Annotated in this window: 50 protein-coding genes, 2 pseudogenes, 1 riboswitch and 2 other annotated features (1 of these 55 cut by a window edge); of the genes and pseudogenes, 44 read left to right on the top strand and 8 right to left on the bottom strand. The window is 37.1% G+C overall.

What is annotated here, in order from left to right; translation table 11 throughout:
• Positions 1–530: 530 nt before the first annotated feature.
• The 6 genes from spoVID (at position 531) to ACERII_RS01495 (ending at position 9,519) form a co-directional block, all read left to right on the top strand.
• Positions 531–1,712: a stage VI sporulation protein D gene (spoVID, locus tag ACERII_RS01520; RefSeq protein ID WP_373639657.1), complete on the top strand. Its 1,182-nt coding sequence runs from the start codon at positions 531–533 to the stop codon at positions 1,710–1,712.
• A 16-nt stretch (positions 1,713–1,728) separates the two neighbouring features.
• A complete protein-coding gene (locus ACERII_RS01515) occupies positions 1,729–2,649 on the top strand; it encodes a hypothetical protein (RefSeq protein ID WP_373639656.1) in 921 nt (306 codons plus the stop codon).
• The gene (gene ysxE / locus ACERII_RS01510; RefSeq protein WP_373639654.1) at positions 2,646–3,659 is read left to right on the top strand and encodes a spore coat protein YsxE; all 1,014 of its coding nucleotides are present in this window, start codon (positions 2,646–2,648) and stop codon (positions 3,657–3,659) included. The genes ACERII_RS01515 and ysxE overlap by 4 nt, the downstream gene beginning before the upstream one ends.
• 726 nt (positions 3,660–4,385) lie before the next feature.
• Positions 4,386–4,728, top strand: a binding site (T-box leader).
• Between the two features lie 109 nt (positions 4,729–4,837).
• Positions 4,838–7,483 (top strand): valine--tRNA ligase, encoded by a 2,646-nt coding sequence (locus tag ACERII_RS01505; RefSeq protein ID WP_373639652.1) that lies wholly within the window; start codon positions 4,838–4,840, stop codon positions 7,481–7,483.
• 121 nt (positions 7,484–7,604) lie between these two features.
• Positions 7,605–8,660, top strand: coding sequence for a DmpA family aminopeptidase (locus ACERII_RS01500; protein WP_373639651.1), 1,056 nt, complete (start codon positions 7,605–7,607; stop codon positions 8,658–8,660).
• Positions 8,661–8,688: 28 nt separating this feature from the next.
• A complete protein-coding gene (locus ACERII_RS01495; protein WP_373639649.1) occupies positions 8,689–9,519 on the top strand; it encodes an aminotransferase class IV in 831 nt (276 codons plus the stop codon).
• 729 nt (positions 9,520–10,248) lie between these two features.
• Here ACERII_RS01495 and ACERII_RS01490 read toward each other — a convergent pair.
• Positions 10,249–10,656 carry a thiol-disulfide oxidoreductase DCC family protein gene (locus ACERII_RS01490; RefSeq protein ID WP_373639665.1) on the bottom strand — a complete coding sequence of 136 codons (408 nt, stop codon included), beginning with the start codon at positions 10,654–10,656 and terminating at the stop codon, positions 10,249–10,251.
• A 293-nt stretch (positions 10,657–10,949) separates the two neighbouring features.
• Between ACERII_RS01490 and ACERII_RS01485 the strand changes: the two genes are divergently transcribed.
• The 5 genes from ACERII_RS01485 to ACERII_RS01465 all read left to right on the top strand — a co-directional run bounded on the left by ACERII_RS01485 (position 10,950) and on the right by ACERII_RS01465 (position 14,498).
• On the top strand, positions 10,950–11,300 hold the full coding sequence (locus tag ACERII_RS01485) for a lmo0954 family membrane protein (RefSeq protein WP_373639648.1): 351 nt from the start codon (positions 10,950–10,952) through the stop codon (positions 11,298–11,300).
• A 58-nt stretch (positions 11,301–11,358) separates the two neighbouring features.
• Complete coding sequence (locus ACERII_RS01480; protein ID WP_373639647.1) at positions 11,359–11,982, top strand: PspA/IM30 family protein; 624 nt, start codon at positions 11,359–11,361, stop codon at positions 11,980–11,982.
• Positions 11,983–12,096: 114 nt separating this feature from the next.
• The gene (gene liaF / locus ACERII_RS01475) at positions 12,097–12,825 is read left to right on the top strand and encodes a cell wall-active antibiotics response protein LiaF (RefSeq protein WP_373639646.1); all 729 of its coding nucleotides are present in this window, start codon (positions 12,097–12,099) and stop codon (positions 12,823–12,825) included.
• Positions 12,822–13,862: a sensor histidine kinase gene (locus ACERII_RS01470; protein WP_373639645.1), complete on the top strand. Its 1,041-nt coding sequence runs from the start codon at positions 12,822–12,824 to the stop codon at positions 13,860–13,862. The genes liaF and ACERII_RS01470 overlap by 4 nt, the downstream gene beginning before the upstream one ends.
• Positions 13,863–14,498: a response regulator transcription factor gene (locus ACERII_RS01465; protein WP_373639644.1), complete on the top strand. Its 636-nt coding sequence runs from the start codon at positions 13,863–13,865 to the stop codon at positions 14,496–14,498.
• Positions 14,499–14,626: 128 nt separating this feature from the next.
• On the opposite strand, the gene ACERII_RS01460 is transcribed toward ACERII_RS01465, so the two are convergent.
• Positions 14,627–14,779, bottom strand: coding sequence for a hypothetical protein (locus ACERII_RS01460; protein WP_373639643.1), 153 nt, complete (start codon positions 14,777–14,779; stop codon positions 14,627–14,629).
• A 79-nt stretch (positions 14,780–14,858) separates the two neighbouring features.
• Here ACERII_RS01460 and ACERII_RS01455 point away from each other — a divergent pair, with 79 nt between their 5' ends.
• A complete protein-coding gene (locus tag ACERII_RS01455) occupies positions 14,859–15,356 on the top strand; it encodes a hypothetical protein (RefSeq protein WP_373639642.1) in 498 nt (165 codons plus the stop codon).
• Positions 15,357–15,465: 109 nt separating this feature from the next.
• Here the strand turns inward: ACERII_RS01455 and ACERII_RS01450 are convergent, their stop codons facing one another.
• Positions 15,466–16,338: an ATP-grasp domain-containing protein gene (locus ACERII_RS01450; protein WP_373639641.1), complete on the bottom strand. Its 873-nt coding sequence runs from the start codon at positions 16,336–16,338 to the stop codon at positions 15,466–15,468.
• Positions 16,335–17,255, bottom strand: a complete 921-nt coding sequence (locus ACERII_RS01445; protein ID WP_373639640.1) for an ATP-grasp domain-containing protein — start codon at positions 17,253–17,255, stop codon at positions 16,335–16,337. Before ACERII_RS01445 ends, ACERII_RS01450 begins: the two co-directional genes overlap by 4 nt.
• 221 nt (positions 17,256–17,476) lie before the next feature.
• Between ACERII_RS01445 and ACERII_RS01440 the strand changes: the two genes are divergently transcribed.
• Together ACERII_RS01440 and ACERII_RS01435 are read left to right on the top strand one after the other, a co-directional pair.
• Positions 17,477–18,763 (top strand): bifunctional folylpolyglutamate synthase/dihydrofolate synthase, encoded by a 1,287-nt coding sequence (locus ACERII_RS01440; protein ID WP_373639639.1) that lies wholly within the window; start codon positions 17,477–17,479, stop codon positions 18,761–18,763.
• A 357-nt stretch (positions 18,764–19,120) separates the two neighbouring features.
• Positions 19,121–20,812: a sensor domain-containing diguanylate cyclase gene (locus ACERII_RS01435; protein WP_373639638.1), complete on the top strand. Its 1,692-nt coding sequence runs from the start codon at positions 19,121–19,123 to the stop codon at positions 20,810–20,812.
• A gap of 458 nt (positions 20,813–21,270) precedes the next feature.
• Here the strand turns inward: ACERII_RS01435 and ACERII_RS01430 are convergent, their stop codons facing one another.
• Genes ACERII_RS01430 through ACERII_RS01420 form a run of 3 tightly spaced genes read right to left on the bottom strand, consistent with a single transcriptional unit; the run spans position 21,271 to position 23,636 of the window.
• Positions 21,271–22,767, bottom strand: coding sequence for a hypothetical protein (locus ACERII_RS01430; protein ID WP_373639637.1), 1,497 nt, complete (start codon positions 22,765–22,767; stop codon positions 21,271–21,273).
• A gap of 2 nt (positions 22,768–22,769) precedes the next feature.
• On the bottom strand, positions 22,770–23,201 hold the full coding sequence (locus tag ACERII_RS01425) for a PulJ/GspJ family protein (protein WP_373639636.1): 432 nt from the start codon (positions 23,199–23,201) through the stop codon (positions 22,770–22,772).
• Positions 23,202–23,204: 3 nt separating this feature from the next.
• Positions 23,205–23,636: a type IV pilus modification PilV family protein gene (locus ACERII_RS01420; RefSeq protein ID WP_373639634.1), complete on the bottom strand. Its 432-nt coding sequence runs from the start codon at positions 23,634–23,636 to the stop codon at positions 23,205–23,207.
• A 362-nt stretch (positions 23,637–23,998) separates the two neighbouring features.
• On the opposite strand from ACERII_RS01420, the gene ACERII_RS01415 reads away from it, so the two are divergent.
• The 26 genes and pseudogenes from ACERII_RS01415 (at position 23,999) to rpmA (ending at position 49,006) form a co-directional block, all read left to right on the top strand.
• Complete coding sequence (locus ACERII_RS01415) at positions 23,999–25,660, top strand: GspE/PulE family protein (RefSeq protein WP_373639633.1); 1,662 nt, start codon at positions 23,999–24,001, stop codon at positions 25,658–25,660.
• Between the two features lie 11 nt (positions 25,661–25,671).
• A complete protein-coding gene (locus tag ACERII_RS01410; protein ID WP_373639632.1) occupies positions 25,672–26,706 on the top strand; it encodes a type IV pilus twitching motility protein PilT in 1,035 nt (344 codons plus the stop codon).
• Positions 26,707–26,715: 9 nt separating this feature from the next.
• Positions 26,716–27,921, top strand: a complete 1,206-nt coding sequence (locus tag ACERII_RS01405; protein ID WP_373639664.1) for a type II secretion system F family protein — start codon at positions 26,716–26,718, stop codon at positions 27,919–27,921.
• Positions 27,922–27,928: 7 nt separating this feature from the next.
• Positions 27,929–28,011: riboswitch (cyclic di-GMP riboswitch) on the top strand.
• 37 nt (positions 28,012–28,048) lie between these two features.
• The gene (locus ACERII_RS01400) at positions 28,049–28,510 is read left to right on the top strand and encodes a prepilin-type N-terminal cleavage/methylation domain-containing protein (protein WP_373639631.1); all 462 of its coding nucleotides are present in this window, start codon (positions 28,049–28,051) and stop codon (positions 28,508–28,510) included.
• A 36-nt stretch (positions 28,511–28,546) separates the two neighbouring features.
• Positions 28,547–29,302, top strand: coding sequence for a prepilin peptidase (locus ACERII_RS01395; RefSeq protein WP_373639629.1), 756 nt, complete (start codon positions 28,547–28,549; stop codon positions 29,300–29,302).
• A 14-nt stretch (positions 29,303–29,316) separates the two neighbouring features.
• Positions 29,317–30,297 carry a type IV pilus biogenesis protein PilM gene (pilM, locus tag ACERII_RS01390; RefSeq protein ID WP_373639627.1) on the top strand — a complete coding sequence of 327 codons (981 nt, stop codon included), beginning with the start codon at positions 29,317–29,319 and terminating at the stop codon, positions 30,295–30,297.
• 3 nt (positions 30,298–30,300) lie between these two features.
• The gene (locus ACERII_RS01385) at positions 30,301–30,888 is read left to right on the top strand and encodes a PilN domain-containing protein (protein WP_373639626.1); all 588 of its coding nucleotides are present in this window, start codon (positions 30,301–30,303) and stop codon (positions 30,886–30,888) included.
• Positions 30,885–31,556, top strand: coding sequence for a type 4a pilus biogenesis protein PilO (pilO, locus tag ACERII_RS01380; RefSeq protein ID WP_373639625.1), 672 nt, complete (start codon positions 30,885–30,887; stop codon positions 31,554–31,556). Before ACERII_RS01385 ends, pilO begins: the two co-directional genes overlap by 4 nt.
• 213 nt (positions 31,557–31,769) lie before the next feature.
• A complete protein-coding gene (locus ACERII_RS01375; RefSeq protein WP_373639623.1) occupies positions 31,770–32,909 on the top strand; it encodes a hypothetical protein in 1,140 nt (379 codons plus the stop codon).
• Between the two features lie 231 nt (positions 32,910–33,140).
• On the top strand, positions 33,141–34,565 hold the full coding sequence (gene aspA / locus ACERII_RS01370; protein ID WP_373639622.1) for an aspartate ammonia-lyase: 1,425 nt from the start codon (positions 33,141–33,143) through the stop codon (positions 34,563–34,565).
• Between the two features lie 113 nt (positions 34,566–34,678).
• On the top strand, positions 34,679–35,257 hold the full coding sequence (locus ACERII_RS01365) for a Maf family protein (protein ID WP_373639621.1): 579 nt from the start codon (positions 34,679–34,681) through the stop codon (positions 35,255–35,257).
• A 73-nt stretch (positions 35,258–35,330) separates the two neighbouring features.
• Positions 35,331–35,807 (top strand): annotated as a pseudogene (gene radC, locus ACERII_RS01360) (RadC family protein); the annotation flags it as partial.
• Positions 35,808–36,368: 561 nt separating this feature from the next.
• The gene (locus tag ACERII_RS01355) at positions 36,369–38,180 is read left to right on the top strand and encodes a reverse transcriptase/maturase family protein (RefSeq protein WP_373639620.1); all 1,812 of its coding nucleotides are present in this window, start codon (positions 36,369–36,371) and stop codon (positions 38,178–38,180) included.
• Between the two features lie 103 nt (positions 38,181–38,283).
• Positions 38,284–38,487: pseudogene (locus tag ACERII_RS01350) on the top strand (JAB domain-containing protein); the annotation flags it as partial.
• Positions 38,488–39,069: 582 nt separating this feature from the next.
• Entirely contained in the window at positions 39,070–40,110 is a 1,041-nt protein-coding gene (locus tag ACERII_RS01345; RefSeq protein ID WP_373639619.1) for a rod shape-determining protein, read from the top strand.
• Between the two features lie 13 nt (positions 40,111–40,123).
• On the top strand, positions 40,124–41,059 hold the full coding sequence (gene mreC, locus ACERII_RS01340) for a rod shape-determining protein MreC (RefSeq protein WP_373639618.1): 936 nt from the start codon (positions 40,124–40,126) through the stop codon (positions 41,057–41,059).
• Positions 41,056–41,583: a rod shape-determining protein MreD gene (gene mreD, locus ACERII_RS01335; RefSeq protein WP_373639616.1), complete on the top strand. Its 528-nt coding sequence runs from the start codon at positions 41,056–41,058 to the stop codon at positions 41,581–41,583. Before mreC ends, mreD begins: the two co-directional genes overlap by 4 nt.
• Before the next feature lie 59 nt (positions 41,584–41,642).
• The gene (gene minC / locus ACERII_RS01330) at positions 41,643–42,329 is read left to right on the top strand and encodes a septum site-determining protein MinC (RefSeq protein ID WP_373639615.1); all 687 of its coding nucleotides are present in this window, start codon (positions 41,643–41,645) and stop codon (positions 42,327–42,329) included.
• A 112-nt stretch (positions 42,330–42,441) separates the two neighbouring features.
• Positions 42,442–43,239 carry a septum site-determining protein MinD gene (gene minD, locus ACERII_RS01325; protein WP_373639614.1) on the top strand — a complete coding sequence of 266 codons (798 nt, stop codon included), beginning with the start codon at positions 42,442–42,444 and terminating at the stop codon, positions 43,237–43,239.
• Between the two features lie 435 nt (positions 43,240–43,674).
• Positions 43,675–44,163, top strand: coding sequence for a DoxX family protein (locus ACERII_RS01320; protein WP_373639613.1), 489 nt, complete (start codon positions 43,675–43,677; stop codon positions 44,161–44,163).
• 416 nt (positions 44,164–44,579) lie between these two features.
• Positions 44,580–45,410: a peptidoglycan DD-metalloendopeptidase family protein gene (locus ACERII_RS01315; protein ID WP_373639612.1), complete on the top strand. Its 831-nt coding sequence runs from the start codon at positions 44,580–44,582 to the stop codon at positions 45,408–45,410.
• On the top strand, positions 45,403–46,236 hold the full coding sequence (locus ACERII_RS01310; RefSeq protein ID WP_373639611.1) for a M50 family metallopeptidase: 834 nt from the start codon (positions 45,403–45,405) through the stop codon (positions 46,234–46,236). Before ACERII_RS01315 ends, ACERII_RS01310 begins: the two co-directional genes overlap by 8 nt.
• A 114-nt stretch (positions 46,237–46,350) precedes the next feature.
• A complete protein-coding gene (locus ACERII_RS01305; RefSeq protein ID WP_373639610.1) occupies positions 46,351–47,871 on the top strand; it encodes an Rne/Rng family ribonuclease in 1,521 nt (506 codons plus the stop codon).
• 80 nt (positions 47,872–47,951) lie between these two features.
• Positions 47,952–48,034 (top strand) — a sequence feature (ribosomal protein L21 leader region).
• A gap of 10 nt (positions 48,035–48,044) precedes the next feature.
• Positions 48,045–48,353 (top strand): 50S ribosomal protein L21, encoded by a 309-nt coding sequence (rplU, locus tag ACERII_RS01300; protein WP_373639609.1) that lies wholly within the window; start codon positions 48,045–48,047, stop codon positions 48,351–48,353.
• A 9-nt stretch (positions 48,354–48,362) separates the two neighbouring features.
• The gene (locus ACERII_RS01295; RefSeq protein ID WP_373639608.1) at positions 48,363–48,695 is read left to right on the top strand and encodes a ribosomal-processing cysteine protease Prp; all 333 of its coding nucleotides are present in this window, start codon (positions 48,363–48,365) and stop codon (positions 48,693–48,695) included.
• 17 nt (positions 48,696–48,712) lie between these two features.
• On the top strand, positions 48,713–49,006 hold the full coding sequence (gene rpmA, locus ACERII_RS01290; RefSeq protein ID WP_373639607.1) for a 50S ribosomal protein L27: 294 nt from the start codon (positions 48,713–48,715) through the stop codon (positions 49,004–49,006).
• 500 nt (positions 49,007–49,506) lie between these two features.
• Here the strand turns inward: rpmA and ACERII_RS01285 are convergent, their stop codons facing one another.
• On the bottom strand, positions 49,507–49,686 hold the full coding sequence (locus tag ACERII_RS01285; RefSeq protein WP_373639663.1) for a DUF3221 domain-containing protein: 180 nt from the start codon (positions 49,684–49,686) through the stop codon (positions 49,507–49,509).
• A gap of 147 nt (positions 49,687–49,833) precedes the next feature.
• On the opposite strand from ACERII_RS01285, the gene ACERII_RS01280 reads away from it, so the two are divergent.
• From ACERII_RS01280 to pstA, 4 genes are all read left to right on the top strand, one after another.
• Positions 49,834–50,577, top strand: coding sequence for an MBL fold metallo-hydrolase (locus ACERII_RS01280; protein WP_373639606.1), 744 nt, complete (start codon positions 49,834–49,836; stop codon positions 50,575–50,577).
• A 252-nt stretch (positions 50,578–50,829) separates the two neighbouring features.
• Positions 50,830–51,783, top strand: a complete 954-nt coding sequence (locus tag ACERII_RS01275; RefSeq protein ID WP_373639605.1) for a PstS family phosphate ABC transporter substrate-binding protein — start codon at positions 50,830–50,832, stop codon at positions 51,781–51,783.
• A gap of 117 nt (positions 51,784–51,900) precedes the next feature.
• On the top strand, positions 51,901–52,836 hold the full coding sequence (pstC, locus tag ACERII_RS01270) for a phosphate ABC transporter permease subunit PstC (RefSeq protein ID WP_373639604.1): 936 nt from the start codon (positions 51,901–51,903) through the stop codon (positions 52,834–52,836).
• Position 52,837: 1 nt separating this feature from the next.
• On the top strand, positions 52,838–53,129 hold the 5' end (the start) of the coding sequence (gene pstA, locus ACERII_RS01265) for a phosphate ABC transporter permease PstA (protein WP_373639602.1). It continues 614 nt past the right edge of the window; 292 of the gene's 906 nt are visible here — the first part of the coding sequence; it begins with the start codon at positions 52,838–52,840; its stop codon lies off the right edge, out of view.

Here is a 53,129-nt window from a genome sequence, read left to right as displayed (position 1 = left end):
GTCATTGAACCTTTTGCTCTCTTTTTTGTTGTTATGAAAATTTCAAATCTATGTTGAGGAGAAGTTTTGTCTTGTGAACTTAATGATCGGAAGGAGATCCATAAGTTGAATGAGAACTTCTTTTGGAAGCGTACAAAAACGATGGTATAAAGTTCACAAAAAATTCAGGGACCAGGGACGTGAACGAGGAACTTCACAAAACGTTCGGGGACCAGGTCCCCGAACGTTTTGTGAATATTGTAGCTATGTTGAAGATATTATGTTAGAAAATCATCTATTCTTTTTTTGAAACTTTGAAATATACCTATAGGAAAGGGAACAGCTTTTTTCTTCACTACTAAATGAAAAAGGATATCCCTCTACTGCATTCCTTTTAGTAGATTCATATTTTGTTTTTCAAGGAATAGGTATATTTTTTCATTGAGAATCATACATGTGTAACGTATGGATCGCTTTGGGAATGAAGTGTGGACAAAGTTTGAACATCATAGAAAAACTAGACGAAAGTTTAAAATAAAGGGGGAAATCACGTGACTTATGAAAAACCGTCATCCTTGGCTTTTTCCATTAAAGAATCAGTGTGGCTAAACCGAGGTAATGAAATTGAAGAATTGTTATCGTTAGCGCTAGAACCGGACATTTCCATTCGAGAAGTGGATGACCAGGTATATATAAGAGGGTCACTACAGCTCCAAGGGGAGTACCGTCCAAAGGAAGAAAGGGATTATACAAGAGATTCATCAAGTGAAGTATCTTTTCGATCCGTAGAGGAAGTCTCTATGACGGACGATGGAGTACAGCTAATTCGTCATTCCTTTCCTCTCGATGTAACGATTCCACGAGATCGTATTGAAAATCTGGAGGATCTTTATGTTACTGTTGATACATTTGATTATGAACTTCCTGACAATGGATGTATTGAGCTAGAAGCAAGTGTCTCTGTATCGGGAATTAAAAGTGAACGAAATGAACCTTATGAAGAGTTTGAGGATAGTTCCAGTTCTTCTGAAGAGGAAGAATATAGCTATGTTCCACCTAATAGCTATGAAAATATTGAGCATAAAGACTTCAGCAGAAATGCTGAATTTGAGGAAAAATCAGAGGACCGTAGTTTTCATTTTGAGTCAGTACGTAAGGCACCCGAGATAGAAGATGAGGAGGTAGATGATTTTTCCATGAAAAAAGAAGAGGAGTTTGAGACATACGAAAGAAATGATCATGAGCTAGAAGCGAATACCGTGGAAGAGGTAGTGGAGGTAAATGAAGAGGATGAGCCAGAAATTGTAGATGAACCATCGATTGAAGAAGAAGTGTTGGAAGAGCCAATGGTTCGAGCTGAGGAAACTCCAGAAGTAGTAGAACCACCGAAAGAACCTACTATCCGTTTTTCCTCCAACAAAGCTAATAGCTCTGTAGAAACTTCTGCTGAATCTAATCAAGGGGAAGATAATAATGAAGAAAGACCAGAAGTTGGAGAGAAAAAAGAAGAAAATGCACTCTACTTAACAAAGATGCTTACGAAGGGCGAAGAAGAATTTTCTAAGCTTCGTATGTGTATCGTCCAAGAAGGAGAATCGTTAGAAACGATTGCAGATCGGTACGATTTAGAGTTAAGTCAGATCATTCGAATGAATAGACTCAATGATGAGCGTGTTGGTGAAGGACAGATATTATATATTCCAGTGAAGAAAACTCCAACATCCAAGTCTTGATTTGGAGGAGGATGGAATGCTAAGTATATCGAAAATACAAGAGAGCTATGGATTTAAACATAGTAAATGGAAAGTGAATGGAGAACTTCTCGATACGGAAAAGGGTATTAAACGACTGATCTTATGGTCGGATGAAAAAAATGCTCGTTGGCATTTACAATGGCGCGATTCTTTATGGATAAAATCTGGAAGTCTTACCAATCGTATGCTCCAGACTGTAAAAGGGCAAAAAATGCTCCTAAGTGAATCTGGCTGGATCACACTTCATGATGAGGTGTCCAGCCTCTTTCCCTATAAAGGTCGAGAAAAAGAGTTTGGTAAGTTTATTGGACTCTATTTTTCCCAAGATTTGAAAGAGTTTGAAACAGAGATTTATGATCCTATTTTGGATGAAGAATCATTAGATTATGCGAAAAAACAGATATCAACTACTATTAGAAAAAAAGAGATTCGTTTTTTAGAAGCCATGAGAAAAGAATCTCTCTTTCGACTTTCAAAAGCGACACGTGTAAAAGGGAAAAATAATCACCTTAAAGAACCTGTTGTTGCCCCAATTCGTACGTTAGATCAAGGAAAAATTGTTTTTGAAAAGTTCTATTGGCACAACATTACAGGGAAGCCTGAACGTGGATACCATTCTTTGAAAACTGTATTATCAGAATGGCTTCAGCGATACGGTCAAAATTCATTATTTTTACTGTTAAATGAAATAGATAAATACTTCCCTCTCAAACAGGAACACGGACAGCAGCTATTAGCAAACTGTTTAGCACCTTGGGAATATATTGACTTCATTGATAAAATAAAGGATTTGGATAATCTTACTGAAGTTCAGGTATGGAAAGAGAAGCTTTCTTATCAATGGGAAGCGTCAAGGGCGTTAGTGCAAGCACTGGATGAGTGGTTAGATGCGACTCGAAAGAAGGTGAATGTATGAATATTCATGTTCAGCATAAGCCAATTGGTGCTGTATTATTTCAATATGATTTATATCCAGAAAAAATAGAGTCCATCGGTAAGGTAAAAAAAATATATACTCCGAATGGTGTTTTTGCTTTAAAAGAAACGAAGATGTCTGAGGATGAAACAGACTGGTTCATTCACGTCATTCGTAGGTTAGAGAGAATTGGGTTTCATTATGTTGTTCCTATTTTACCAACGAAATACGGTGACTCTGTTGTACGCTACGATGGGCATGTGTATTATTTGATGCCATGGTATGACGATCAAACAAAATTTAAGCACGCTGTTGATACGGAAGAAGTAATGGTAGAGGAGCTTGCAAGACTTCATGGTTTAACTGAGCGTACTCAAGAGTATTCCGAAGAAGTGTTGGAAGAATCGTATGAAACGCTGAAAAAACGTTGGGGTTATCGAAGGCTTGAAATGGAGCGGTATGTAGAACAAATCGAAGGAAATGTGTATTTGTCTCCGTTTGAATTAACATTCCTGACTCATTTTCAAAGAACTATCTTTATGGCAGAGGAAGCGGAAAAACATTTAAAGAAATGGATGGAAGGTGCCAAAGAGAAGAAGAGTTTTCGAAGTGTACTCTGTCATGGGAAACCTAGCAGAAAACATACATGTTTTGATCAATATGGAACAGCGTACTTCTTAAACTTTGAAAAAGCAGTGCTAGATACGCCTTCTCGAGACATGGCACTCATGTTTCGACATTTCTTCCAATTACGTCCGTGGGATGAGCAAGAAGGACGACATTGGCTTCAATTATATGAAAAACATTTTGCCTTTTTTGATGAAGAGCGTCATTTGTTCATGAGTTATCTAGCATTCCCGGAAAGTATTTATCAGTCCGTAGATGCTTATCAGAATAAGGAAAGCTCCGTACCAGAATTACAGTCTGTATCACAATTAGAGCGGAAAATATTAACGATGAATCGAATTCAGCGTTTTATGAAAAGTGTGTTTGAAGGAGAACAGAGGTAGTACTTAAGGGTTTAAATCTACCCTTTTCAAATACAATAAGCAAATAGGGCTGTCTCATACGGAGAGAATGTGAATCTCCTGTGAGACAGCCTTTTTATTGGTATAAAGTATAGATGAGAGTTCATTTTGATTTAGAAAACCAATCCATTACTCGGGAAAGATAGAGAAGAACTAGTATACCTAATAAAATTAAATCAAATTTAGTAGGGAATATTATCGTCCGAATCAATTGAAATACTATTAAAGGTAGTAATATTTGATAAAAGATATCTCCTGCTCTTTGAAACCAGCGGGAAAACCGGTATCCGCCAAACCGTCGTCTCATTCCCCTCATATTTATATTCCCCTTTCATTCTCGGTTATTATCATCTTATGCAAGAAAAAGGAAAAAGTGAACAATGAAAACTATTGTTATTATCGGATTACATAAGGTATGAGTTTTGGGTATTTAGGCAAAAATATTACTATATTTATAATAAGTGTACAGCTTATATGGGATAGTGGAAAGCTACGAGATTCCAGTGGAAATTAGAGTAGTGGCGAGACACCGTATCGACGGAGTCGTGAAGATGGCTCGGCAACTCCCCAACAAAGTTGTTAATACTTGATAGTTTAACTCCACTTGATAACACGTATTATCAGGGTAGAACGTAAGAAAATTAACCAAAACCTATTGATTCTCAGAAAAAGAAAAGGTAAAATAACGTGTACATAAAAAATTTCATTGCAATAACTAAGAGTGGGAAGAGTACATTCTGGAAGCTATCAGAGAGGAAAACCATTGTGTTCAACGCATACGCGTAGTTACAATGCTGGAAGGTTTTCTTAGACGAAAAGGTGGAAGGTCGCCCATGAGTTGCTTTTATGAACGAACGCTACATGAGTTCAGCAACTGTCAATTCGGTGACAGGGATGATTCAAATGAAAGTTCTAATAGTAAAAGCCGGTTCAGCACCGTTACAGCTTTGAGTGTACAGTCTATCATCTTTTAAGTTGGTGAATTTATTCACCCAATTAGACTGTAAACAAAGGTGGTACCACGAGGAATTCAACTCCCTTCGTCCTTTGACGAACGGGGTTTTTTTATATTCATATAACGTTCACAAAATTGTACCAGGTCTGGTCCCGGACAAAAAGTTCGGGGACCAGGGACGTGGCAATTTGAAGGAGGAAGAAAGATGGAAAATAATCAAGAAATTTCAATGCCGCCAAAGTATGATCCGCAGGCGACAGAAGCAAAATGGTATCCGTATTGGGTAAATGGAAAATTCTTTGAAGCAACAGGTGATGAGAGCAAAAAGCCTTACACCATTGTTATACCACCGCCAAACGTAACAGGGAAGCTTCACCTAGGACATGCTTGGGATACGACGCTACAAGATATCCTTATTCGTACGAAGCGTATGCAAGGCTATGACGCACTATGGTTACCAGGTATGGACCATGCGGGGATTGCAACGCAAGCAAAAGTAGAAGGAAAGCTTCGTGAAGAAGGTATTTCTCGTCACGACTTAGGTCGTGAGAAATTCTTAGAACAATCGTGGGAATGGAAAGGGGAATACGCGGACTTCATTCGTCAACAATGGTCGAAGCTTGGATTGTCTTTAGACTACTCAAGAGAGCGATTCACGTTAGATGAAGGTCTTTCTGACGCAGTACGAGAAGTGTTTGTTCGCTTATACGAAGAGGGACTCATTTATCGTGGTGAGTACATTATAAACTGGGATCCACAAACAAAAACAGCTCTTTCTGACATCGAAGTTATCTACAAAGATGTTCAAGGTGCGTTTTATCATATGAAGTATCCGTTAGTTGATGGATCTGGTCACATAGAGGTAGCTACAACGCGTCCAGAAACAATGCTAGGTGATACGGCAGTAGCAGTTCACCCGAAAGATGAGCGATATCAACATCTTATCGGGAAAAAAGTAAAACTTCCGATCATAGGACGTGAAATTGAAATCGTAGCGGACGATTACGTTGATATGGACTTCGGATCTGGAGCGGTAAAAATTACGCCAGCTCACGACCCGAATGACTTTGAAATAGGAAACCGCCACAACCTCGAACGAGTTCTCGTTATGGATGAAGGCGGGAAAATGAATGAGAACGCTGGAAAGTATCAAGGATTAGATCGATTTGAATGTCGTAAACAAATCGTGAAGGACCTTCAAGAGGAAGGTATTCTCTTCAAAATCGAAGATCATATGCACAGTGTTGGTCATTCAGAGCGAAGCGGTGCTGTCGTTGAGCCATATCTTTCTACACAATGGTTTGTAAAAATGAAGCCACTTGCTGAGCAAGCAATTGAGCTACAAAAATCAGAAGGAAAAGTAGATTTTGTTCCTGATCGTTTTGAAAAGACGTATCTTCACTGGATCGAAAACATTCGTGACTGGTGTATTTCTCGTCAACTCTGGTGGGGCCACCGAATTCCAGCCTGGTTCCATAAAGAAACAGGGGAACTTTATGTAGGAAGAACAGCACCAGAAGATATCGAGAACTGGGAGCAAGATGAGGACGTATTAGATACATGGTTCAGTTCTGCGTTATGGCCGTTTTCCACAATGGGGTGGCCGAACGAAGACGCAGCAGACTACAAACGTTTTTACTCTACGGATGTTCTTGTAACAGGTTATGACATCATTTATTTCTGGGTAGCGAGAATGATTTTCCAAGGACTACACTTTACAGACGAGCGTCCATTTAAAGACGTTCTCATTCACGGACTTGTTCGTGATGCCGAGGGCCGTAAAATGAGTAAATCCCTTGGGAACGGGGTTGACCCAATGGATGTGATTGATAAGTATGGAGCAGATGCACTTCGTTTCTTCTTATCAACAGGAAGTTCTCCAGGTCAAGACTTACGTTTCTATTGGGAAAAAGTAGAGTCCAACTGGAACTTTGGTAATAAAATTTGGAACGCATCTCGTTTTGCGTTAATGAATATGAATGGACTGAAGTACGAGGAGATTGATTTAACTGGGAAAAAATCCATTGCGGATAAGTGGATCTTGACTCGTCTTCAAGAAACGATTGACCAAGTAACGAAATTTATTGATGCATATGAGTTCGGTGAGGTTGGTCGTGCATTATACAACTTTATTTGGGATGACTTCTGTGATTGGTATATTGAAATGGCGAAGCTTCCGTTAAACGGAGAAGAGGAGGAAGCGAAGCACACAACTCGTTCTGTTTTAGCATACGTATTAGACCAAACGATGAGATTGTTGCATCCATTCATGCCATTCATTACAGAGGAAGTGTGGCAGCACCTTCCACATGAAGGAGAATCAATTACGGTTGCAAAATGGCCAACTCGTGATGAAAATCTTGTTGACAAGCAATCAGTAAAAGATATGCAGTTACTTCAAGAAATTATCCGATCTGTTCGTAATACACGCGCAGAATTAAATGTACCAATGAGTAAGGAAATCACCCTTCACATTCGTGCAAACAATGAGGATGTTCTTGATCAGTTGAACAGAGGAAGAGCGTATGTAGAGCGATTCTGTCGTCCAAGCGAATTGCAAATGGGAACAAACTTACCTGCACCGGAAAAATCAATGAGCTCTGTGTTATCTGGAGTAGAATTGTATCTTCCATTAGCAGGCCTTCTAGATCTAGATGCCGAATTGAAACGTCTAGAGGGAGAATGGAAACGTCTCGACGGAGAAGTTACACGTGTTCAGAAGAAGCTTTCGAACCAAGGCTTTGTAGCGAAAGCACCTCAAGAAGTGGTAGATGCGGAGAAGGCGAAGGAAACTGACTATCTAGAGCAAAGAGAAAAAGTAAAGGCTCGTATAGAAGAGCTTCGTAAATAACTACTAACTCATTACATCCAAGAGAAGCTTTGCAACTCTTGGATGTTTTTTTGCTAAAAGGTAATAATAGTAAAGTTATGCATAGTAATAAAACTAGATATATGAATGTGAGGTACTATCGATGACACAAATCAAAAGGATACGAGATTGGAATCTTCCTATCGGTTCGTTGCCCACTGGACCAAAAAATAAAATTACGGATGTTGCAGGCGTGACAGTAGGTCATGTTACAATAAAGCAAGATAATAGTTTTACTGGTGTAACAGCAATTCTTCCTCATCAAGGAAATTTATTTCAAGAAAAAGTAGTGGCTGCAAGTCACGTGCTTAATGGATTTGGAAAAACAACAGGATTAACTCAAATAAACGAGTTAGGTACGATCGAAACACCAATTCTCTTAACGAATACATTAAGCGTAGGTAACTGTTCTACAGGATTAATTCATTACATGCTCAAGGATAATCCGGAAATTGGACGAACGACAGGAACAATTAACCCTGTAGTGGCGGAATGTAATGACATGTTTTTAAACGATATCCGCCATATTTTTCTCAACGAACGTCATGTGTTTGGTGCCATTGAAGATGCAAAGACAGACTTTGAAGAGGGAGCTGTCGGTGCTGGAACTGGGATGCGATGCTTCAGTTTAAAAGGTGGGATTGGGTCTTCTTCTCGAACGGTTGAAATCCAAAATCATACGTATACGGTTGGAGTGTTAGTGTTAACGAATTATGGTCGTCTCGATGATTTGGTTATCAAGGGCGAGAATGTTGGGAAAAAGATCTCGGAGCTTATGAAAAATGATGTCCAAAATCATAAGGATCGAGGTTCTGTGATTATTATTGTTGCTACAGATTTACCTGTTTCCGAACGTCAACTTGAACGTATTATTAAGCGTTGTGGTGTTGGACTAAGTCATACTGGTTCGAAGATGGCACATGGTAGTGGTGATATTGTTATTGGCTTTAGTACGGCTGCAACTGTGCCGCACAAGCTGGAGGAAAAACTATTGAAGCATAACTACATACATGAAGAAGAGTTAGATAAACCTTTTCATGCCGTTTCGGAGGCGACGGAAGAAGCGATTTTAAATTCCATGGTAACGGCAGAAACGACCGTGGGAAGAGATGGGAATACGGTGGAGTCATTAAAGGATTATATAGATCAATTATATTAGTTTTAACACTTCGGGAGGGAATTGTTGAATGAAAGAAGTAGCTTATTATAATCGACAGTTTGTGGATATTAATGATCCGGTAATACCGATTCAAGAGAGAGGTCACCAATTCGGGGATGGCGTTTATGAGGTTGTTCGCGTTTATGATGGGAAACCATTTTTGCTTGATGAGCATTTAGTGAGGTTGAAGAAAAGTGCTGAAGCTATTGAGTTGACGCTTCCTTATTCCTTTGAGCAAATGAAGGGTATTATTGAAGAAGGTTTGCGATTATCTGGAATTGAGAATGCAGAGGTATACTTTCAAATAACCAGAGGAATTTCTCCAAGACAGCATCATTATCCAGAAGTTCCTGCTGTGTTTTCCATGACGGTTCGAAACGCAAGAAAAATATCGGATGAAAATAAAAGGGATGGAATCTCCGTTGTTATTTTGGATGATGTGAGATGGGCGAACTGTTTTATTAAATCGTTAAATCTCCTTCCTAATATTATGGCGAAGCACAAGGCAATGGCGAACGGACATGGGGAAGCGATATTCGTGAAAGATGGTATCATCACGGAAGGTTCTAGTAGTAACTTATTTGTTGTGAAGGATGGGGTGATCCATACGCATCCTGCAAACAAAGCTATTTTGCATGGAATTACGAGAGCTCAAGTGATTTCATTGGCGGAAAAACGAGGAATTCCTGTGAAAGAGGAAGCTTTTGATGTGAATTTCTTTTTAGGAGCGGACGAAGCATTTATTACAAGTACGAGTGTGGAGATGCTTGCGATTCATACGATAAACGAAGACACGAAGCTATCGGTAGAGCGACCGGTGTATCGGGCGTTAGCGGAGGACTTTACGAAGCTGCGTTGATAAGTTGTTTTGGTTTGGGAAAAATTGTGTTGAATGTCCTCATGGGTGGTGGGCCTGTGAGGATATTTTTGTAGTTTTAGTCGGACGTGTCGTTAGAGTATAGTAATTGAAAACTGGAGTTAAAAGACAATTAGCTTATTTTCAGGGGGGGTATATCAAGAAAAACATGGTTATTAGACAATGTGCTCCGTTGCAAATCCCATTTTATCTGCAAACTGGCGTTACTAGACAATTTCCATCTTCTGAAGCCAAGTTTTGTCTAGACCCAGCGTTTCATTGACAATTTCGACCTTCCGAAACCAGAAATTGTCAAATACCAAGCGTTTCATTGACAATTTCGACCTTCAGAAACCAGAAATTGTCAAATACCAAGCGTTTCATTGACAATTTCGACCTTCTGAAACCAGAAATTGTCAAATACCCAGTGTTTCATTGACAATTTCGACCTTTTGAAACCAGAAATTGTCAAATACCCAGCGTTTCATTGACAATTTCGACCTTCTGAAACCTGAAATTGTCAAATACCCAGTGTTTCATTGACAATTTCGACCTTTTGAAACCAGAAATTGTCAAATACCCAGCGTTTCATTGACAATTTCCCCCTCCTGAAGCCTAGCTTATTTATTGTACTTATGAGACGTTCATAAGGACAAATACAAAAGAAGATCTGGTTGAATTACCAGTATGATTTTACCTTGTTTTTAACATAAAGGGTTCTTAACAAACAATTCAACTCAAATCTCCCCCTTCCAAAAACCTCTTCCTCACATCGGCAGTAGGTAGCATACAGCTATCCCGTTTACCGAACCATTTATATCTATTTTTCGCAATCACAGAATAAACAGAATCTCGAATTGGTCGAGGAACGATCAACAAACAATATAAAACTCGCCAATTCCATTTCAAATTCTTACACACTCGCAAGGCAGCGGAAGACTTGCTGTATGCTCGCCCCTCTTCCATCAAAATAAAGCTATCCATATCCAAACTAATTCCATGATCTTTCAACAATTTCTGCCCAACGTCGCTTTGTAACGAAGCAAACTGAAAGTGAGCGTTAGGATCTCGTTTGATAATAAACTGTACACTTCCTACGCAAAAATTACAAACTCCATCAAATAATATAACAGCCTTCAGAAAGACCACTTCCTTTTTCCAATCATATTAGAAGATATATTTCCACTATATCATAATCCGTAAGAATTCCTAGAAGCTAGGATCTACACAAAGTTCATAATAATCTAATCTGAATCTAATCTAGCATCTACACAAAAAAAGCGACAGAGCAGCATCCTACAAATCTAACCTTTCACAATAGTCTAATATTCAAATACTCCTCAAGTCTTAGTCTAAATATTTCCGAAGATCATTATGGAAAAATGCACACTCCTATAAGATAAAGATAAGAAATATGAGAGGAGGAAAAACGAATGAAAAAGTTTCTACTATTCGTTTTAGCATTAATAGCAGTGGTGGTGTTACTAGCAAACTTAGGCCCGATGATTCTTCTAGGAGTGAGTATTTACTTACTTTACGTTATCTTCAAGCAATTTGTAAAAAGTGAGTCAATGCTAGGTAAAATTGCATGGGTGGTGTTAGGACTTATCGTTCTAAGTATGGCTACTGCTAACTTATACGCAGTCATCGGACTTGTTGCACTTTACTTCCTATACATTCTCGTTAAAAACGTAAAGGAAGATAAAGAAATCGAGTTTTCTAAACCCGAAAGTGACGATCCATTTACGAACTTTGAAAGACAATGGAAAGAATTAAGAAGCTAGTCCGAGCACATCATTAGAATTACTTCAAAAACTACTTAAATAAAAGGAGAGAAACAAGATGACAACTATTTTTACAAGAATGAAAGACACAATTACGGCGGACATTCATGATTTACTAGACAAAAAGGAGGAGAAAAATCCTATCGCTGCGCTAAATCAATATTTACGTCAGAGCGAGCAAGAAACAGAAAAGGTACGTAAACTTGTGGAGCGACAATACCAACTTAACGAAGAATTTCAACAAGAGTACAGCAAAGCGTTAGAAATAGCAGCAAAACGAAAACGCCAAGCAGAAATTGCTCAAAAAGCAAACGAAGAGGACATGTTTCAATTTGCACTCCAGGAGTATGAGGAGTATGATGCACGAGCTACTCGTATAAAGGAAGCACAAAATTTAGCTGCCGAGCAACTTGACCAACTTGAAAGAAAATATGAAGAAATGAAGCGGAAATTAAAAGATATGCACTATAAGCGTATGGAATTAATGGGGAGAGAGAATGTGGCTCGTGCAAACTATCAAATGAACAAAGTGGTTGAACAGAGTGGAGAAAAATCCTATTCTCGTTTTTCCGAAATGGAAAGATATATCGAAGGACTAGAAACGAAGCTAAATCGAGCTTATTACGAAAACACTTTCGATAGCAAAATTGCGAAACTAGAAAAAGAGTTAAAAGAAGGATAAATATTACTACAGAAATATTTGGGAAAAATGATATGATAGATAAGGCGCAAGTATTGCGTCTTTCTATCGTTATTATTATGTAATTACGTATTATCAGAGGGGAGGGCTTTCATCATGCTTCGGCGTTTATCAACAGATACGATCAATATGATCCTTTTAATTGGAATTGCCCTGCTTTTCATAGAATTATTTTTCTTTAATAGTGGATTAGTATTCACGCTCGTATTTTTCTCCTTATTACTTTATTTCGGTTTGAAAAAGTACGATAGCACATTTGGGAAGATCCTTTTTTGGATCGGAGTGGTCGTCTTATTTTTCACCGTATTAAATATGATGGCTGTAAAATTCCTAATTATTGCAGCAATTGTCCTATTTTTCGTTCAATACAACAAATCCAAAAAAGAACCTGAACATGTGGAGCCACATATTGAAGCACATAACACCACAACCGAAGAACCATTAGTTAAAGTGAAACCATTATTTTATGGGAAGTTTTTCGGAACTCAAAAAACGGATGAAGCGCCATATCAATGGCGAGATATTAATATACACGGTGGATTCGGAGATCGAGTCATCGACCTAAGTAATACTGTTTTACCAGATGATTCCGTTATTTCTATCCGTCATTTTATAGGAAACATTAAAATCTATGTTCCATACGAAGTGGAAGTTACCGTTCTTCATAGCTCCGTTTTTGGAAGAGCGACAATCTTTCACAATCAACATGCCTCTTTATTAAATCAAACAATGACGTATCGTACGGAAAACTACGATAGTACAACGCCGCGGGTAAAAATTGTTACCTCTGTTTTATCTGGAGATATTGAGGTGAAGCGAATATGAACCTCATTATCAAACAAATCAGTGTTGGATTAGCAGGAGCTATTTTTTTCACACTTATCCTGTTGTCCATCACGTTTTTCATGTTTCCTCTCGAAGGATGGCGCCAGCTTTTTACGACTGAATACAATGATATTCGTTACCTGCCTCTTATCGTAGGCACAGCAGTTTTTGGTGGTGTGATCACAGGGGTATCGTACGGCGTACATCTACGTGGAAAACTGTATGTGATTCAAGGGCAATTAGAAGATCTTCGAAAGGGACAAAAAATCAATGACAACCCTCTATCTAATGGAAAAGAATTAGAGGAAATCCAAAAGCTTCTTTTGCAAGTGGAAGAGAAGTTTGATAAGCAAGCAGAAGTTTCTCAGCGCCTTGCAACGGAAAGGGCAGAGGAACGAGAGAAAAGCTTGCAAGAAGTGGTGCTCCAAGAACGGAATCGGTTAGCTCGTGAGTTACATGATTCGGTCAGTCAGCAATTGTTTGCAGCTTCCATGATGATGTCTGCGATTAATGAAGCAAATCCACCAGAAGATCCTGTGGCGAAAAAACAGCTAGAAATGGTGGAAAAAATGATCGATCAATCTCAATTGGAGATGAGAGCATTGTTACTACATTTACGACCTATTGCACTAAATAAAAAATCTCTTTCTGAAGGAATGGATGAACTTCTTGAAGAATTACAACAAAAGGTTCCGATGGAGGTTCACTGGAAAATAGAACCGATGTCTTTGGAAAAAGGTGTGGAGGATCAATTGTTCCGGATTTTACAAGAATCTGTATCTAATGCTCTTCGTCACTCCAAAGCAGAACATCTTCATGTCATGCTTATAGAACGAGATAATTATGTGATTATGCGTGTGACGGATGATGGTATCGGTTTTCGTGTGGAGGATGAAAAGACAAATAGCTCGTATGGCTTGAAAAATATGCAAGAACGGGCGATGGAAATAGGAGGTTCGTTAAAAATTGTGAGTGTGGAAGGCGAGGGAAGTCGTCTTGAGGTGAAAGTACCTTATCGAAGAAGAGAGGTTGAGTAAATGATTAGAGTATTATTTGCAGATGATCATGAAATGGTACGAATCGGAGTCTCATCTTATTTATCAGCACAGAAGGATATTGAAGTAGTAGCGGAAGCAGATGATGGAGACGAGGCGGTAGAGCTTGCTTTGCAGCATAAACCAGACATCATTTTGATGGATTTAGTGATGAAACGAATGGACGGCATTGAAGCTACGAGGAACATCATTGCGAAATGGCCGGAAGCAAAAATTATTATTGTTACAAGCTTTCTTGATGATGAAAAAGTATATCCTGCATTAGAAGCGGGTGCTACTAGCTATATGTTGAAAACGTCGAAAGCAAAGGATATCGCAGAGGCAATTCGTGCTACATATAAAGGACAATCTATTCTGGAACCGGAAGTAACAGGGAAAATCATGACGAAGATGAGAACAAAGCCCGTGGAACATCTCCATGACAGTCTCACAGAACGAGAGCAAGAGGTGCTGAAGCTTATGGCAGAAGGGAAGTCCAATCAAGAAATTGCGGATGAGCTTTTTATCGCTTTAAAAACAGTGAAGGTTCATGTGAGCAATATTTTAGCAAAGCTCGAGGTGCACGATCGTACGCAAGCGGTCATTTATGCGTTTAAAAATAATATGTTTGAACAATAGAGGGAAAGCCAAGATGTCAGTCGGGTGATGATGTTTTGGCTTTTTCGATTACTGGATTTCTGTTGGATAAAAAAGTCTACCGTCGAAAATACGTGTTCTCAATTAGTTGTTTAACTTATCTAGTATTGCTAACGGTAATTATTCCATTCGCTACTGCCCACTCCCTTTCCTGTGGGGAGCTCTTCGTCTGCTCCGGTGTCTTGCCTCTGCTCTGCTTCCCACTGGAGTTCCGTGGGCTTTCGCTCATTCCATCGGAAGTTCTTTGTACTAATATGCTTCATAATGTATTTTCATCCGCGTACCATTTTTATGAAACTTCTAACAGAGTAACATCGTCATATCCAAAAAGGGGATAGGATATTGAAACATATATTAGTGCTCGTTGTTTGTATCTTTCTTTTTAGTGCGTGTTACTCAGATAAAGAAGGAGAATCTAGCCTGGAACAAATGCCTGAAGACTTTAACTTTAGCTTAATTTATGGAACGTATGGAAAACAAAAAATCGATACTTTTCACGATCTTGTAGTAAAAGACCTTGTCGAAGATGGAACAGTAGAAGTTACGCTCCAGTTAACGGACCAAGAAATGAACGATATTTATAAAAAGATGTTGGAACTAAATATCATGAGTGAAGAGTTGGACTTAAATGAAGAAAATGAGTGTGAATCCGATCCCCCTTCCATTTCTGTTTGGGAGATTGAGATGAACACCAACAAAAAGACTATCAATTATGGAACTTATTGTGATTATCATCAGGACGTCTTGAATCTAATGAAACTCGAAGATTACATACACGAGATAGTTAGTAATAAAGAAAAATACAAGAGTTTGCCAGATTCAAATGGCTATTATGAATAAATACATAGTAGAGGTTTTTTCGGACTAGGAATGGCTAAATTGATCGATAGAGTGGACAGAAAAAGGAAACAACGAACGACATTAAAGGAATTTATCGTTCGTTGTTTTTCTAAACTTCATCATTTACCTTTCCTTTAACCCACTTCATAAACACATCTGCAATGTTAATATCACTATTCATATATAAACTGCGACATCCTACAGCATCTTCCATTTCGTTAAACAGTAGCTCATTATTTTTCCCAAAAATAAAGTCAATCCCAACGAAATCAAGATGGATATCCTTCATGATAGATTTGATAAGTGTTGTTTCCTCCTGCGTTAGTTCATGGAATTTGGATGTTCCACCTGTTGATATGTTTGCTCGAAACTCTTCAGAAGACTGGGCAGAGCGTAAAACGGCACCAACTATGGAATTTCCCACAATATACACTCGCAAATCCTTCCCCGCATTTTCGACAACAGGCTGAAGGATAATTTCATCAGAGAGCTTGGGCACTGAAGTAGTTAGATCGTCTTTCGAATTTATGATAAAAACTCCTGTTCCGCCTCTTCCATTGGGGTCTTTCACGATATAGGGAAAAGGAAGTATATCGTTGTTGAGAGAAAGTAGATTCTTCGTTGTTGCCAACGTTGTAAGCATAGGCACTCCTTTTTTTTGAAAATAAGAATGTGCTAATCGTTTATCGTTTGCTATTCTAGAAACGAGAGAGGAGTTAAACACTGGGATGCCTTGTAATTCTGCTAGTTCGTTCAGCCAAGGTGAGACAGAGCGATTAAGAAGAAAGTCTGGTGAAGTTCCATCTTCAAAATGGAAAGGCGACGTTCCGTTCTCTATTTTCCAGGTTAACTCTTCAAGAGTAAGGAGTGTTAGCTTCATCTTATGATTAAGTGCTCCTTCGTGTAAGAAGGAAATAAACCGACTATTACGCTTTGCATCTTCCTCTCTGTATAGAAGGAGGCCATGTTGTTGCTTATTCATTTACGAACACCTCTTTCTGGTACAACTGATTTTATGTACCGAACCATATAATCAGCAACATTCAAACCAGTGCATTCATAGATGCTTCTTAAATGTGGATTGGAATTCACTTCACATAAAATGGGGCCATTTTCTCCAAATAGGAGATCCACTCCAGCAAACTCTGCTCCTACCGCTTTTGCACTACGAACAGCAAGCCCCTTTTCTTCTTCCGTAGGTTCATATGGCATTGTTTTTCCACCAGCAGTCACGTTCGCTCGAAAGTCTGTTTCCGAAGTTCGCTTCATTGCGGCAACAACTTTATCTCCTACAACATTTAATCGAATGTCTGTACCAATACTGGTTGTTACTGGTGCCTGGTAAACAAATTCTTTCCCACCGAGCTTTGTAAGCATGGCTTCAAGTTCAGATTCGTTATTAATCCAATATACTTGCTGGCCAAACGAACCAAATGCTTCTTTTATAATGAGAGGAAATCCAAGTTGTTTTTTGACAAGCTCTAGATGAGCGCTGTTTTTCACCGGAAGACCTTCATAGATTTTTGGAGCTATTATCGTATTTGGCATAGGAATGTTATGTAACGAAAGCACCTGATACATATAGGACTTGTTATCACAAATCTCTATGGATCGAGACGAGTTGAAGAGGGGAATCCCCATTCCTTCTATATGTCTAGCGAGATGAAGGTCTTTGTCCGCAAAATGCACAAAGTCAGGACGTTTCTCCTTTAGCGAGATACCGTCCTTCATTGTAAACGTAGGCTTTCCGTTCATCAGTGAAACGAGTAACTCGTTATTAGCAACGTGCTCTACTTCCACACCAACATCCTCAGCTGTCTTCTGAAACCACTGAACATAATCCATAAATTTATCTGTAATTAAATTTCCATTATAAATAATCCAACCATAAAGAGACATACAAGCATCTCCTTTCTGTTTCATCGATCAATATGATAAAGTAACAACTAAAGACACAAATTAGTCACGGGTCTGGTCCCGTACAAATTTCGCACAGTTTATTATTATTCACAAAATTGTACGGGACCAGGTCCCCGACAATATTGTGAACTCGTATTTGATCATTACAGAATTTATCCAAAAAATCAATATTTCTGTTCTTACTAGAAGGAGTGTCAATCATGATTATTACATATATGGATGCTGTATCTTACCTGCATTCAAAGAAAAATGCAGGTATTCGCTTTGATTTACAACGGATGGAACTACTTATGGAAAAGCTTCGTCATCCAGAAAGAAAAGTAAAAACAATTCATGTGGCTGGTACGAACGGAAAAGGTTCCACCGTTACATACATCCGATCCATTTTAGAAGAGACCGGATTATTTGTCGGAACGTACATGACTCCAGTGTTTGGAGAGGAACGTGAACAAATAGCTATTAATAACGTACCTATGTCGGAAGAGGACTTCCTACTTGTAATACAAGAAATCCACGAATCGGTAGAAGAAACAGAGAAAGAACTTCAAGATAAAGTAAGTGAATTCGAGCTGATGACTACCATAGCCTATTATTATTTCTCCTATAAAAAACCTGTGGACATCGCTGTTATTGAAACGGGAATGGGAGGAAGAAATGATGCTACAAACGTGATCCTTCCACTTGTCTCCGTGATTACGAATGTGAATTATGATCACCAAGCATTTTTAGGCAACAGTATAGAAGAAATTGCTTCTGAAAAAGCGGGGATAATTAAACCTGGAATTCCCATCATGACATCATGCACAGATGCACCATTGAATGTTCTTCAAGAAGAAGCTAAGAAAAAGAAATCAACTCTATATTCCTTGTTTGATCGAGCTACATTTGAAACAGCCAATGACAATGGTGTTCAAACATTATCGTACAACACTCCCTATCGGCAGCTTTCAAACATTCGCCTATGTATGAAGGGAAAACATCAGGCAATCAATGCAGCTCTAGCGATAATGACCGTTGATTATTTACATCAATTTTACGCAGTTCTTGTTGAAAATGAGCAAATTATCACTGGATTATCAAGAGCCACTTTAGAGGGGCGGCTAGAAATAATTCGTAAGGATCCAACTATTATCATTGACACTGCTCACAACCCTGATGCTGTAAAAAAAACGGTGGAAACATTTCAGCAATTTGATGATAAAAGAGTAGATATTCTTTTTGCTGCTATGAAGGATAAAAAAGTAGAAGAAATGCTTCCTTTATTTGAAGCAATTACACCCAACGTATTTGTTACATCCTTCGAAGCAGAAAGAGCTTTCCCCCTAGATGAATTTAAAAAGTTTCCTACTATAGGAAATGAACATATGATAGAACAACCAGTTCAATGGGTAAAAACTTGGCACGACCAAGCAAAGAGAGATGACATTCTCCTTATTACAGGATCTCATTTTTTCGTTGGGGAAATGAAAAAGAAATTAATGATATAGCATAAATTTAACAAAAGATTGTAAAAACCCCCCTAAAAAAAACGGTGTTTTAAAAAAAGTTATAAATAATTGTTTGGAAGAAGGACTTTTGTCCTTCTTCTCGAATTAATATAAAATCTAAAAATTTCGTATTTATCTATACATCCTTTCACTATTTAGAATGTATACTAATAGATAACTATATCCAAAGTGACAGATAATTTACAATTTTTATGAAAGATGAGTTCGATTATTGTAAATCTGTGATAAAATAAATCAGTATCTATTAAAAATTTCGAATTTTGTATTCTATTATCCGGTAGTTTTACTATGTTACTAGATAAGTATAATGATAAATGATGAAAGGTGGTGTCCCATGTGACAAAACGACAACAATGGATAGTTTGGGTAATTTGGACTGCAATATTCCCTACAACACTTATCTTTTTTGTGATACGAGGTTTACCAATTTTACGAGACGAATGGTTTGGGATCATTGCCTTTTTATGTTTACTTCTTATTGCATCATTGTTTCCAATTCGTTTTCGCCATACCAATATCGTACCTATTCATGGGATCGCCTTAGCTGTATTTTTGCAATATGGTTTATTTATAGAAATGATAGTCATGCAACTTGCAGTACTGACATCTCTTCTAAGTTTAAAACTTCCAAAAAGGGACTTATATAGATTCCCTCTAAATTCATTAGTGTTTTTCGTTGTTTCTGTCGTTTCGGCTAGCCTTTATTATATAATAGGTGGAACAACGGGCATTATTACAGAAGGCGAATTTACTTCGATGATTCTTCCTATAGCACTTTATGCCTTTGTGTATTTCTTCTTCAATAACTGGCTCATTTTCTTCATTCGAAAATACATAATAAAAATTAAAAATACGAAATTCTTTGATGAAGCTTTAAAATGGGAAGCAATCACCTCCATATTAATTATCCCAATTGGTATTTCGTTAATGCTTTTATTTCAAGAGGTTGGCATCTATGCTATTTTCTTAGTAGGTATTCCTCTTATTTGTTTATCACTCATACTTAAGCTTTATAATGAAAGTCAAACAACGGGACGATTATTAAGAAAAATAAGTTCCTTTGGTTACCAAATAAATGAGAATCTTCCTGTTCAGAAGATAACAGACTTATTTATGAAAACAGTGGCAGATCTTTTTCCAGTGGATCATGCTTATGTGTATGAGAAAAAAAACGGAAAGCTCGTAGCTATCCAAGAAGTACATTCTAAACAAGGTGAAGGAGAAAGCTTAGACAATAAAGTGGCATTGATAAGCCAAAGTGTCTTTTCCAATAGAAAATCGCATATTTACACAAAATCAAAGCAGTGGGAAAATGTATTTGAATCCTATTTACCTGGAATGGAATCTATTATGGTTGTACCTTCCATTCGTGAAAACGAAGTAGTTGCTGTTATAACTGTAACGTCTAAACAAAAGCGTGCATTTGAAAAAAGCCACCTAATGTTATTAGAAATTATGGCCAATTACTTAGTAGTTGCAGTTCAGAACGCGAGAATGTATGAGCAAAAGAAGAATGAGAGTGAACGATGTGCTTTAACTAATCTATATAACTATAGGTATTTTGAAAATGCCTTGCTTCAGAAGTACGACACTCCATCAGAAACAGATAACTTTGGAATTATTTTACTAGACTTAGATCATTTCAAACGAATTAATGATTCGTTTGGACATCATAGTGGAAATGAGGTTTTGTGCCAAGTGGCAAAAGTATTGCAGAACACACTTGATGGTTCCGGAACATTAGCAAGATATGGTGGCGAAGAATTCGTCATCTTACTTGAAGGAGACAATGTTCATTTTGCAAAACAAATGGCAGAACTATTACGGAAAGAACTAGAAAGTAATCTATTTATCGTCTCGAATGACTTAGGAAGTAAAGAACGAAAATCAGTGAGAATTACCGCAAGTATTGGAGTAGCAGTAAAGTCTGAAGCGGATGAATCTGCAATGTCTGTATTACGTAATGCAGATAGAGCAATGTACACAGGAGCGAAACAACAGGGGAGAAATAAAGTGGCGTATTATTAGTCTTATGAAAATAATAAAAAATAAGCTGGAACATAACGAAAGTGTAGATTTGAAAATACGGACGATAGGTCGCCTTAGCGGAGGAACTATACGAAGACTCCGACGGGATCAAAAGGCAAGGGTGAGACCCCAGGACCAGGAGTGCTCTAGCACTCGGCGGCTCACCAGCGGCCGGCCCGCGGAACGCAAAGTATATTTCCTTCCGTAGCGAATACTATACGCAAGTATCATTTCGTTCGGATTTCTCAGCGATGGAAACACTTTTGTCTCAACATCTTTTTAAAAAAATATGAAAATTTAAAATTTTCAGACTTATAAAATTGTCTAGCTCCAGGCGCCATCACCTAGTGTAAAATAACCTGCCTGATTAAAAGCAAAAAGCGCTTTTTATCAGGCAGAACATTTGCATTCGGTGATGAGAGGGCGCCTGGAGCTTTTCTTCTATGGTAATCTCTTTATTAATAACTATAATTAAAATCAGATGTTATGCTTGGGTTATTCCAGTTCATAGAGTTACTCGATCCTGAGCCAAAGTTGCATTGTTCATTTATATCAGTAGTATTTACTTTTGGATCATTTGCCGTCTTAGCATATATTTTACTGTTTCCATTCAAATTAATATTCCGATTATGTTTGTTATAAAAATGACCGTTAACACACATTTTAGAATTATTGGAAAAGTCCATTGTTTCATCAAAATCAGCATCCCCATCAATAAAGATAGTGGATCCTGACAAATTAAAATTTTTCTTGAAATACGTATTTCCACTTATAAAAACTTCAGAATTATTTCGTATATCCACCGTTTCATGAAAGTTTGTTAAATCTGTACTTACATCACCTATGGAAAAGGTAGAATTATCAACTGTAAAGTTCTTTTTTATATCGGCACTTCCAAAATATACTTTTGAATTACCACTTATATTCATCGTTTCATCTACATCAGCAAATCCTTCTACATAAACCTGTGATTCATTTTCAATTTTTGAAGGCTTCTTGAAAAATGCTTTTTTGCCTGCATACATTTGGGAAGCAGATAGATCATAATTAAATTTAAAATCTACATCATCCGTGAAATGAAGAGTGGAATGATTGTTAAATCTTACAGATTCGTCAAAATCAGTTATACCGCCAACAAATAGCTTCGTATTGTTAAAGGTAACAGTTCTTTTAAAGTTTAAGCTTTGTTCTACGTAAAGAGTGGAAGAAGTAATTGGATTATTCATGTTTCCATCTATGGTTAGTGATCCTTGAACCTTCACCTTTGAGTTCTCAAATTTCACATCATTTATGTTATTTCCGTAATGGACATTATTAATTTGAAGACATTCCTTTCCAGAGTAATTCACTATTCCTGGCTGACACATAGAAGTACTAGTTGGAACGTCAATTTTGTTAATAGTCGGTTTAGGAACACCTTGTTCCTCGGTTTGATGGAGTGAAATGAAATCATCGAAATTGATAGTAAGGCTTGCTTGAATCTTAGACTCATCATTATCTTTTTTCCCAAGGCTATCAGCGTTGATTACGATTTTTTTATCAGAAAGGTCAGCAGTTGGTGTTAAAATATCAATTGTAAAAGATGCATTTGGTATATCCTTTATTGGTATGGAAATTGGTTCGGAAAACTCGGAAGCTAAGCTATCTTTTAGTAGTGTGATTCCTAAAGATGTAAAGTATTCACTTGATTGCATAGGATTAGCATAAAAAGTTGCTTCCACTTGTTCCATAACTTCAGCTAATAACACGTGGGTAGCATCTTTTACAGCATATTGAAAATAAGTTGCTCCCATTTCGGCTAGTTCAATAGATTGAGATTTGGTTTCCACTTTTGTACTTTGCTTCATACTACTAATAGACTGTGCCAGAAATCCTAAAGAAATTAAGGAAAAAATAACGGTTATGAGTAATACAGTGATAAGAGCATATCCATGATTTTCTTTTAGAGTATTCATTATTATTCCTCACCACTTTTCAATCGAGTTAGGATGGTATCAATGCTTACTTTATTATTTGGATTGTTCTTGTCTGCTACGTTAATTGTTATTGTAATATCATGTATGTTTGGGTTTACAGATAATCCATCCGAATAATTTGTACTTAGACATAGTTGAGGATGCTCTATTACATTGGATTGTGAGTTAGTATCGATCATAATCTTACATTCAAAATCATTAATTTCATAAACTTCAACAGCAGCTTGATGGGATCTGACTAACGAAGTGACAATAATATTTGCTTCCTGTTGCATCTGGTTTTTTCTCATGGCTTGTTCTGAGAAAGTTAATCCTTGGATAAATACGTTCCATATAACAATACCAATGAAGGAGAGGATTGCTACTGAAATTAGCACTTCAATTAGTGTAATACCCTTTTCATTTTTATACATAACTCATTCCTCCACAACAATATAGCCAAAGCTTTCTCCAAAAAGAGTACCCTTATTGTCTAATATTTGAACATGAATTTGGTGTGCATTCGCAATACTTGTAGCTAGATCAGATTCTTTAGCTATCGTTATTATTGCAATATACTTGTCTATGTTAATTTCAGCAGAATAGTGTGAATCCTGTTCAATTAATTCTGATGGTAATTCCGAGGTAGATGGTGCTGAAAGGTAATCTATGATTTCAGATTTATTTTGCCAATCATTTAAAATCTGTCTAGAGGTATTGATCGCCTGTGTTTTCGTTTCATTAATAGAATTAAACTGTATCATTTGCGGAAAAATGTTCATTAAGGAAATAAATATTATTGATAATATCGCAATGGAAAGCAAAATTTCAATAAGGGTAAATCCTTCTTGGTTTTTTACTAACTTCATCGTATACCGCCTCACAATTTTCCCTATTCGTTATTTTGGGTCAACTTTGAAATCTACATTAGTTATTATAGTATCAATTATAAACATTGAAATTTCCTTACAATGAAAAGACTATAGTAAGAAGAAAGTTAGGTATTTTTTACTGTTATTAGAAAATAAGGGTAAAAAGACCTAAATATATTTATAAGTTTGTAAAAAAAACACTATTTATTTAGTACTATTATACTTTATAATATAAACTATATTATACGACATAATATACTATTTTTTTTAATTTCGATATAAATAATTAAAAATAGTATTGCTAAACGATATCCTTTTGTTAACTATATAGAACGAAACAAAGAAAGGAGGAGTAAACCATGAGTAAAAATAGGAAGCGTTTAGGTGATCTTTTAGTAGAGGCTAAATTGATAACACCTGAACAATTAACCGAAGCATTAAATCAGAAAAGTAAAAATCAGAAACTTGGTGATATTTTACTTCAGCAAGGATTTATAACCGAACAACAGCTAATTGAAGTTTTAGAATATCAACTAGGGATACCACATGTCAGTTTGTATCGATTTCCTATTGATCCCAAAATAACAAATCTAGTTCCTAAAGAGTTAGCACATCGGAATTATTTGATCCCTTTGAAATTAGAAGGCAATAAACTTTTTATTGCTATGGCAGACCCTATGGATTACTTTGCTATAGATGATATTAGATTATCTACCGGTTTTCAGGTTGAAGTTGCAATTGCTACGAAAGATGAAATCGTAAAGGCAATCCACAAGTATTATGAACTTGAAAATGCAGTAGAAGAGCTGTTTGAAGAACTACCTAATCAAGAGGAAGCGGAAATAGATTCAGTGAGTGGAAATGATTCTCCAATGGTAAAGCTAGTAAACCAGCTGTTGATTCGTGCTGTTCAAGAGCGAGCTAGTGATATTCATATCGACACGCAGGAGAATAAAGTACTTGTACGATATCGAATTGACGGAGTGTTAAAGACAGAAAGAACGTTGCCAAAGCATATGCAGAATATGCTTATTGCAAGAATTAAAATAATGGGGAATCTTGATATCACAGAGACGAGAACACCCCAAGATGGGCGCATAAAAGTAAATATCGATTTTCACCCGATCGATTTGCGTATTTCTACATTGCCGACTGTCTATGGGGAAAAAGTGGTAATGCGTATTCTTGATTTAGGAAATTCCTTAACAGAGTTAGATAAGCTGAATTTTAGTCCTAAGCATTATGACCATCTTGTAACTCTGTTAGAACAGCCCACGGGTATTATTTTAATTACTGGACCAACCGGATCAGGAAAGTCATCTACCCTTTATGCAGGTTTAAATCGTTTAAATTCAGATAAGGTGAACATTATAACAGTAGAAGATCCAGTGGAATATCAACTAGAAGGGATAAACCAAATTCAAGTAAATACTAAGGTTGGAATGTCTTTTGCTAATGGATTACGATCTATCCTCCGACAGGATCCAGATATTATCATGGTTGGAGAAATTCGGGATTCGGAAACAGCGGAAATTGCAGTTCGAGCTTCCTTAACAGGACATCTAGTTTTAAGTACAATTCATACGAACGATTCGATAAGCACCATCAATAGGTTAGTAGATATGAAAATAGAGCCCTTCTTAATAGCAGCATCTTTATCAGGGATTATCTCTCAACGTTTAGTGAGAAGAATCTGCCGGGATTGTAAAAAAGAACAACAGCCTACGGTCAGAGAAGAAGCGATTTTTTCTCGTAGGGGTTTATCCATTGAAAAAGTATATCGAGGAGAAGGTTGTCCAACTTGTAATATGACTGGTTATCGGGATCGCATTGCTATACATGAAATGCTTGTTTTAGATGATCATATGAAACAAATGATAATGAATGATAAATCAAGTCAATCTCTAAAGGAATACGCGAAACAAAATGGAATGTCTTTTTTGATTGATGATGGACTTGGTAAAGTGAAGCAAGGATTAACCACTACAGAAGAAGTCTTACGTGTAGCAACAGATAAGTAGGTGTATGGTGTATGGGTAGAAGTGTCATTACATTATTATCTGATGCGATTCATTTAGAGGCATCAGATATTCATTTAACAATTGGTAAACCTCCCGTATTACGAATTCACGGTGAGCTTGTAACATTAGATCAGCCAACATTAACGCCTAATGACATAAACGAAATGGTAGACGAGGTTCTTCCTGCTTCCTTAAAGGAACAGTTAGAAGAAAATAGAGAAATTGACTTTTCCTATGGAATTCCTGGCGTTTCTCGCTTTCGTTTAAATGCATATTATCAAAGATCACATTTAAGTATGGCAATACGAGTTATTCAAATGGTTATTCCTACTCTTGATGATCTACAGATGCCAAGTATATTGAGGACAATATCTGAAAAAAAACAAGGGTTAGTTTTAGTAACTGGGCCTACGGGAAGTGGTAAATCAACAACCCTTGCGGCAATGATTAAGCATATGAATGATTCTGTAAAAAGGCATATTATCACATTAGAGGATCCAATTGAATACTTGCACAAACATCGAAATTGTATTATTGATCAACGTGAAATTGGATCTGATACGAAAAGCTTTGGAACTGGATTACGTTCTGCGTTACGACAAGACCCTGATGTTATCTTAGTTGGAGAGATGCGGGATTTAGATACGATTGCTACTGCTATTACTGCTGCTGAAACAGGGCATTTAGTGTTAGGTACATTGCACACTTCAAGCGCAGCGGCAACGATTGATCGGATCATTGACGTCTTTCAACCTAGTCAGCAAGCACAGATAAGAATTCAGCTTGCATCCGTATTAACAGCGGTGATTTCACAAAGACTGTTAACAACAGTAGATAGACAAGGAAGAAAGGCTGCAACAGAAATTCTTATAAACAATTATGCTGTTTCGAACTTGATTCGAAATGAAAAAATACACCAAATCGAAAATGTTCTTCAAACTAGTAAAGCAGAGGGAATGCATACACTTGAAATGAGTGTACGCCAATTACTTCAAGCAAAGGCCATAGATTACGACGAAGCGAGACACTATTTAAAAGAGAGGTAGGTGAAGGAATTGCCACAATATCGCTACAAGGGTCGCTCTAAAATAGGGGAGAAAAAAGAAGGCACCATTTCTGGACAATCAAGAAAGCAAGTAATCCAAAAACTTAGAAACCAAGGTATTGCACAGGCTACCCTTGATGAGATAGAGCCAAACTTTTTAAATAAAGAAATAATTATAGGAAACCCTGTAAAACTGCAGGATTTTGTGTTGTTTTTACGGCAATTTGCTACTCTACTGAAATCTGGTGTCTCAATCGTTGACTCTACAGCAATATTGTCCAAACAGACGAGCAGTAAAGCACTCATGAGAGCGTTAGAGAATATTGAGGAAGATTTATTATCTGGAAATGCTTTCTCTGAAGCCGCAAGCAAACAGAAGAAGGTTTTTCCTCCTATTTTTATCAATATGGTTCGTGCTGGAGAAGCTAGTGGTTCACTTGAAGAGTCACTAGATCAACTAGCTCTGCAGTTTGAAAAACAACACGAAACGAAGCAAAAAGTAAAATCTGCTTTAGCTTATCCTATTGTTATAGCGATAGTGGCAGTACTAGTTGTTATCTTTCTGTTAACCTCCGTTGTTCCTATGTTTGCAGCTATGTTATCTGACTTAGGAGGAGAATTACCTGCGATAACAGTGTTTGTATTAACAGTGAGTAATATTGTTTCCAGTTTGTGGTGGTTACTATTAATTGGAGTATTGCTATTAAGCATTGGAATATGGATGATTCAAAAGAATGCAGATTCCAAATATTATCTTGATTACTTCTTATTGAAATTACCTATATTTGGTCAGTTGTTACAAAAGGCTGCATTAGCTAGAATGAGTAGGACACTAAGTTCTTTGTTTTCAAGCTCTGTACCCATCTTACAATCTATAAAAATAGTGGAAAAGGTAATAGGCAATGAAGTAATTGCTCACACTTTGAAACAATCTCGAAATGCATTGGAGGAAGGGAAACGACTAACAGAGCCTATGAAGGATAACTGGGTGTTCCCGCCACTTGTGGTTCACATGATTAGCATTGGGGAAGAAACTGGTTCGTTAGACCAAATGCTTGGGAAAGTTGCAGACTTTTATGAAAAAGAAGTAGAGTATGCAACAGACCGTTTAAAAGCACTCATTGAACCATTATTAATTGTCATTCTTGCGTCCGTAGTAGGAGTAATTGTTATTTCGATTATTGTACCTATGTTTCAAATTTACTCAGAAATTTAATTTTTTGATTATTGAGAGGTGCGATGAATAATGATCTTCATTTGGGCACTTGGATCATTGGGAGCGAGTAGTGCAACCGGCCTTATTAATACATTATAAAAAACTTCTTTAAAAGGAGAGGGATAGTATGTTAAAAAGAATGCTTAAGAATCAAAAAGGTTTAACGTTAATTGAGTTACTAGTAGTTGTAGTAATTTTGGGTATTATTGCAGCGATAGCGATACCTAGTATTGGTGGGTTGATTGATAATGCGAAGAAGGATGCGCATGTGGGGAATGCTCAACAGATGATCAGCTCAGCAAGAATTATGTTAACAAGTGATCCGAACAAAACAGAAATTAAGTTAGAAGAATTAATTGCTGGAGGCTACCTAGAACCAATGGAAGATCCTGATACAAAAGAAACTGGAAATTCAGCACCAGTGACTGAAGGAACAGCTGGTGACGGATACAATTGGAGTGCAAGTAAAGTAGAAGTTGAAGTTGAAAATGATGTTACAGTTTATACAGTTACTCTAATTGGAAAAGAGCGAAAAATTGAGGGTGTTAAACAAGGAGAACTTGTTAGAGGAGATGTAGTAAGTAGATAGTTTTTTTAAAGTCGAAAATAAAGGAGCCCACCAAACATGGAACTTACACTTCACATCTATCTTTTCATCCTAGGTGCCATTCTGGGCTCCTTCTATAATGTTGTAGGCTTACGGGTGCCAGCAGGGGAATCAATCGTTTCCCCTGGTTCCCATTGTCCTGCTTGTAATAAGAACCTAACATGGATGGAATTAATTCCAATCCTTTCTTTTTTCCTTCAAAAGGGTCGCTGTCGTAATTGTGCAACGAAAATATCTCCTGTTTATCCATTTTATGAAGCGTTAACTGCATGTCTTTTTACGATTTCGCCATTACTGGTGGGATGGTCAAAGGAATTGCCAATCGCACTTGCGCTTATATCATTATTAATTATTATCACTGTATCTGATTTATCAACCATGCTCATTCCTGATAAGGTCCTTCTTTTCTTTTTACCACTCTTTATTTTATTAACAGTCATTTCTCCGCTAACACCATGGTGGGACAGCATAGTAGGTGCTGTAGTTGGTTTTGGAATTCTTCTACTAATAGCGATTGTGAGTAAAGGTGGTATGGGAGGCGGAGATATTAAGCTATTTGGAGTGTTAGGAATCGTACTAGGTTTAACAGGAGTGTTCGTTGCCCTTTTCATAGCTAGTTTCTTAGGTGCAGTGGTAGGGATCGCTGCGAGAATGGGGAAGAAAGTAGAAAAAGGTAGTCCTATTCCCTTCGGACCGTTTATAGCAATCGGTAGTCTGATAAGTTACTTTTTTCATAACTCCATCATTGAATGGTATATTCAATTATTATTTTAAAGGAGGAAGTTTCCTTGTTTTCATTGACTCTTTCTAGTAAACAAACTATCGGTATCCAAATCAAAGACCACGTCATCCGCTATGTCGCTACAAAAGGTCCTTCCTTTACTAATGTAGACAACTTTGGAGAAAAGCATGTACCAATGGGAGTTATAGAAAAAGGAAAAATTGTTGATGGAGCTAGATTTCAACAACTGTTAGAAGAATGTGTTCAAGATTGGAAGCTAAAAAACAAAGAAATTATGTTTTTCATACCTGATTCTTCCGTTTTTTTTCGAAAACTTTCGATTCCAGCAAATTTAGAAGAGGAAGATATACGTGGGTATCTAAACTTTGAAATAGGGGCGTCCATTCATCTTCCCTTTGATGATGCATACTTCGACTTTCATATTCTAGAAAAAGAAAGTGAAATTGTGGAAAGTAGAGATATTTTATTTTTTGCAACCCCAGAGGAACAAGTATTGGAGTATTCAAAGAAGCTTGAGAATGCAAAGTTAAAACCAATTGTTGCAGACATCGGAGGTCTTTCTCTTTATCGTTATTTTGAACAAAGCATTGAAGCTGCAGATGAACAGCATTTTCTTTTTATTGAATGGAGCTTGACATCCATTAATATATCTATCTTTCATCAAGATGTTCCTATTTTCATGAGACATTTAGCTTATAACTTAGGGAAGGATGATGTTTCCATTCATTTGGAAGAAGGTATGATAAAGTATGAATTCAAAAATAAATTGAAGATAGATGGCGACATTGATGATCAACTCTTAGAAATAGAACGAGTAATGAATTTTTATAAATATTCTATGCATCAAGGTACAAAAGAAATTACGAATATGATTCTCTTAGGTGATCATCCTATGCTTTTCACTACTATTAAAGAGAAAGTTAGCTCCTTAAATTCACCAGCTACCCTAAAGGTGATGGAGAAAGTGAGAAATGATATTCCTGACCAGTATTTATTACCATTAAGCTTATGTTTAAAAGAGGTGTAGCCCATGTCTGTGGAAATTAACTTATTACCAAAAAAACCAAAGAAAAATTATATAGTAGTAACAGCAGTAGGCATCACCTATGGTATATCCATGGTTATCTTAATAGCTGGAATTTTTTATTATCAATCACTGCAGCGGGAGCAGGCGCAGATAGAGAATAATATCGAAACAGTAAAGCAACTTCAGCTTATTGCATCACAACAGGCAGAATTGCAGGTAGAGACACCGCATCTTGATCGTTCTGTAACGTATATAGAAGATCAGTACATATCATCTGCGCAAGTAGTAAATCTATTGGCAAATCAGTTACCAACTCAAGGTTTTTTTACTAATTATCAATATACAGATGGAGGCACTGTGCAAATCAATGCAGTATTTTCAAATCAAAGAGAAGTTGCAAGCTACCTCCATCATTTGCAATCATTATCTGTTGTGACAGATGTTATGATTCATTCTGTATCTCTTATCGAATCAGAAACTGAAACAAGGTATTCTGCTTCTTATACCATTACGTTTGATCGAGATGAACTCACAAAGTTAGAAGAGAATGTATCCACAGTTCATTTAGTTGGGGAAGGAGACAATGGATGAATATTGATAAAAATAGAATTCAAAAGTTTATCATAGCATTCGTGTTACTTGTTCTCTTATCCTTAGTAGCTGTTTATTTTATTTATCTTGCACCTTTACAAAATGATTTGGCAAAGGCGAAACAGCAGCTAAAAACAGAAGAAGAATTATACGAAACAATGTTGCAAGGAAAAGTAGAAGCTCCTGAAATGAATCAGGAAGAAACTATAGAAATGCTAAAGAAGGTTCCAACTTCTCCTTTTATTGAGAATTGGTTAGTACAATTAGAAGGAGCAGAAAATGCAGCCAATGTGACAGTCCAAAACTATAGTTTTTCAAAAAGTCAATTTCAAATAACTCTATTAAATGAAGAGGAAGAAGAGGGAGATGATACATCATCTTCTTCAATAGAGCAAACAATTCATCAAGTGAATGGATCATTACAAGTGACTGCGAATTCATTTGAAGGTCTCTATCAGTTTATTGAGGAATTAGAAAAGCTAGAAAGAATTACTAAGGTATCATCCCTATCCTTCACAGAACCTTCAGAAAATGAGGAGGGATCAACCCTTTCCTTTCAGGTAAATGTAAGTACCTATTACTTACCTGATCTACTAGAGGAACTAGGAGAATTACAAAATAGTCCATCTTTTCAACAGCCTAGTGGAAAGCATAATCCGTTCGAATAAAGGTAATAATTTTTGGTTATATCAGTGCGAAATGCTCTTGATATAACCATTTTTTATTGTGAAAATAAGTTAAGTAGTATAAAGACGGGAACAAATACATATTCTCTAGTATCGAAACTAGTAAAATGAAAAAATAATAAATATGGTTCTATGAACAGAAGTTTATTAATAGAATAATAGAAAAGAGGCTAGGTGGAAAGGAGTCAGGTCGTAATGGATAAACCAAAGAATATATCGATCCGTCTCAATGGGAAAGAACAAGTATATAATGAAGATTCGAAAAGTATAACTTCAGATAGACAAAAGAGCAAAACACCATCTGTTCAAGAGGAGATGGCAGCTTCTGCTGAGCAATCAAACAATGACTGGGTGACATTTGAGCGAAAAGAGGAAGAAAGTGAAACAAAAAAAATAGTGGATTTAGGAAAGAAAAGAGAGGAAAAAGAGGATCGCACTGCTCCTTATTGGGATGATGGGAATCGTGATAAAAGTCCCAAACTACCTCCAGTTAAACGCAAAAAACGTGGTCCATTTAAATTTTCCTTATCCTTTGAATTTTTTAGGAATTCCGTTTTTCTATCAATCTTAGGTGCTATCTTTGTTGGGAGTGCATTTGGTTTAATGCTCCTAAATATTTTTACAGCCGGAGATTCTACCGTAGTGAGCGGCGCTGGAAATACGAATGTACCTTCAAGCCAAGGAGCTGTAATTCCAGACGATACAGAAGAAGGCTTCTTAATACCGGGATTAGAGTTATTTGTCATTCAAGGTGGGGCTTTTTCTACGTTAGAAAAAGGGGAAGAAACAGTTGCAACTTTTCACAGAAAGGGATTCCCGGCTGTATTAACGGACATGCAAGATAATAATGATTTACGATACTTGTTTATAGGTATTAGTAACATGGAAGAAGATGCAAAAGGGATTGCTGCTATTTATGAGGAAGCAGAAGAAGCCACATATGTTAAAGGATTTAACGTGTATGGATATGGAGAGTTTGTTTCCGAGGATTTTGGAGAATTTATGCAAACAGGAGTTTCTTGGATGGAAAGTATTGCTGGCATTGCTTCCCAAGCAGTATTAGGTAATGAAGTAAACGGTGAACTAGAATCTCTTATACAATGGAAAAATCAATGGAACGAAGCTTTTGAAGAGTTGGAAAGATATGATGAAGAGGATCCAGTTTATAGATTGGCAAAGATGTGGTTGGAAGATGGAAATTCTACTATGGATGATATGATTGAATCAACGATAACACAAGACATCGGCTGGGATCTTCAAAATAGCGTGTTATCAATGGCATTAATTTATGAACAACTTGTTGAATTTATTTTAGATCAAAATGGAAACTACTAACCAGTGAGTAACAAATTCACTGGTTTTTTTTCTCGTTGACAGAGTAAAAACAAACCTTTTTCTTTATGCTTTATGATATAGAGGATAAACATATATACTATACAGTGGGAAGAATTCCTTCAAATAATAAAGGGAGTAGCCAGTAGAAAATAGAAGTAAGTTTTTATTAACGTTTTTCTACGAGTAATTAGACTTTGTTTTTCATGAAAAATAAAAGAAAGGTCGGATACAATGAAGCAAACAAGAACAGAACGCGATTTATTAGGAGAACGAGAAATTGATGCTGGATCATATTACGGAATCCAAACCGTGCGTGCACAAGAAAATTTCCCCATTACCGGGTATCCACCGCACCCAGAATTAATTCGTGCCTTTGGATATGTAAAAAAAGCTGCAGCAAAAGCCAATGCCGATGTGGGCGTACTGAACAAAAAAATATGCGAAGCTATAATGAAGGCATCGGATGATGTAATTGAAGGAAAATTAAATGAGCACTTTATCGTGGATAGTATTCAAGGTGGAGCGGGAACTTCCTTTAATATGAATGCAAATGAAGTTATTGCAAACAGAGCTATCGAAATCTTAGGTGGAAAAAAAGGGGATTATATGAAGGTGAGTCCTAATACCCATGTAAACATGGCGCAATCCACCAATGACACGTTTCCTACTGCTATTCATATAGCTTGTTTGCACCTTTCGGACGGTTTAATTAAATCGTTAACATCCTTAGTTGAGACGATGAGAAAGAAAGAACGAGAATTTGATGATGTGTTAAAAATGGGAAGAACCCATCTACAAGATGCTGTTCCCATTCGTTTAGGACAAGAATTCGGTTCCTATAGAAGAATGCTTACTCGTGATTTGCGAAGGTTAAAGCAATCGATCGACTTATTATATGAAGTGAACATGGGTGCAACGGCAGTAGGAACAGGGTTAAACGCTATGCCTGAATATATTGAAAAAGTAACAGAAAATCTGGCAGAAATGACAGGGATGCCATTTCATCGTGCAGAGGATTTAGTAGATGCAACCCAAAACACAGATGTGTACACGGAATTATCTAGTGCAATGAAAATTCTTGCTATTAATTTATCTAAAATAGCAAATGATTTACGTCTTATGAGTTCCGGACCTAGAACAGGGATAAACGAAATTAATTTACCACCTAGACAAGCTGGATCATCTATCATGCCTGGAAAAGTAAATCCAGTTATGTGCGAAGTGATAAACCAAATTTCCTTCCAAGTAATTGGAAACGATCATACCATAAGCTTGGCGTCAGAAGCTGGTCAACTAGAATTGAATGTGATGGAACCTGTATTAGTGTTCAACTTATTGCAATCATTTACCATTTTACAAAACGGCATTAAAGTTTTCCGAGAATATGCAGTAGAAGGAATTACAGCGAATGTAGAGCGTTGTCGGGAGCTTGTGGAAAACAGTGTGGGAATAATTACAGCAATTAATCCTCATGTTGGCTACGAAACAGCGTCGCGTATTGCAAAAGAAGCTATTACGTCCAATCGACCTGTACGGGAGATTTGTATTGAACGAGGCTTACTAAGTGAGGAAGAGCTTGATCGTATTCTAGATCCTAAAGAAATGACGAACCCTGGAATTGCTGCACCAGAGTTAATTTTCGGGGAAGAAGACTAGTTAGTAACATTTGAATGATGTAATTTCAAAAAACAATTGTTCCATTTGCTAATATTATGTATACTTATATCAACCTTTAGCAAATGGAGCAACTATTTGATAAGGGGGTCCACATGAAACCTTTAATTTTAGCCTCTCAATCTCCGAGAAGAAAACAGTTATTGAAGCAAGTTCACGTACCTTTTTCCATTGAAGCGAGTTTAGTTGAAGAAGAAATGAATAATGAAGAAGCACCTGGTGATTTAGTAATTTCTCTAGCAAAGCAGAAAGCGGAAGAAGTTTATTCGCGTTTTTCCCATGCTATCGTTCTTGGTGCAGATACGATTGTAGTAGTAGATGACCACGTTCTTGGAAAACCGAAAGATGAATATGATGCAAAAGAAATGCTACAACGATTATCAGGTAGAGCCCACCAAGTATATACTGGTGTGTATATTGTTAGTAAGGAAAAACATGTTTCCTTTTTTGAAGTCTCCGATGTTAAATTCTATTCGTTAGAAGAAGATGAAATAGATGCGTACGTTCGATCAGGAGAACCAGCTGATAAAGCTGGCGCATACGGAATACAGGGCATCGGTGCAACCCTTGTAGAAAGCATTAAAGGTGATTATTTCTCTATTGTTGGACTACCTATTGCAAAAGTTGTTCGTGCGTTGAAGGAATTTGAAATAGAAGGTTACCCTCAAACATAAGACTGGTCCTCCTCCTTTGTTATTACATCCGTTCTTATAGTAGGGTTATAAAGGAGGAGTTTTTTGTATGGCAATGATGATTCGGGATGTTCCGAAAAGTGAACGTCCGAGAGAAAGAATGGTGAAAGAAGGAGCACATGTACTTTCAAATCAGGAGTTGATCGCTATATTGCTCGGTTCTGGTACAAGATCAGAATCAGTCATTCAGTTGTCCGGTAGAGTACTTCAGTCATTTGATGGTATTAAGTTACTTAGAGAAGCGTCTGTGAAAGAACTGCAAGATATTAAAGGTATTGGTGAAGCTAAAGCAGTTCTGTTAAAGGCCGCCATGGAGTTAGGAAAAAGAATACAACAGTTTTCCATAGAAGAGCGTTACACAATCCGCTCTCCAGAAGATGCGGCGAATTATATGATGGAGGAAATGCGTCATCTAACACAAGAGCATTTCGTATGTCTTTATTTAAACACAAAGAATCATGTACTACATAAACAAACCATTTTCATCGGGAGTCTAAATGCATCGATCGTGCATCCGCGTGAGGTTGTGCGCCCATAAGGGCATTTAGAAAATCTGCTTTGGCAAAGCAGTAGGGAAATATCACAATTAACACCCTATCATCAGCCAACTTATCCGTAAGGGAAACTAAACGGGGAGTGTAGCATGTTGGCAAAGCCATAAGTTGTCTAGTTACCAAGACACGACTGAATGGCGAGATGAAACTTCATAGATAAGGATGAAAGCTGAATTGCTTGAATGATAGCTCAAGGAGGACTACGGGAACCTATAGCGGGAGGTAACGATTAACGCTATATGAAGTATGCATGTTTCTTAAAGACTTCGAGAAGCATGAAGTGATACTACTTCGTCCAACTTCTATATGGAAGAAACGAGCGAAAGTCACATCCGAAACTATTGATTTGCTATGTTTCTAAATGTCTAAATGGGGATTGCCTAAGTTGGAACGCCAATAATGGCTATGACAATTTGAGTCTGAATATCCAATATGGCAACGGAGCTCTCGTAGTAGTCTGAGATAGGGAAAGCCTATTACATGGCGAAGGAGAGTAGTTTATCAGTTTAATACAAAATTGGAAAGGAGCGAGAGGCTCTATGAGAAATCCAAAACTAGTATTAAACAGTCTAACTTCCAATGCAAAAGATAAAAATTATACCTACAAACGATTGTATCGGAACCTATATAACATTGAATTTTTTCTAGATGCCTATTCAAAAATTTACCCTAATAAAGGTAGCAACACCAAAGGTATTAATGAAGACACCATAGATGGAATGAGTTTAGAGAGAATTAATACTCTTATCGAAAAGCTCAAGAATCAGACATATCAGCCAAATCCTGCACGAAGAATTTATATCCCAAAGAAGAATGGAAAACAAAGACCACTAGGTTTGCCAACCTTTGGAGATAAGCTAGTTCAAGAAGTTGTTAGAAGAATTCTCGAAAGCATATATGAACCCAATTTTTCTGAAAACTCACATGCATTTCGACCGAACAGAAGCTGTCATACTGCTCTCAAACAAATCAAAAACACCTTTACTGGAACTCGATGGTTCATTGAAGGTGACATAAAAGGTTTCTTCGACCATATCGACCACCACACTCTTATTAACATCTTAAGGAGAAAAATTAAGGATGAGAAATTCATCAAATTGATTTGGAAATTCCTACGTGCAGGTTATGTAGAAGACTGGATTTTTCATAAAACACATAGTGGCACCCCACAAGGTGGCATTATTAGCCCAATTCTTTCTAATATTTACCTTAATGAATTAGATAAATATGTCGAGGAATACACATTCAACTTCAACAAAGGTGATAAAAGAAAGCATAATCTCGTCTATCATAACTTAGCAGGGAGAATAAATCATCGGAAATATAAGAATAAACGTGAATGGTCACATTTAGATAAAGAGAGCAGAACGAAACGAGCTATTGAATTAAAAGCTCTATACAAAGAACTAATAAAACATGACAGCAAAGACCTGTTTGACCCGAACTATCGAAGAATGAAATATGTGAGATATGCGGATGATTTTCTGATTGGTGTTATAGCGAGTAAGGAAGAAACAGAGAAAATCAAACAGGATTTAACTGATTTTCTAGCTGATAAACTAAGACTTGAACTTAGTGCAGAAAAAACGCTGATAACGCACAGTAAAAAGGATGCAAGATTTCTTGGATACGATATAAGAGTGGCAAGGGATTGGCAAACAATGAAAATGCCAAATGACACGCAAAAAAGGAAATTCAATTTCCAAGCCAAACTTTTTGTTCCGCATGAAAAATACATCAAAAAACTCATTGATTTAGGCGCGTTAAGTCTAGGAAAAAATAATCAATGGAAACCGATTCATAGAACGTATTTAGTCCATAATGACGACCTTGAAATATTAAGACAATACAATTCCGAAATAAGGGGCTTGTATAATTACTACAGATTAGCTAGTAATGTACATGTTTTACAATCTTTTCGTCAAACGATGAAATTTAGCATGATTAAAACTTATGCAAAAAAATACAAAAGTACCGTCAGCAAAATCATAAATAAATTCTCAATTAACGGTACATTTGGCGTTCGTTATAAGACGAAGGAAGGACAACGTATTGCATATTTCATAGAACAAAGAATGGAAAAAGATACGAAGATAAAAAATGAAGAGGTTGACTTAGTTACTGATACTACAAAATATGGAGGTAGAACGAGTCTTATCGAACGCCTTTTAGCAGAAAAATGTGAATGGTGTGGAACGGATAACACTCCTTTGGAGATGCACCATGTAAATAAACTTAAGAATCTAAAAGGTAAAAAACGATGGGAACAGTTCATGATTGCAAGAAATCGTAAGACAATTGCAATGTGTGAAAGGTGCCACCATGATTTACACAATGGGAAGTTAGATTGATAAATGGAAAGCCGTATACTCTGAGAGGAGTACGTACGGTTTGGAGGGAAGTGCTTGGAAACCTACTTAAGTAATTAAGCAAGGCGCTGGGTACTTACCCTACTACAAAGAAGCATTTCGCTATTCTGCCGCATCTATTGTCTGCCTTCATAATCATCCATCCGGAGATGTTTCACCAAGTAACGAAGATATTGAGGTTACAAAACGTCTCGTGCAATGCGGTAGAATGCTAGGCATTGACCTCCTCGACCATCTCATCATCGGCGATAAAAAATTTTGTTCGTTGAAGGAGAAAGGGTATATATAATATGTATGGATGAGTGTATACGAATTTATCATGCGGATAAAAATCCGTATGGAAGTATAGTAGTACTATAAACTTCCGATGGAATGAGCGAATGCCATCGGAACTCCAGTGGGAAGCAGAGCAGAGGCGAGACACCGCAGAGCGCTTGCGCTTGAGGGGGCTCGGTTCGGCAAACTCCCCACAGGAAAGGAGTGGACTGGAGCGAATGGAATATACCAACAAAGTTAGGAGTACTAGATAAGTTAACCACGTATTGAGCAACGTATTTTCTGGGTAGACATATAATTAAACCTTCTCACTGAGAGGGAATTTAACTCCCTCTCTTATTTCTGATTCTCACTTTCCCTCATGTACATGTTAATATCATTATGTTAGGATAAGATAAGGATTTTTGTATCATTTTTTTTGGAAAAATAGACATTTTATTTATTCATAGAAGTTTTTCTAGATGTTCGTATGAAAATGCTACTCTTTCCTTAAAATATTGAGTATAATTAACGATATGAGTTCGTGACTAATTTACAAAATAACACTTTGATTTTTTCATGAATGCTTTTCTTATAATGAAGGGAGATTACATAGATGTTTGGTGGTTTTTCAAGAGATTTAGGAATTGATTTAGGTACTGCGAATACCCTCGTTTACGTAAAAGGTAAAGGGGTTATCTTACGTGAGCCTTCTGTTGTGGCAATTCGAACTGACTCAGGATCTATAGAAGCAGTAGGAAATGATGCGAAAAACATGATTGGACGTACTCCAGGAAATATCGTTGCGATTCGACCGATGAAAGATGGAGTTATTGCTGATTTTGATACAACAGCAACAATGATGAAATATTTTATTAGACAGGCTTTGCGCCAACGTGGTATTTTTACTCGAAAACCAAATGTTATGGTTTGTGTTCCATCTGGAATTACTGCTGTGGAAAAAAGAGCAGTAGAAGACGCTACAAAGCAAGCAGGTGCAAGAGAAGCATATACGATCGAAGAGCCATTTGCTGCTGCTATTGGAGCAGATCTTCCAGTGTGGGAACCAACAGGAAGTATGATTGTTGATATCGGTGGTGGAACAACAGAAGTAGCGATCATATCCCTTGGCGGTATCGTTACAAGTGAATCTGTCCGTGTTGCTGGGGATGAAATGGATGAAGCAATCGCGCAATATGTGAAAAAGAAATACAACTTAATGATCGGGGAACGTACAGCAGAAGCAATTAAATTTGAAATTGGCTCTGCCGGCACGCCAGATACTGCAGATGAAATGGATATTCGTGGACGAGATTTAGTTAGTGGATTACCGAAAACAATCACCATTTCAGCTGTAGAAATAGCAAAAGCATTAGAAGATACTGTTGCACAAATAATACAATCGGTAAAAGATACATTAGAGCAGTCACCTCCAGAGCTTGCTGCGGATATTATGGATCGCGGTATTGTTTTGACTGGTGGTGGAGCTTTATTACGTAATTTAGATAAGGTTCTTTCAGACGAAACGAACATGCCAGTTCTTGTTTCAGAAAACCCGTTGGATTGTGTTGCAATCGGAACAGGAAAAGCGTTAGAGAATTTACATCTTTTTAGATCAAAGGCTGGTATTACAGTACGATCAAATAGAAAAGGATAAGTAGGTGTCGCAAATGCAGTCATTTTTTTCCAATAAGCGACTCATCATCTTACTTGTATGTATTATCATACTCGTTGCACTTATTGGGTACTCCATGAGTGAACGTCGTTCTTTATCATGGCCGGAGCAGTTTATTACGGACAGCGTCGGCTGGGTTCAATCTGGCTTTTCAAGACCCGCTCATTTTGTAGCGGGTTTCTTTGAGAACCTAGATGAAATTAAGAACCTTTATGAGGAAAATCGTATTTTAAAGTCACATTTAGATGAGTATGCCGCCCTTCAAGTGGAAGTGAATGAACTTCGCAGACATAATGAAGAACTAATGGCATCATTAGATGTGAGGGAAAGTCTCAATCAATACAATGTGCGAACTGCACTTGTTATTCATCGTTCTCCTGATCGATGGAACGAATTTATTGGTATTAATAAAGGAGAACAGCATGGAATTGAAGTAAACATGGCAGTGATGACTTCTAAAGGATTGGTAGGAAAAATAAGCCAAACTTCTCAATTTACTTCTACTGTGCAGCTATTGAGTGACCATGACCGAACAAATCGAATTTCTGCCTTTGCTGATGGAGAACAGTCTATATATGGTTTTATTGAGGGGATCGATGACGCTACAGGAACGTTGAAGTTTACACGGCTGGATATTGATGCAGAAATAGAAGAAGGCATGTTAGTATGGACGTCCGGTTTAGGAGGTATTTTCCCAAGTGAACTACTTATTGGTGAAATTGTCACTTATGAAACGGATGAATTTGGGTTATCTCAAACTGCATACGTACAACCTACCGCAGATTTTCAACAGTTAGATTACGTGTTAGTAATTGAACGAAGTACATCTTCTTTATATCCAGGTATTGATCCAGACATTGAATTTGAGGAAGAAGAGGAGCAAGAGGAAGAAGAGGATGATGAGACAGAGGATGAGGGTGATGAGTCATGATTCGTTACTTATTATTCCTCGTCCTTTTCGTTTTTTTCATATTTGAAGGAACCGTATTTCAAATTTTTGCATCGGATATGTTTGGAACACCATATATATTTGTTCCTCGGTGGGTATTTGCAATTATTATATTTGCAGGTATTTATCGTGGTAGGGCTACCGGAACTATGTATGCGGTCATTTTAGGTGTGATATATGACGTGATATTCATGTCTATACTTGGAGTCTATGCCTTCGGGATGGGACTTATTACTTATTTACTATCTATCTCTATCCCATTTTTTCAACGGAACATACCGATCATCGTAATAACATGTATGATTGCAATTGCTACGCTTGATTACTATATTTACGGTATGATGTTATTATTAGGATTAACATCTATCATACATGAGGAGTTTCTCTATACTCGTTTTATACCAAGCATATTAATTAATTTTGCCTTTGTGTGCATAGCAGCATATCCATTAAAGAAGATGTTCCAATATATAAAGCGTAAAAAAGAAGAAGCAGAGACAGTGTAATAGAAATTTGTTTACTATTTTAAAAAATAGTGCATTGGAGAGGGTTTGAGGTGAGACTTATGGCACCAAAGCAATTAAAAAAACACCAAAACGTACTCATAAAAGGGACGAAGGATGGACTAACATTTTTTCTTAATGATCAATGTACATTCGACTCCCTTATCTTAGAGTTACAAGAAAAACTATCGGAGCGCCCTAAGTCAATGGATAGTGAGGGTGCATTTGTAAGGGTGAAGCTTGTAACGGGGAAACGCTATTTAGAGGAAAGCCAAATTGATATATTGAGCAATACTCTATCTGAATATATTCAAGGGATTATAGAAACTATCGACTCAGACGTCATTACAAAAGAGGAAGCTGAAGCATTACGGAAAAAACAACAGGTAACTCGTCTTATAAAAGTTGTTCGTTCTGGACAGGTTGTGGAAGTGGATGGCGACTTATTACTCATCGGTGATGTCAACCCCGGTGGATCGGTTTTGGCCACTGGAAATATATTTGTTATGGGGAAACTATTAGGGATGGCTCATGCCGGCTTTCAAGGAGATACAGAAGCGGTTATCTGTGCTTCTTCCATGCTGCCCTCTCAATTACGAATAGGCGGTGTTATTAGACGCGCACCAGAGAAAGAAGAAAAGGATGTACAATTGATGGAATGTGCGTATGTTGATGAGTCGGGAGAAATGGTCCTCGACCGCTTGCAGCGGCTACCAAATATTCGTCCAGAATTATCGTTTGTTCAATAAAAATTACAGCTTCATACTATTTCATGATAGAATGATAGTAATCAGAGAACAATAAATTATTTACTATAATGATAGTTTTTACATATAGGTTGAAATGAAAGGGGAGAGAAACGTGGGAGAAGCTATCGTAATAACATCTGGAAAGGGCGGGGTCGGTAAAACTACCACCACTGCGAATTTAGGTACAGCACTCGCATTATCCGGAAAAAAAGTATGTCTAGTCGATACAGATATCGGACTACGAAACTTAGATGTAGTTATGGGTTTAGAGAATAGAATTATCTATGATCTCGTTGATGTTGTAGAAGAACGATGTCGTTTACATCAAGCACTAGTAACTGATAAGCGATTTGAATGCTTAACTCTCCTACCTGCTGCTCAAACAAAGGACAAGTCAGCTGTAGAGCCGCATCAAATGAAAAAACTAATTGGAGAGATCAAAAAGGACTATGATTACGTTTTAATCGATTGTCCTGCAGGGATAGAACAAGGCTTTAAAAATGCGGTTGCAGGTGCCAATAAAGCTATTGTTGTAACGACTCCAGAGATTTCTTCAGTAAGAGACGCAGATCGTATTATCGGTTTATTGGAAAAAGAAGACGTAGAGCCACCTCGATTAGTTATTAATCGAATTCGACCACATATGAGTAAAAACGGTGACTCCTTAGATATTGATGAAGTTGTAACCATTCTTTCCATCGAGCTACTAGGGATTGTAATTGATGAGGATGAAGTAATTAAGGCTTCCAATAACGGAGAGCCTATTGCAATGAATCCAAAATTTAAGGCATCTATTGCATATCGAAATATTGCGCGAAGAATTTGTGGAGAAACAGTTCCGCTACTGTCTCTCGAAAATGACCGTGGAATGATGTCTAAAATGAAGAAATTTTTAGGGATTCGAGCTTAATAGCTAAACAATTGACTTGAAACCAAAGAGCGTTGTGCTCTTTGGTTTGTTTTTGTTTTTAGGGGAATGCGCGAATAGGAATTTGGGTGGCTTTTGGGTTTATTCGCATTCCCTGCATAATGTATATGGTACTTCTAGTCGTAAAAAACGTAATGACAAATTTAACTAGTTTTTTTCAAATGGATGACATAATTTAGTCATAAGTTTGCAACGGAATGTTCACATATGTGATGTGGTTCACAAACTTAAGTGATATATAATGTAATTAAAGATAGTTAGTGACCACTAACGAACACAAAGTAAAAAAACAAAAAGAGAAAGCAAATAAATGAAAACAACAAGAACAAACTACTAAGAATATACCTTCTTAAATAAGTAAATTTTTGGTTACAAACTATCAAATACAAATACAAACTAATTATAGGGGGAATTATCATGTTTATGAATTTCTTAAGAAACAACATTTATGCTGCAGGTGCTTTAACTTTATTACGTATCTATCTTGGTTGGTCTTGGTTAACAGCAGGATGGGGGAAAGTGACAGGTGACTTTAATGCTGCTGGCTATTTAACAGGAGTAGTAAACAACGAAACAGTAATGAACACATATCCAACGTATCACGCTTTTATCGAAAATTTCGCACTTCCTAATGCAGGAGTATTTAGCTTTATGGTAGCTTGGGGAGAGTTATTAGTAGGACTTGGCTTAATTGTTGGAGTATTAACTACAGCTGCTGCTTTCTTCGGAATTATGATGAACTTTGCATTTATGTTTGCTGGAACAGTTTCAACAAACCCTTGGATGGTTTTAATAACAATCTTCATCCTAGCTGCTGGTTACAACGCTGGTAAATTTGGTGGTGACCGCTGGGTAATCCCATATATCCGTCACACTGTTTTCAAAGGTAGATTGGCAACAGAATAATTCACTTCGTAAAAGGCGCTCTTCAGGGAGTGTCTTTTTTTTAAAGGTAAAGTATAAAATTTTTAGACTTTGATAGTTGTCTAGCTCCAGGCACCATCGTCTCGTGTCAAATAACCTTCCCGATTAAAAGTAAAAGCACTTTTCAACTGAAAGAACATTTTTCTTCGCAGATTGCCATTCGTTTCGTTTCCATATGGGAAGGCCTGGCAAGCCTCCTCAAGAGCAAGCGCTCTGGGGTGTCTCAGCTCTGCTCTGCATCCCACAGGAGTTCGTGTACACGCGATGATTTCACATTAAGTGAAAAATTTACAGTATTCCACTTCTTCTCCCAATGGACAAACTTCCTTGCATATAGTCTGAGGACAAGTCATACATATGAAACATAAACTCTTAGGGAATAAGGAAGGGAACGTTCTATGAAAAATCGTATTGATACTCTTAAAAGAAAAATGGATGAAAAGCGAAAAAGTAGAAAACATTCACCACATAAGCAAATTGTTCGGGAACGTGATAGAGGTATGGACCTCCCTCCTTTCTCCATGAAGCACGTGGATGAAAGAGAAGATACGTTATATTCGTATGACTACAAACGACCACTTGCTGAATCACAAGGGGGTACATTTTTTCGAAAAGATCGATTTATCATGCAAATATTAGCAAGTGTTTGTCTCTTTTTTGCAATAGGAATTCTTCTTCAATCTCAATCCTCAACACTAGATGGAGTGAGACAGTATGTTCAAAATTCATTCCATGAGGACTTTCAATTTACGGCAGTTGCAGATTGGTATGAAGAAGCATTTGGTCGTCCACTAGCACTTCTTCCTCCGAATATGGAAATGGTAGCACCAGGTAACTTAGATGATGGGGATGATTTTGACAATGTGTATGCGTTACCTGCTACTGGAACAGTGAGACAATCGTTTCAAGAGAATGGTCGCGGTGTATATGTTGAGACAAATTCAGATCAGGCAGTGGAAGCGATCCGAAGTGGTTATGTAACGTTTATTGGGGAAGATGATGAAGGTGAATGGGGAAAAGTTGTTGTGGTTCGACATCCTGATGGAGGAGAATCATGGTACGGGATGTTAGACAATATTTCAGTAGAACTGTATGCACCTATTGTAAGTGGGGATTTATTAGGAACAGTTTCTCCGCACATTGAGATGGAAGGGGTTGGAGTGTATTACTTTGCTTTAAAAGAAGACGATACATTTGTCGACCCGATCGAAGTGGTTCCATTTGATTAATTTGATTAGAAAAATTCAGATTCATCCTGTTTTTTGGGGGATTTTAGGAATAGGTGCATTAACAGGACTTTTTAAAGAGTTACTTATGCTTTTTTTTATCGTGTTCATTCACGAGTTAGGACACAGTTATATGGCATATCGTTTTAAATGGAGGATAAAACGAATTGTCCTTCTTCCATTTGGAGGAATGGCTGAAACGGAAGAGTATGGGAATCGGCCAGTAAAAGAAGAAATCCTCGTTATCATTTTCGGACCTATTCAACATATATGGTTAATTGGAGGTAGTTTCCTACTGTTGCAAACTCCTTTTTGGAGCCAGGCAGATCATGACATTTTTCTCTTTCATAATATCGTTATTTTGCTTTTTAACTTACTTCCCATTTTACCTTTAGATGGTGGGAAACTAGTGTTTTCTGTTTATTCCTATTTCTCTTCGTTTCATAAAGCACATAGACGAAGCTATTTCACTTCCGCATGTTTACTTTTTCTAGTAAGTGCTTTTTCTTTGTTTTATTTAAGTTTTCATTTGAATTTAATCGTAGTGTTAATCTTTTTATGGATACACCACTATTTAGAGTGGAAACAAAGACATTATATGTTTTTACGTTTCTTATTAGAAAGAAGACGAATTGGTCCCTATGGAACAGAAAAATGTATTACTGTTTCACCAACATGGACTGTGTCTGATGCAATGAAATTGGTCAATCGGCAGCGATATCATTACTTTACTTTTGGGAAAAATGGAGTGGTTTTGGAAGAACCCAAAGTGTTGGAAGCTTTTTTTGATGAAGAGAAGCGAATTTTACCTCTTGCAAAACTAATATAAATACTGAATGCAACTAGTATAGTGTTCTTTTGAATGACCAAAACAAGCTTGCCATCTCTTTGACTTTCTTTATATAATAGTCGAAGCAGTTTAATATGATGGGAGCTAACTTCTTTGCGAAAAGTAATTTTAAATATGATTGCAGATGAAAAACGTGGTGCGGTGCTGGAAAACAATAAAGTAGTAGAATGGCTTTATGAGCAAGAGGATAATGTAACTCGGTCTGGAAATATCTTTCTTGGTAAGGTAATTGATATTGTTCCTGGAATGGAAGCAGCATTTGTAGACATAGGTTCGGAAAAAAACGGCTTTTTATACAGAAATGATTTACTTGCTTTTCAACCATTCAAAGATGATCCTACAAAAAAAGATTCCTATCCATCCATACGGTCAATATTAACAAAGGGTCAGTCCATAATCGTTCAAATAACGAAGGAAGCTGTTGGTACGAAAGGGGTTCGTTTAACCGAGGTATGTTCATTACCTGGGAAATATTTAGTGTACCTACCAAAAGCAGGGTATGTCGCTGTTTCAAAAAAAATGAAGGATGAATCTAGTCGAGACAAGTGGCGCGACAAGGGGAAGTCATGGTTACAAGATGAGGAAGGACTTATTCTTCGAACGGTATCAGAAACGGTAGATGAACAAACAGTAAATAATGAACTACAAAGACTACGAAATCAATATAAAGAGATAGAATCTGTTGCCAAAGGTATCAAACCTCCTAGTTTATTATATAATCAGTCTTCTTTACTGGATCGTGTAGTTAGGGATTATATGGCTGATGGGGAGACAGAGGTTATTGTAGACACATTAGAAGATTATAAGAAGTTAACTGCATGGATGGAAATGGAAAGGAGCAAGCAAATTCATTTTCACAACAGTACAGAAGAGATATTTTCTACATATGATTTGAATAAGCAACTAGATAAATCAGTTCGAAGTCATGTTTGGTTAAAAAATGGTGGTTTTTTAATCATCGAAAAAACAGAAGCCCTCACAGTAATTGATATTAATACTGGGAAATATGTAGGGAAAGAAAACCTACGAGAAACGGTATTAAAAACAAATATAGAAGCTGCGAACACTGTTGCAGAACACCTAAGACTTCGAAATATTAGTGGTATTATATTGATTGACTTTATCGACATGAAGTTCGATGAGGACCGAGAAAAAGTACTGGAAGCATTAAAATTTGCGGCTTCTCATGATAGAACGTTAACGAATATTGGTGGATTTACGAAATTTGGCCTTGTGGAAATGACGAGAAAAAAGACAAGAAATTCTCTTGAATCTATTCTGTTTGAAGACTGTACCGTTTGTCAGGGAAGTGGGAAAGTACAAAGTGTTCATTCGGCTTATTCATCACTAGTGCGTGATGTTTTTACTTTACGTTTTACAGAAGCAGATGCCTTTTTATTAGAAGTGAGTCCATTGTTGATGGATGAATTAATGAAGAATAATAAGGAAAAACTAATAGAGTTGGAAAATAAAATGAAGAAAAAATTGTTTTGTATGAAATTTCCACAATTATCGGTTGCTGTGACTTCACACCATTTTCTGAGATTGATGGGTTCTGTTGATGAAATTCATGGCATTTGGGAAGCTCGATCGAAGCAAAGAGTAGATAAATAAAGGGATTTCGTCATATATGTTATTGACACTAGCATTTCAAATATGGTATGATTTCCTTTGTTAGTTGTTTGGATATCTCCAAGTAGCTATAACCGCACAGATCAGGTTTTATAAGCATTTTTCCCTTAAAAGTGCACCTGTAATGGCGAGTCTGAGTATTAAGGAGGTGCCGTATGTACGCTATTATTGAAACTGGTGGTAAACAAGTAAAAGTAACTGAAGGCCAAGAAATCTACATTGAAAAGCTTGATGTAGCTGAAGGTGAATCAGTAACATTTGACCGTGTAATCTTTGTAGGTGGAGACGAAACAAAAGTTGGAGCTCCATTCGTAGAAGGTGCGACTGTTTCGGCTAAAGTAGAAAAGCAAGGTCGTGGCAAGAAGATGATCGTGTATAAATACAAAGCTAAGAAAAACTATCGTCGTAAGCAAGGTCATCGTCAACCATACACAAAAGTAACGATTGAAAAAATCAACGCGTAAGGTGTTCATATGATAAACGTTGTTTTTGAACGGAATGATGATAGTACCATTCATACATTTACGATGGACGGACACGCTGAATTCGCTGAGCATGGCAAGGATCTTGTATGTGCAGGGGCATCTGCTGTATCAATTGGTGCAGTAAATGCTATTAACGAAATTTGCGGTGTACGTTTAGAAGTAGAGATGAATAGTGTTGAGGGAGGCTTTCTCCGCTGTCGTGTTCCTGAAAAACTCGAGTCAGACACTTATGAGAAAGTACAATTATTACTGGAAGGATTGTTCTACTCGTTAAAAACGATTGAAGAACAATACGGACAGTTTATACGTATTAAATCGTGATACAGGAGGTGAAGACCATGTTTTTACAATTGGACCTTCAATTATTCGCAAGTAAAAAGGGAGTAGGTTCCACAAAGAACGGTCGTGACTCTATCGCTAAGCGCTTAGGCACAAAGCGTGGAGACGGACAAGAAGTTACTGGTGGATCTATTTTAGTACGTCAACGCGGAACTAAAATTTACCCAGGTGTAAACGTAGGTAGAGGCGGAGACGACACTTTGTTTGCGAAAGTAGACGGAGTTGTTAAATTCGAGCGTGTTGGACGTGACCGCAAGCAAGTTAGCGTATATCCAGTAGCGCAAGAAGCATAAGCAACACAATCAAAAACCTAATGACTTTTAGAGTCATTAGGTTTTTTTTGAAAGGGAAGAAAGTATAACGTTTTTGGACTTAGAAAGTTGTCTAGCTCCAGGCGCCATGACCTAGTGTCAAATAACCTGGACGATTAAAAGTAAAAGCACTTTTTTTGTCTAGCTACATCCGCTTTTCGTTCGTCCAGAAGATTTGCATTTCGGTCATGAAAGGGCGCCTTGCGCTTTTCTTAAAAGGTAAGAAAGTATATAATTTTTGAACTTAGAAAGGTGTCTAGCTCCAGGCGCCAGGACCTCGTGTCAAATAACCAGGCCGATTAAAAAGTAAAAAGCACTTTTTATCGTCCAGAACATTTGCATTTCGGTCCTGAGAGGGCGTCTTGCGCTTTTTTTATTCTGAAGTTTACTCAAGATAACGAGGAATCGTTAAGCTGAGAGGAATTCTATTTTTTGTTCTTGTTCACAAAATTGTCAGGGACCAGGTCCCTGACAATTTTGTGTCATTCTTTGAGAATTCGTAGACTCACAGCTCTTGATTGCCCCGGATAACTTTCTTCCATTTCACGATATTCTACTCTTACATATAGACCTACTTCGAGAATTCGTTCTATATCAGCTACTGTATACCAAACAGCATTTCCAAAATCATTACTAGAAGAGAATAAAGATTCTTCATCGATACTAATGGCCTCTTTTTAAATATATTACTTACAACTAATTTTCCGTTATCCACTTCCCAGGATGTATCTATAATAATGAAATCGTGTTAACTTCATACTATAATCAAAATAATTACAAGCAAAAATATAAGGTGGAAGGTGATTATAATGAAAGTAACAGTTATCGGTTTTTGGGGTGCATATCCCGAACAGAACAGTGCAACGTCATGTTATTTACTAGAGGATGAAAATACAAAAATACTTCTCGACTGCGGAAGTGGGGCTGTTTCTCAGTTACAAAATTATATAAACTTATGGGAGATTGATGCAGTAATCTTGTCTCACTATCATCACGACCATGTTGCTGATGTTGGTGTTTTGACGTATAGCCGTGTAGTGGATATGAACTTGAAAAAAATAGACCGACCTTTACAAATTTTTGGGCATCAAGATGACTTTCCAGCTTTTCAACAGCTTGGAAAAGAGCCATATGCCAAAGCCTTTCCATATAATGATAAAGCCCCCCTGAAAATAGGCTCTTTCACTTTTAATTTTCATAAAACAACTCATCCCGCTCCATGTTATGCCATAAAGGTCCAATCAGCTGATGGAGGAACATTCGTTTACACAGCAGATACATCATATGATGAATCCCTACTTCCTTTTATATATGGGGTGGATCTTCTCATTGCCGAGACTAGCTTTTATGAAGACCAAGATGCAAGACCATATGGGCATATGAATAGTAAGGAAGCAGCTACGTTAGCTGCCAAAGGAAACGTCAATGAACTATTATTGACTCACCTACCACACTTCGGAAATCATGATAATTTAGTGATAGAATCTAAGAAATATTACTTAGGAAAGGTTAGGTTAGCAGCAACAGGGGCTAGATGGACAAATAACTATTAATTGTGAAAATAGGAGAGCTCAAACAAATTTGAGCTCTCCTATTTTTTGTTCACAAAAAGTTCGGGGACCAGACCTGGTAACTTTATGTGAATAATCCCTTGTGCTTGTATATCTATAAATTTACAAATCATTAACACTTTGTTTACAATCTATTTATTTGTCCTTAATAATTCGAGATTATAATTCTAATTGTGATAGAGAAACAAACAATACTATCAAATTATGAACATAACAATTAGGAGGAAATTACTAGTGAAGAAATATCTTTTATCTTTAACAATGGCAGCTTTAACATTTATGGCAGTTGGATGTGGATCTAATGACAGTGAAGCAGACGCAAGTGGTGGAAAACTATCTGGAGATGTAATTGTAGACGGATCTGGAACAGTTTTTCCTTTAATGTCTGTAGTTGCTGAGGAATTCATGAAAAAAGAGGATGTAAACGTACAAGTTGCACGAGCTGGAACTAGTGCTGGTATGAAAAAGTATGTAGTAGGAGAAACAGACTTTGCTAATGCTTCACGAGGAATTAAGGAAGAAGAATTAGCTGAATTAGAAGCAAACGAAATTGAATCAAAAGAATTTAAAGTTGCGCTAGATGGACTAACTCTTGTAATTAACCCAGAAAACGATTGGGCGACGGAATTAACAGAAGAAGAAATTAAAACAATGTTCGTTACAGGGGAAATGAAAGCAGACGACAATGTATTATGGTCAGATATTCGTCCTGAATGGCCAAATGAAAAAATAAATTTTTATGGACCTAACGAAAACCACGGAACGTACGAGTTTTTCGTAGATGTCATTATCGAAAAGCAAGAATTAGTAGACGGAATTAATCTTCAACAAGAATATTCTACATTAGTTAACTTAGTTGCAGAAGATAAAAATGGAATTGCCTTCTTCGGCTACGGTTATTATGCAAATAACGACGACAAGATTACAGCTGTAAAAGTGGACTTTGGGAATGGTCCAGTTGCACCATCTCTGGATACAATTGCTGAAGATGGACCATATGCAAACTTTACTCGACCAGTATTTACAAACTTAAGTATTGATGCAGCAAAAGAAAAACCACAAGTAAAAGCATTTGCAGAATACATTTTCAGCGAAGGTGCTGCAAAATTTGCAGGTGAAACAGGATTTGCTCCACTACCAGAAGCAGAGCTTAAAGAAAGTTTAGAGTTTGTTCAGTCGATTAAATAACATAATGGAAAAAGGGTGCGTCAAAAAGATCTTTTGGCACACCCTATCATTTCCGAAGAAATATGAACAAATAGTAATATTTTCTTCTTAAGGAGAACGAGAAAGGAGCAGTTTTTCATGTCAAAAACTGTGAACGTGAAAGAATTAATACAACAAAAAGATAGAGTATCTAAAGTGAGAGCAATCGTAGAAAAAATGATCCCAACAGTTTTATTTCTTCTAGCTTCTATCTCGATACTTACTACAGTGGGGATTGTTTCAACCTTAGTGTATGAAACTTTTTTATTTTTTAAAGAAGTATCTATTATTCAATTTTTTACAAGTCCAGAATTAAAGCCTTTAAGTAGAGTAGATCCAAAGTTTAGTATTTTACCCCTACTTACAGGAACAGTCCTTACATCTCTTGTTGCAATGTTCGTTGCCATACCGATCGGTTTAACAACAGCGATATTTTTAAGTGAATATGCTTCAGAAAAAGTGAGGAAACTATTAAAGCCGTTAATTGAAGTTTTAGCAGGTATACCAACAATCGTTTACGGATTCTTTGCATTTACGTTCGTTACACCGTTATTACGCGAATTTGTTCCAGGCTTACAAGCAACGAATGCACTCAGTCCGGGAATTGTAATGGGGATTATGATCATTCCACTTGTTGCATCTCTTTCTGAGGATGCAATGAATTCAGTTCCGAACGCAATGAGAGAAGGGGCAATGGCGCTTGGGGCTACAAAATTGGAAGTAACACTACGTGTTGTTATCCCTGCTGCAATTTCTGGTATTATCGCTTCCTTTGTGTTAGGAATATCACGGGCAATAGGAGAAACGATGATTGTTACTATTGCTAGTGGAAGCACGAAGAATTTTACTTTCGACATAACGCAATCAATGCAAACGATGACAGCTTATATTGTAGAGGTCACAAGTGGTGATGCAGCTGCTGGAACAACTGCTTATTATAGCTTATATGCAGTAGCGTTTACGCTATTTATTTTCACCTTGTTAATGAATATGTTTGCAAGATATATCTCTCGCAAATACAGGGAGGTTTACTAGAATGGAAGTAGTAGAAGAAAAAAAGAAATATATTAACCTTGAAGTCGTACAAAAGAAAATGGCTACTCGTATTTTACTAAACAAACTTGTAAAATACCTATTCTTACTTTCCACGTTGTTTGGTTTAGTTGTGTTAGCAGTACTTTTATACCGTGTTTATATAGATAGTGTAGGTTGGCTTAATTTAGACTTTTTACGAAATAGACTTTCTACTAACCCAGATCGAGCAGGTATTGTTGGAGCCATTGTTGGAACTGTTTGGTTAATGATTATAGTGGGGCCAGTTACGATGT

It is taken from the genome of Evansella sp. AB-rgal1, assembly GCF_041820985.1.
Classification (GTDB): domain Bacteria; phylum Bacillota; class Bacilli; order Bacillales; family Salisediminibacteriaceae; genus Evansella.
Note: the sequence above shows the minus strand (reverse complement) of the source record. Positions and strands in the feature narration are given on the sequence as shown.

Bases quoted from the DNA above. Each gene is read 5' to 3' on its own strand.
- mreD (WP_373639616.1), top strand. From the start codon at position 41,056: ATGATTCGTTACTTATTATTCCTCGTCCTTTTCGTTTTTTTCATATTT.
- ACERII_RS01280 (WP_373639606.1), top strand. From the start codon at position 49,834: ATGAAAGTAACAGTTATCGGTTTTTGGGGTGCATATCCCGAACAGAAC.
- ACERII_RS01500 (WP_373639651.1), top strand. From the start codon at position 7,605: ATGACACAAATCAAAAGGATACGAGATTGGAATCTTCCTATCGGTTCG.
- pstC (WP_373639604.1), top strand. From the start codon at position 51,901: ATGTCAAAAACTGTGAACGTGAAAGAATTAATACAACAAAAAGATAGA.
- ACERII_RS01425 (WP_373639636.1), bottom strand. From the start codon at position 23,201: ATGTATAAAAATGAAAAGGGTATTACACTAATTGAAGTGCTAATTTCA.
- ACERII_RS01420 (WP_373639634.1), bottom strand. From the start codon at position 23,636: ATGAAGTTAGTAAAAAACCAAGAAGGATTTACCCTTATTGAAATTTTG.
- ACERII_RS01460 (WP_373639643.1), bottom strand. From the start codon at position 14,779: ATGAAGCATATTAGTACAAAGAACTTCCGATGGAATGAGCGAAAGCCC.
- ACERII_RS01400 (WP_373639631.1), top strand. From the start codon at position 28,049: ATGTTAAAAAGAATGCTTAAGAATCAAAAAGGTTTAACGTTAATTGAG.
- ACERII_RS01465 (WP_373639644.1), top strand. From the start codon at position 13,863: ATGATTAGAGTATTATTTGCAGATGATCATGAAATGGTACGAATCGGA.
- mreC (WP_373639618.1), top strand. From the start codon at position 40,124: ATGCAGTCATTTTTTTCCAATAAGCGACTCATCATCTTACTTGTATGT.
- ACERII_RS01515 (WP_373639656.1), top strand. From the start codon at position 1,729: ATGCTAAGTATATCGAAAATACAAGAGAGCTATGGATTTAAACATAGT.
- ACERII_RS01410 (WP_373639632.1), top strand. From the start codon at position 25,672: ATGGGTAGAAGTGTCATTACATTATTATCTGATGCGATTCATTTAGAG.
- ysxE (WP_373639654.1), top strand. From the start codon at position 2,646: ATGAATATTCATGTTCAGCATAAGCCAATTGGTGCTGTATTATTTCAA.
- ACERII_RS01320 (WP_373639613.1), top strand. From the start codon at position 43,675: ATGTTTATGAATTTCTTAAGAAACAACATTTATGCTGCAGGTGCTTTA.
- ACERII_RS01385 (WP_373639626.1), top strand. From the start codon at position 30,301: ATGTCTGTGGAAATTAACTTATTACCAAAAAAACCAAAGAAAAATTAT.
- rpmA (WP_373639607.1), top strand. From the start codon at position 48,713: ATGTTTTTACAATTGGACCTTCAATTATTCGCAAGTAAAAAGGGAGTA.
- ACERII_RS01470 (WP_373639645.1), top strand. From the start codon at position 12,822: ATGAACCTCATTATCAAACAAATCAGTGTTGGATTAGCAGGAGCTATT.
- ACERII_RS01375 (WP_373639623.1), top strand. From the start codon at position 31,770: ATGGATAAACCAAAGAATATATCGATCCGTCTCAATGGGAAAGAACAA.
- ACERII_RS01315 (WP_373639612.1), top strand. From the start codon at position 44,580: ATGAAAAATCGTATTGATACTCTTAAAAGAAAAATGGATGAAAAGCGA.
- pilO (WP_373639625.1), top strand. From the start codon at position 30,885: ATGAATATTGATAAAAATAGAATTCAAAAGTTTATCATAGCATTCGTG.
- ACERII_RS01505 (WP_373639652.1), top strand. From the start codon at position 4,838: ATGGAAAATAATCAAGAAATTTCAATGCCGCCAAAGTATGATCCGCAG.
- aspA (WP_373639622.1), top strand. From the start codon at position 33,141: ATGAAGCAAACAAGAACAGAACGCGATTTATTAGGAGAACGAGAAATT.
- ACERII_RS01480 (WP_373639647.1), top strand. From the start codon at position 11,359: ATGACAACTATTTTTACAAGAATGAAAGACACAATTACGGCGGACATT.
- ACERII_RS01355 (WP_373639620.1), top strand. From the start codon at position 36,369: ATGAGAAATCCAAAACTAGTATTAAACAGTCTAACTTCCAATGCAAAA.
- ACERII_RS01415 (WP_373639633.1), top strand. From the start codon at position 23,999: ATGAGTAAAAATAGGAAGCGTTTAGGTGATCTTTTAGTAGAGGCTAAA.
- rplU (WP_373639609.1), top strand. From the start codon at position 48,045: ATGTACGCTATTATTGAAACTGGTGGTAAACAAGTAAAAGTAACTGAA.
- ACERII_RS01450 (WP_373639641.1), bottom strand. From the start codon at position 16,338: ATGAATAAGCAACAACATGGCCTCCTTCTATACAGAGAGGAAGATGCA.
- ACERII_RS01365 (WP_373639621.1), top strand. From the start codon at position 34,679: ATGAAACCTTTAATTTTAGCCTCTCAATCTCCGAGAAGAAAACAGTTA.
- ACERII_RS01430 (WP_373639637.1), bottom strand. From the start codon at position 22,767: ATGAATACTCTAAAAGAAAATCATGGATATGCTCTTATCACTGTATTA.
- ACERII_RS01345 (WP_373639619.1), top strand. From the start codon at position 39,070: ATGTTTGGTGGTTTTTCAAGAGATTTAGGAATTGATTTAGGTACTGCG.
- minC (WP_373639615.1), top strand. From the start codon at position 41,643: ATGGCACCAAAGCAATTAAAAAAACACCAAAACGTACTCATAAAAGGG.
- ACERII_RS01445 (WP_373639640.1), bottom strand. From the start codon at position 17,255: ATGTCTCTTTATGGTTGGATTATTTATAATGGAAATTTAATTACAGAT.
- ACERII_RS01395 (WP_373639629.1), top strand. From the start codon at position 28,547: ATGGAACTTACACTTCACATCTATCTTTTCATCCTAGGTGCCATTCTG.
- ACERII_RS01440 (WP_373639639.1), top strand. From the start codon at position 17,477: ATGATTATTACATATATGGATGCTGTATCTTACCTGCATTCAAAGAAA.
- liaF (WP_373639646.1), top strand. From the start codon at position 12,097: ATGCTTCGGCGTTTATCAACAGATACGATCAATATGATCCTTTTAATT.
- ACERII_RS01495 (WP_373639649.1), top strand. From the start codon at position 8,689: ATGAAAGAAGTAGCTTATTATAATCGACAGTTTGTGGATATTAATGAT.
- ACERII_RS01485 (WP_373639648.1), top strand. From the start codon at position 10,950: ATGAAAAAGTTTCTACTATTCGTTTTAGCATTAATAGCAGTGGTGGTG.
- ACERII_RS01295 (WP_373639608.1), top strand. From the start codon at position 48,363: ATGATAAACGTTGTTTTTGAACGGAATGATGATAGTACCATTCATACA.